The sequence below is a fragment of the Xenorhabdus sp. PB30.3 genome (assembly GCF_963895965.1).
GTDB lineage: Bacteria > Pseudomonadota > Gammaproteobacteria > Enterobacterales > Enterobacteriaceae > Xenorhabdus > Xenorhabdus stockiae.
The window spans coordinates 57672-111646 of the sequence record NZ_CAWQMW010000133.1; the positions used below are offsets into that span (position 1 = coordinate 57672).

The 53975-nt window shown below is 45.4% G+C and carries 43 protein-coding genes, 1 tRNA gene and 1 riboswitch (1 of these 45 only partly in view); of the genes, 17 read left to right on the forward strand and 27 right to left on the reverse strand.

All coding sequences use genetic code 11. The features are described from left to right. The 6 genes from AACX38_RS11940 to AACX38_RS11965 all read right to left on the reverse strand — a co-directional run. Positions 1 to 278 carry the 5' portion of a type I secretion system permease/ATPase gene (locus AACX38_RS11940; protein WP_228862986.1) on the reverse strand. Its footprint begins 1537 nt before the window's first position, so the window shows 278 of its 1815 coding nt (coding positions 1-278); its start codon is at positions 276 to 278; its stop codon lies beyond the left edge, outside the window. A gap of 125 nt (positions 279 to 403) precedes the next feature. Further along, positions 404 to 721: an AprI/Inh family metalloprotease inhibitor gene (locus AACX38_RS11945; protein ID WP_228862987.1), complete on the reverse strand. Its 318-nt coding sequence runs from the start codon at positions 719 to 721 to the stop codon at positions 404 to 406. Positions 722 to 877: 156 nt separating this feature from the next. Then, positions 878 to 2317, reverse strand: coding sequence for a serralysin family metalloprotease (locus AACX38_RS11950; protein ID WP_228862988.1), 1440 nt, complete (start codon positions 2315 to 2317; stop codon positions 878 to 880). A 441-nt stretch (positions 2318 to 2758) separates the two neighbouring features. Further along, positions 2759 to 3856: a 23S rRNA (cytidine(2498)-2'-O)-methyltransferase RlmM gene (gene rlmM / locus AACX38_RS11955; RefSeq protein WP_228862989.1), complete on the reverse strand. Its 1098-nt coding sequence runs from the start codon at positions 3854 to 3856 to the stop codon at positions 2759 to 2761. After that, the gene (locus tag AACX38_RS11960) at positions 3849 to 4244 is read right to left on the reverse strand and encodes a DUF423 domain-containing protein (RefSeq protein ID WP_099120203.1); all 396 of its coding nucleotides are present in this window, start codon (positions 4242 to 4244) and stop codon (positions 3849 to 3851) included. Before AACX38_RS11960 ends, rlmM begins: the two co-directional genes overlap by 8 nt. A gap of 29 nt (positions 4245 to 4273) precedes the next feature. Then, the gene (locus AACX38_RS11965) at positions 4274 to 5194 is read right to left on the reverse strand and encodes a transcriptional regulator GcvA (protein ID WP_099108934.1); all 921 of its coding nucleotides are present in this window, start codon (positions 5192 to 5194) and stop codon (positions 4274 to 4276) included. Between the two features lie 428 nt (positions 5195 to 5622). Between AACX38_RS11965 and csdA the strand changes: the two genes are divergently transcribed. Both csdA and csdE read left to right on the forward strand, forming a co-directional pair. Next, on the forward strand, positions 5623 to 6858 hold the full coding sequence (csdA, locus tag AACX38_RS11970) for a cysteine desulfurase CsdA (protein WP_228862990.1): 1236 nt from the start codon (positions 5623 to 5625) through the stop codon (positions 6856 to 6858). Between the two features lie 7 nt (positions 6859 to 6865). After that, positions 6866 to 7345 carry a cysteine desulfurase sulfur acceptor subunit CsdE gene (gene csdE, locus AACX38_RS11975; RefSeq protein ID WP_228862991.1) on the forward strand — a complete coding sequence of 160 codons (480 nt, stop codon included), beginning with the start codon at positions 6866 to 6868 and terminating at the stop codon, positions 7343 to 7345. A gap of 8 nt (positions 7346 to 7353) precedes the next feature. Here the strand turns inward: csdE and tcdA are convergent, their stop codons facing one another. Both tcdA and mltA read right to left on the reverse strand, forming a co-directional pair. Beyond that, a complete protein-coding gene (gene tcdA / locus AACX38_RS11980; RefSeq protein WP_099120204.1) occupies positions 7354 to 8166 on the reverse strand; it encodes a tRNA cyclic N6-threonylcarbamoyladenosine(37) synthase TcdA in 813 nt (270 codons plus the stop codon). 118 nt (positions 8167 to 8284) lie between these two features. Further along, the gene (gene mltA / locus AACX38_RS11985) at positions 8285 to 9400 is read right to left on the reverse strand and encodes a murein transglycosylase A (RefSeq protein ID WP_228863020.1); all 1116 of its coding nucleotides are present in this window, start codon (positions 9398 to 9400) and stop codon (positions 8285 to 8287) included. Between the two features lie 225 nt (positions 9401 to 9625). On the opposite strand from mltA, the gene AACX38_RS11990 reads away from it, so the two are divergent. Next, positions 9626 to 9702 (forward strand) — tRNA-Met (locus AACX38_RS11990). A gap of 49 nt (positions 9703 to 9751) precedes the next feature. Here AACX38_RS11990 and AACX38_RS11995 read toward each other — a convergent pair. Together AACX38_RS11995 and amiC are read right to left on the reverse strand one after the other, a co-directional pair. Then, positions 9752 to 10102: a DUF2834 domain-containing protein gene (locus tag AACX38_RS11995; protein WP_228862992.1), complete on the reverse strand. Its 351-nt coding sequence runs from the start codon at positions 10100 to 10102 to the stop codon at positions 9752 to 9754. 116 nt (positions 10103 to 10218) lie between these two features. Next, positions 10219 to 11463: an N-acetylmuramoyl-L-alanine amidase AmiC gene (amiC, locus tag AACX38_RS12000; RefSeq protein ID WP_228862993.1), complete on the reverse strand. Its 1245-nt coding sequence runs from the start codon at positions 11461 to 11463 to the stop codon at positions 10219 to 10221. Positions 11464 to 11704: 241 nt separating this feature from the next. On the opposite strand from amiC, the gene argA reads away from it, so the two are divergent. Continuing rightward, the gene (gene argA / locus AACX38_RS12005) at positions 11705 to 13039 is read left to right on the forward strand and encodes an amino-acid N-acetyltransferase (protein ID WP_099120132.1); all 1335 of its coding nucleotides are present in this window, start codon (positions 11705 to 11707) and stop codon (positions 13037 to 13039) included. Between the two features lie 8 nt (positions 13040 to 13047). Here the strand turns inward: argA and recD are convergent, their stop codons facing one another. Genes recD through AACX38_RS12045 form a run of 8 tightly spaced genes read right to left on the reverse strand, consistent with a single transcriptional unit; the run spans position 13048 to position 26868 of the window. Next, positions 13048 to 14979 carry an exodeoxyribonuclease V subunit alpha gene (gene recD / locus AACX38_RS12010; RefSeq protein ID WP_228863021.1) on the reverse strand — a complete coding sequence of 644 codons (1932 nt, stop codon included), beginning with the start codon at positions 14977 to 14979 and terminating at the stop codon, positions 13048 to 13050. A gap of 19 nt (positions 14980 to 14998) precedes the next feature. After that, the gene (gene recB / locus AACX38_RS12015) at positions 14999 to 18613 is read right to left on the reverse strand and encodes an exodeoxyribonuclease V subunit beta (RefSeq protein WP_228862994.1); all 3615 of its coding nucleotides are present in this window, start codon (positions 18611 to 18613) and stop codon (positions 14999 to 15001) included. Next, positions 18610 to 21495, reverse strand: a complete 2886-nt coding sequence (gene ptrA / locus AACX38_RS12020; protein WP_228862995.1) for a pitrilysin — start codon at positions 21493 to 21495, stop codon at positions 18610 to 18612. Before ptrA ends, recB begins: the two co-directional genes overlap by 4 nt. 25 nt (positions 21496 to 21520) lie before the next feature. Further along, positions 21521 to 24901 carry an exodeoxyribonuclease V subunit gamma gene (gene recC, locus AACX38_RS12025; RefSeq protein ID WP_228862996.1) on the reverse strand — a complete coding sequence of 1127 codons (3381 nt, stop codon included), beginning with the start codon at positions 24899 to 24901 and terminating at the stop codon, positions 21521 to 21523. Further along, positions 24870 to 25274 carry a prepilin-type N-terminal cleavage/methylation domain-containing protein gene (locus AACX38_RS12030; protein ID WP_228862997.1) on the reverse strand — a complete coding sequence of 135 codons (405 nt, stop codon included), beginning with the start codon at positions 25272 to 25274 and terminating at the stop codon, positions 24870 to 24872. Before AACX38_RS12030 ends, recC begins: the two co-directional genes overlap by 32 nt. Before the next feature lie 22 nt (positions 25275 to 25296). After that, positions 25297 to 25761 carry a YgdB family protein gene (locus tag AACX38_RS12035; protein WP_228862998.1) on the reverse strand — a complete coding sequence of 155 codons (465 nt, stop codon included), beginning with the start codon at positions 25759 to 25761 and terminating at the stop codon, positions 25297 to 25299. Positions 25762 to 25765: 4 nt separating this feature from the next. Beyond that, a complete protein-coding gene (locus AACX38_RS12040) occupies positions 25766 to 26377 on the reverse strand; it encodes a prepilin peptidase-dependent protein (RefSeq protein ID WP_228862999.1) in 612 nt (203 codons plus the stop codon). Beyond that, complete coding sequence (locus AACX38_RS12045) at positions 26374 to 26868, reverse strand: prepilin peptidase-dependent protein (RefSeq protein ID WP_228863000.1); 495 nt, start codon at positions 26866 to 26868, stop codon at positions 26374 to 26376. The genes AACX38_RS12040 and AACX38_RS12045 overlap by 4 nt, the downstream gene beginning before the upstream one ends. 349 nt (positions 26869 to 27217) lie before the next feature. Between AACX38_RS12045 and AACX38_RS12050 the strand changes: the two genes are divergently transcribed. Beyond that, positions 27218 to 27883 carry a helix-turn-helix domain-containing protein gene (locus AACX38_RS12050; RefSeq protein ID WP_228863001.1) on the forward strand — a complete coding sequence of 222 codons (666 nt, stop codon included), beginning with the start codon at positions 27218 to 27220 and terminating at the stop codon, positions 27881 to 27883. Positions 27884 to 27939: 56 nt separating this feature from the next. On the opposite strand, the gene AACX38_RS12055 is transcribed toward AACX38_RS12050, so the two are convergent. The 5 genes from AACX38_RS12055 to rppH form a co-directional block, all read right to left on the reverse strand. Then, positions 27940 to 28560: an RES family NAD+ phosphorylase gene (locus tag AACX38_RS12055; RefSeq protein ID WP_228863002.1), complete on the reverse strand. Its 621-nt coding sequence runs from the start codon at positions 28558 to 28560 to the stop codon at positions 27940 to 27942. Between the two features lie 253 nt (positions 28561 to 28813). Then, the gene (gene thyA, locus AACX38_RS12060) at positions 28814 to 29608 is read right to left on the reverse strand and encodes a thymidylate synthase (protein ID WP_099120142.1); all 795 of its coding nucleotides are present in this window, start codon (positions 29606 to 29608) and stop codon (positions 28814 to 28816) included. Further along, entirely contained in the window at positions 29605 to 30522 is a 918-nt protein-coding gene (lgt, locus tag AACX38_RS12065) for a prolipoprotein diacylglyceryl transferase (protein ID WP_228863003.1), read from the reverse strand. Before lgt ends, thyA begins: the two co-directional genes overlap by 4 nt. 116 nt (positions 30523 to 30638) lie before the next feature. After that, entirely contained in the window at positions 30639 to 32885 is a 2247-nt protein-coding gene (gene ptsP / locus AACX38_RS12070; RefSeq protein ID WP_228863004.1) for a phosphoenolpyruvate--protein phosphotransferase, read from the reverse strand. A gap of 9 nt (positions 32886 to 32894) precedes the next feature. After that, positions 32895 to 33422 (reverse strand): RNA pyrophosphohydrolase, encoded by a 528-nt coding sequence (gene rppH, locus AACX38_RS12075; protein WP_099108954.1) that lies wholly within the window; start codon positions 33420 to 33422, stop codon positions 32895 to 32897. Between the two features lie 259 nt (positions 33423 to 33681). Continuing rightward, positions 33682 to 33786: riboswitch (TPP riboswitch) on the forward strand. Positions 33787 to 33941: 155 nt separating this feature from the next. Here rppH and thiB point away from each other — a divergent pair. The 3 genes from thiB to thiQ are packed head-to-tail and all read left to right on the forward strand — an operon-like array spanning position 33942 to position 37223. Next, positions 33942 to 34955: a thiamine ABC transporter substrate binding subunit gene (thiB, locus tag AACX38_RS12080; RefSeq protein WP_228863005.1), complete on the forward strand. Its 1014-nt coding sequence runs from the start codon at positions 33942 to 33944 to the stop codon at positions 34953 to 34955. After that, entirely contained in the window at positions 34931 to 36535 is a 1605-nt protein-coding gene (thiP, locus tag AACX38_RS12085; protein WP_228863006.1) for a thiamine/thiamine pyrophosphate ABC transporter permease ThiP, read from the forward strand. The genes thiB and thiP overlap by 25 nt, the downstream gene beginning before the upstream one ends. Next, a complete protein-coding gene (thiQ, locus tag AACX38_RS12090; protein WP_228863007.1) occupies positions 36528 to 37223 on the forward strand; it encodes a thiamine ABC transporter ATP-binding protein ThiQ in 696 nt (231 codons plus the stop codon). Before thiP ends, thiQ begins: the two co-directional genes overlap by 8 nt. 97 nt (positions 37224 to 37320) lie before the next feature. Here the strand turns inward: thiQ and AACX38_RS12095 are convergent, their stop codons facing one another. Next, positions 37321 to 38727: a DUF6880 family protein gene (locus tag AACX38_RS12095; RefSeq protein WP_339385680.1), complete on the reverse strand. Its 1407-nt coding sequence runs from the start codon at positions 38725 to 38727 to the stop codon at positions 37321 to 37323. A 111-nt stretch (positions 38728 to 38838) separates the two neighbouring features. On the opposite strand from AACX38_RS12095, the gene AACX38_RS12100 reads away from it, so the two are divergent. From AACX38_RS12100 to rluA, 3 genes are all read left to right on the forward strand, one after another. After that, complete coding sequence (locus tag AACX38_RS12100) at positions 38839 to 41187, forward strand: DNA polymerase II (RefSeq protein ID WP_228863009.1); 2349 nt, start codon at positions 38839 to 38841, stop codon at positions 41185 to 41187. A gap of 212 nt (positions 41188 to 41399) precedes the next feature. Continuing rightward, positions 41400 to 44309: an RNA polymerase-associated protein RapA gene (gene rapA / locus AACX38_RS12105; RefSeq protein WP_228863010.1), complete on the forward strand. Its 2910-nt coding sequence runs from the start codon at positions 41400 to 41402 to the stop codon at positions 44307 to 44309. 127 nt (positions 44310 to 44436) lie between these two features. Continuing rightward, a complete protein-coding gene (gene rluA / locus AACX38_RS12110) occupies positions 44437 to 45090 on the forward strand; it encodes a bifunctional tRNA pseudouridine(32) synthase/23S rRNA pseudouridine(746) synthase RluA (RefSeq protein ID WP_099120151.1) in 654 nt (217 codons plus the stop codon). 27 nt (positions 45091 to 45117) lie between these two features. On the opposite strand, the gene djlA is transcribed toward rluA, so the two are convergent. Beyond that, positions 45118 to 45927: a co-chaperone DjlA gene (gene djlA, locus AACX38_RS12115; protein ID WP_228857725.1), complete on the reverse strand. Its 810-nt coding sequence runs from the start codon at positions 45925 to 45927 to the stop codon at positions 45118 to 45120. Positions 45928 to 46127: 200 nt separating this feature from the next. On the opposite strand from djlA, the gene lptD reads away from it, so the two are divergent. The 6 genes from lptD to apaH all read left to right on the forward strand — a co-directional run bounded on the left by lptD (position 46128) and on the right by apaH (position 52897). Then, positions 46128 to 48479 carry an LPS assembly protein LptD gene (lptD, locus tag AACX38_RS12120; RefSeq protein WP_099120152.1) on the forward strand — a complete coding sequence of 784 codons (2352 nt, stop codon included), beginning with the start codon at positions 46128 to 46130 and terminating at the stop codon, positions 48477 to 48479. A 66-nt stretch (positions 48480 to 48545) separates the two neighbouring features. Then, positions 48546 to 49844 (forward strand): peptidylprolyl isomerase SurA, encoded by a 1299-nt coding sequence (surA, locus tag AACX38_RS12125; RefSeq protein ID WP_228863011.1) that lies wholly within the window; start codon positions 48546 to 48548, stop codon positions 49842 to 49844. After that, on the forward strand, positions 49825 to 50823 hold the full coding sequence (gene pdxA, locus AACX38_RS12130) for a 4-hydroxythreonine-4-phosphate dehydrogenase PdxA (RefSeq protein ID WP_099120154.1): 999 nt from the start codon (positions 49825 to 49827) through the stop codon (positions 50821 to 50823). Before surA ends, pdxA begins: the two co-directional genes overlap by 20 nt. After that, complete coding sequence (gene rsmA / locus AACX38_RS12135) at positions 50816 to 51646, forward strand: 16S rRNA (adenine(1518)-N(6)/adenine(1519)-N(6))-dimethyltransferase RsmA (protein WP_228863012.1); 831 nt, start codon at positions 50816 to 50818, stop codon at positions 51644 to 51646. The genes pdxA and rsmA overlap by 8 nt, the downstream gene beginning before the upstream one ends. Positions 51647 to 51680: 34 nt before the next feature. Then, on the forward strand, positions 51681 to 52058 hold the full coding sequence (gene apaG / locus AACX38_RS12140) for a Co2+/Mg2+ efflux protein ApaG (RefSeq protein WP_099120156.1): 378 nt from the start codon (positions 51681 to 51683) through the stop codon (positions 52056 to 52058). A 2-nt stretch (positions 52059 to 52060) separates the two neighbouring features. Then, positions 52061 to 52897: a bis(5'-nucleosyl)-tetraphosphatase (symmetrical) ApaH gene (apaH, locus tag AACX38_RS12145; RefSeq protein WP_228863013.1), complete on the forward strand. Its 837-nt coding sequence runs from the start codon at positions 52061 to 52063 to the stop codon at positions 52895 to 52897. A gap of 56 nt (positions 52898 to 52953) precedes the next feature. Here apaH and folA read toward each other — a convergent pair whose 3' ends face one another. Together folA and AACX38_RS12155 are read right to left on the reverse strand one after the other, a co-directional pair. Then, positions 52954 to 53439, reverse strand: coding sequence for a type 3 dihydrofolate reductase (gene folA, locus AACX38_RS12150; RefSeq protein WP_228863014.1), 486 nt, complete (start codon positions 53437 to 53439; stop codon positions 52954 to 52956). A 114-nt stretch (positions 53440 to 53553) separates the two neighbouring features. Beyond that, positions 53554 to 53975, reverse strand: a 422-nt coding sequence (locus tag AACX38_RS12155) for an IS982 family transposase (RefSeq protein WP_228863015.1), incomplete at its 5' end; no start/stop codon positions are given.

A 53975-nucleotide genomic window follows, 5' to 3' on the forward strand; every position in this document is an offset into this window, starting at 1 on the left:
ACAACCTGGCTCCGAATATATTCCAGTCCACCGATGATGGCGTACATACCCAGCGTAATCAGCGTTAACATCAGCAAAGTCATTGTGTTACTGGACGGCAGGACTCGATCATATATCTGAAGCATATAAATGGAGGGAACCAGCATCAGTAAGTTAATAAATGCTGTAAATAAACCGATTGTCCAGAATACTTTGCTGCGTGCACGGATAATATCCGTCATTTCACCTTTTGAATGGCGTAATTTCACAGAAATCCCTTCATTATCAGAAGACTTCATTATCAAAAGAAAGTCGCTTATTTATGTTCTTATCTTTATCTTGTTTTCACTATCCCCAGCAGGTTTCAGTTTCCTGAAAAACACTTTACTAAAAAGCACTGGGGATATTGTTTTCTTAATTTTGTCTATTCTTTACTTTTTAATGTCATAACCAGCTCCCGGCCATCGACAAGATAAGCGACCCATTCTTCAGAACCCTGACTAAAAAAAGCCAGACCATAACCCGTTGCATCCGTCAGAGTGATACCATCAGGTGTTGCTCGCCAGCCTGTGACCGGGTTGCCTATCATTTTTGTCAGACAGTCGTCGCTTTTCAGCGCCCAGATGGAACCTTCCGGCAAACGCACATCTGTCAGTTCGATACTGCATACGTGATGTTTATCCGTAACCTGCCAGATGCCTGTCAGTTCAGTTGGTTCGGGGAGATTCAAACTACTTGCCATACATCCTCCAATGAAAAATAAAGATACCGTTATCGATAGAGTGAAAAACTTCAATAAATTAAACAGCCTATTGATATTGAAGGAAACCAGATGTTGTTGTATCACAGCTCACCCTATAAATGGCTACTGCCTCAAAAGAGACAGCAGCCTATCCGATTAAACGATGAAATCCATTTCAGGCGATGGCTGACCAATAATTTTCACCAGAAAATCATTTCCAGCTAATTCTCCTCCGAGACTGATAGACATATCTGTTACATCTGTTAACTCGTTATAATTCAGTAAAACTTCACCTGCTTTACCTGAGAATGAGTTAACAAACTTGAGATCGCCTTTGCTTCCGAAGTTAAATTGCGATAAGTCTATTTTGTCTTCACCTGAGACAAAATCGTGGATCCAGTCCGGATTACTTTTCAGTGATTCCTTGCCATCCAGATAGACAAAAGTATCCTTGCCTGAACCGCCCCAAAGATGATCGCCGCCCAGACCGCCATAAATGACATCATTGCCTGCACCACCTTTAAGGATATTATCTGCGCTGTTGCCGACGATGATGTCGTCACCACTGCCACCAATCGCATTCTCAATAACCACGCCACGTGCAATCGAAACATTACCTTTCAGGCCGCCCACATCAGAGAACGCGCCTTCATTCAGATTAATACGCTGATTCTGGGTAAAACCGGAGAAATCAAATGTATCTTCCCCGCCCGCATCCCAGACGCTGAATAGCAGTTCACTGTCAGCATCTGTTGCTGTCATAAAATCGCGGTCGGTATTGGAGTTGAAGCCATATACGGTATCACCTTTACGGGTTTCCATATTGGCACCGTACAGAGCCTGAATAGCAGTAATATCATTCAATAATGGCGCTGATGAGTAATTCCCCTGAAAATCCTGGCCTGTGAATTTCTCACTGAAATAACTCATTACGGTATAAGCACGGCTATCTTCGAAATATTGGCCAACATTGGGATAAGTTGGCCTTACGGCGTCAGAGGCATCATAATCAGCAGGATGTTCCAGACCTAAAGTATGCCCGATTTCATGAACAAACGTCTGTCGTCCGTAGCCATTTACACCGATATCATTCGTTTTGAAAGTATGGTTTTGCGCGTTGTACCAAGAATACGTTGTATTTTGTCCTCTGGGTAAAGTGGCAAAAGCATAATCGCCACTCGCACTATAATCAAAGAAACCAAAAGTGATATTAGCGTCAGAAAGTTTGCTGACTTCCGTAAATTTTATATTGGCGACATCAGACCAGGATTGTAATGAAAGTCTGGCTGCTTCTTTTTGTTCCGAATTAAAAGCCCGGAAGTCTGAAATATCAAACCTAGGCATAATAGAAGGTGCTGTTTTTAAAAAATGATAGGTTAATTCTAATGTGCCGGAAGACCCGACTTTATTATTCCCCCAGTGGAAGTTGGTCCGCAAAAGCTCATCTGGGGCCTTATCCCCTAAAGGCTTATGAATAACGCGGATATTTAGATCAGAGTTTGGAACGTAGGCTGATAATAGTGATGTAATATCCTGTACAGAGTGAGAGTTAGAGTCGGATAACCCCGTATAGGTATATTTTTTCTTTGAGGTCATATAAATCTCCTGTAAAAAAAGACTCATAGTTTATGCCCCGCAATTTCAATAATAGCGGGTATATAAGTTTATTATTCTTCCTAAGCAAGTTATTAGAAGCAAAACTCTTGGATAAAATAACGTCAGTTTCTGGCTGTGTAAAAATGATTGTTACATCATTTTAAGTTATACATTAAACATATTTAATTTCCATGTCTAATTATTAATTAGAAAATAAACGATTGCGTTAACAAAAAAGAATCTTTCTTTATTTATTAAAAAATACATATTTGTATATATGAAATTAATTCAAATAAAGAGTTAACTTAGGTGAAAATTTCTTGTGATTTTAAATTTAGAACACAGAAAAACAAAAAATGCCCCGGTTATGTAAAAAATCAAATAACCGGGGCATTTTCAGATTGTTTAAGAGATAACTACCGGAAAATAGGAGGGGTTCAATCAAAAATCACGGTGCATTGCATAAGCAGACCAAATACGGCGAACGTGTACTGTGATTTCTTCACGATCATGATATAAGTGTTTTGCCTGAATCTGGGCATTAACACCACTTTCTTTCAACTGACTCTCAATTTTTTCCAGAATATGAGCCACTTCTTCATAACGTTTTTTCATCGGCAATTTGAGGTTGAAAATTGCTTCACGGCACCAGCTTTTAGCCAGCCAGTCAGTCATAAGCTGGGCAACTTTCGCCGGTTTCTCCACCATATCGCAGACTAACCAATAAATATTTTTTACCGATGGTTCAAACTTGAAGCCATCCACACGATGGTGTTTAACCTGACCGGTATCCATCAGGCTTTCAGCCATTGGCCCGTTATCTACGGCATGAACGATCATACTGCGTTTCACTAACTGGTAAGTCCAGCCTCCCGGACAGGCTCCCAGATCCACGGCATACAAACCACTATCAAGACGCTCTTCCCACTCGTCATAAGGGATAAACATATGGAAAGCTTCTTCCAGTTTCAGCGTCGAGCGGCTTGGTGCATCTGACGGGAATTTCAGACGCGGGATGCCCATGTAAAAACGCGAGTTATTATTACTGTAAGAATACCCCACATAACAGCATCCGGAGGCAATGAAAAAGACATGAATGACCGGACGACCGGGATTTTCTTTTGCCAGCAGGAGCTTTTCCTGTCGCATCGCATTACGCAAAGGAACCGTAAATTTACGGCAGAATTTCATCAATTCCTTACTTTCATTGGTATCCGGTACTTCTACGCGCAATTCGCCTGCACGTTCAATAACACCGCTCAGCATGCCAATGATAGGCGTGATACGATCTTCCTGAGGCAAATCTTTCAGCAACTCTCCCACAACCAGCATCTGGCGGGCAAAAATGAACTCACGGAATGGAATTTCACGGATCAGGCGATCGGCATCATCGTGCTGATAACACTCGAACAGCACATAACCGCTGTTTTCTTTCACTCGGGCAAAACCGTAGATTTCTTTCTGCCCGGCTTTATGCGTAATTTCTGCCGCACACTCTTTTTCAAACCCGGGGCGGCAATATAAAGCAACTTTATTCATGGCTAAGCGCCGATTTCCTTAGACGCAGAGCGCCAATTAATACACATAACCAACCGATGAGAAAACTGAACCCACCAATTGGTGTCAGATAAACCAAAAATTTTAGCGGTAAAAAGGCCAGACAATAAAGACTGCCACTAAACAGGATGATCCCGGCTACAAAAAATATTCCTGCCCGGCTAAATAACGTCACAGGTTGCCTTATCAGTACAGCCGCCAGCGCCATCAGCGCCAATGTATGTAATCCCTGATATTGCAGGCCGGTATGAATCCACTCCAGTTGCTTCGGTGTCAGCACCGATGCCAGAAGATGAGCACCCATTGCTCCAAAGGCCACGTAGAAGAAGCCACTTATTCCGGAAAAAACAAGCATTGCACGGCTATTCATTGCGCTGCTCCCGCTCTCATTCGTTAATGTCATTCGCTCGTAATAAAGCCTAATCTTTCCTGTTCGCTCGCAGCTTGTGTAAGTACCCATTTACGAAAAGCTGCAATCTTGCCCAATTCTGCCTGATTATCCTGACAAACCAAATAAAATGCATTCTTGCTGACCAGAACATCATTAAACGGACACACCAGACGCCCTGCATCAATTTCATTTTGCGCCATCACATTATTGGCAAGCGCTACGCCCTGCCCGTGTACCGCAGCCTGAATCACCATAGCACTATGGCTGAATATCGGCCCCTGCTGGACATTAATCAACTGCTGCATATCAAGCTGGCGAACGTAGGCCTGCCAGTCCCGTCGGGACGAATCATGCAACAAAGTATGATTGACAAGATCTGCCGGTGTTTTCAGCGGGCGCTCACCCATTAATAACGAAGGCGAACAAACAGGCAGTAAATATTCAGGATAGAGCTTGTCGGTCCGCAACCCCGGCCAGTTTCCCCGCCCATAGAAAATAGCGACATCAACATCATCTGCCAGTTTATCTTCTTCCCGATCCACGGCCTGAATCCGCACATCAATCCCCGGAAAGCTCTGATTAAAACCAGAAAGCCGTGGCACCAGCCACTGAATAGCAAAACTGGGAGAAAGACTGACTGTGAGAGCACCTTTGGCACTACGGGCCTGAAGTTTCCGGGTCGCTTCATTAATGGCGGTGAATATTTCTTTAATATCCAGATAGTAACTTTGCCCCTCTTCCGTCAGCAACAAAGAGCGGTTGCGACGACGAAAAAGTTTCAGCCCCAGAAAATCCTCCAGGCTTTTCATCTGATGACTGACAGCAGCCTGAGTAACAAATAATTCTTCTGCCGCTTTAGTAAAACTTAAATGACGTGCAGCAGCATCAAAAACTCGTAACGCATTGAGTGGTGGTAAACGTTTGGACATGTTGGTTTCTTATATAGTGGTTACGATACCGGTAACTCTTTTCTCTCAGGTATTAGTTTTTGTAATCCGAAGCATTATAATTTGTCCATTGATGATATACCAGCAAATCCCTATAGTGTGCGCACTTCCTAAGCCGGAACGAAAAGTAGCTCTGTCGCGGGCAAATTTGGAGTGATACAAATTTGCAGCAATACATAGGTACTTTTGGCTTTGTGGTTGTGATGTTGTGTTTGCAAGTTGTCTGGGAAACCAGACTTTGTAGCGTATGCTACAGTTTATTTTTCACTTCCTGTACATTTACCCTGTCTGTCCATAGTGATTTTTTTATGCACCGCAATTGCGGTGCTTTTTTTCGCTGCTTTACTGTAAAATCCCTCCAACCTGATTAAAGAAAATTAATTCTTTTACAATTCAAATTAACATCATTTATGAAATCCTTTGATTCAGAAAAATTTCGCTGCCAGTTTCCTGCCCTACAGCCATCCTCTGAGTTTCCAGAACCGGCCGTGTTTCTGGACAGTGCAGCAACTTCCCTCAAGCCCGTGTGTATGATTGAGGCAACTCAGTGCTACTACCAGAATCACAGTGCGACAGTTCATCGCAGCCAGCACGCAACGGCACAGGCAATGACAGAGCGCTACGAACAGGCGCGTTCTTTAGTAGCTGAATTGATCAGCGCCCCACAACCGGAAGATATTATCTGGACAAAAGGCGCCAGCGAAGCCATTAATCTGGTTGCACAAGGGTATTTTCGTTCCCGCTTATCGACTGGTGATGAAATTATCGTCAGTGAGCAGGAACATCATTCCAACCTGCTGCCGTGGCTGATGCTGGCAGAACAGACCGGCGCTAAAGTTGTAAAATGGCCGATTGGTACAAATAAACAAAAACGATACCAACCAGAAATTGATACGCTGGCAACACTGCTCAATGAAAAAAGCCGACTGGTTGCGATTAGCCAGATGTCAAATGTCACCGGGGCGGCGGTCGATTTGGAACAGGTCACCTCCCTCGCTCATCAGTATAACTGTCTGGTACTGGTTGATGGCGCTCAGGGGATTGTTCATTCTCCCGTTGATGTACAGCGGTCAGATATCGATTTTTATGCTTTTTCCGCTCATAAACTCTATGGCCCGAATGGATTGGGTGTACTGTATGGCAAAGGAACATTACTGAATGCAATGTCCCCGTGGCAGGGTGGCGGAAAAATGCTGACTCAGGTTTCTTTCGACGGTTTCACTCCGGAAGCTGTTCCTTATCGTTTTGAAGCTGGCACACCGAACGTGGCTGGTGTTATTGGTTTCGCGGCTACTCTCGAGTGGTTAAAAACTGTCGATATTCCACTTGCCGAATCCTATGCCGTTGCCCTGACTGATTATGCAGAGCAACAACTTAGTGCGATTCCGGGCTTTACCAGCTATCGCTCAACGGGTTCCAGTCTGCTGGCCTTCAGTATTGCCGATATACATCATAGCGATTTGGCCATGCTTATTGCTGAACAGAATATCTCCCTGCGCTCAGGGCAACACTGTGCTCAGCCTCTGCTTGATTCATTAGGGATAGACGGATGCCTGCGGGCTTCATTTATGCCTTATAACAATAAGCCAGATGCAGATAAATTAGTCAGTGCGGTAAAATTCGCCCTATCGCTGCTTGAGGATTAAATAACCAATGACATCACTTTCAACCCGAATACCGTCAACATCAATCGTTGCTCCGCATCCATTCGGAACCGAAATTACAGAGCAGCAGCTGATGGAAACATTTGAGCAATGTCGATTGTGGGAAGATCGCTATCGGCAGCTTATCGGGCTTGCCAAAAAACTACCGGCTCTGCCCGATGAGCTGAAACAACAACAGATTGAAATCACTGGCTGTGAAAACAGGGTTTGGTTAGGGCATCAACTACTTGCTGAGAGCCGCCTGCATTTTTACGGTGATAGTGAAGGCCGTATTGTAAAAGGCTTACTGGCTTTTATCCTGACCATAGTGGAAGGAAAAACACCGGAACAGCTTTTGCAGACACCATTAATCGAACGATTTCAGCAAGCAGGCCTTGAACAACAACTAAGTGGCTCACGAGTTAATGGTGTCAAATCCCTGATTAACGCTATACAGGAAATCGCCCGTACTTATCAAAATCGTTCATAACAGACTGGCTAAAGACGATTCTCCCGCTCTGCCTTGGCAACCATTTTCTTCAATGCGTGAGAAACTGAAACAAACCCAAAAGTTGCCGTAACCATAGTTGCGGCACCAAAACCAGAAGCGCAATCCATCCGTTTTGAGCCATCAGCCGTACTTTTAGCCGCACACACCGTACCGTCAGATTGTGGGTACACCAACTGTTCTGTTGAGAAAACACAGTCGATACCCAGTTTTCCTTTACCGTTTTTCACAACACGATAATCAGATTTCAGACGTTCTTTTAATTTGGCAGCCAAAGGGTCTTGCACTGTTTTAGCTAGATCCACTACCTGTATCTGAGTGGGATCGAGTTGCCCGCCAGCGCCTCCGGTTGTCACCACAGGGATCTTATAACGGCGGCAATAAGCGAGCAAAGCCGCTTTCGGGCGAACACTGTCAATAGCATCAATAACATAATCAAAATCCGCCGATATCAGTTCCGCCACATTATCCGGTGTAACGAAGTCATCAATACAGGTGACGCGACATTCAGGATTGATTGCCCGTATCCGCTCCGCAATCACGTCCGTTTTTGCTAACCCGACATTCTGTACCAGTGTGTGCAACTGGCGGTTAGTATTCGTGATACAGACATCATCCATATCAATCAGCGTGATCGCTCCGATGCCCGTGCGAGCCAACGCTTCCGCCGCCCATGATCCCACACCACCAATACCGACAACGCAGACATGTGAACGGGCAAATAATGAAAGCGCTTTCTGGCCATATAATCGTGCAGTACCAGCAAAACGTTGAAGATAAGCATCAGAGAGAGAAACTTGCATCATTAATAAATCCTGAATAAAACCTATGTCAGCTGATACCGTTATTTCCTGACAGGTAATCGGTCATGAGAATAGATAAAAGATGATAGGTGATCGATAATTTGAACTGAGCAGGATCTTACTGGTTTGCTGCCAAAAAGCCAGTTGATGCTTTCTTTAATATCCAGACACGCCCGTAGTGATTATAGAAACCGGCCATTTCTCCGGCTCTATCACCAACACCATGATAAATATCGAAATGGTGGCCTTTTATCGCTCCACCGACATCCAGTGATACCAACAGACGCATCCGATATTGCCCGGTGAACTGTCCCAAATTATCCAGTACAGGCACTTCTGCCAGTAACACTGTTCCCGGCGGAACCAATATTTTATCTGATGCCACTGAGGCTTTGGCAATTAAAGGCACGGCGCTGGCTCCCCGAACCGGGGTATATGGTTCCGGTTTAAAAAACACAAAAGACGGGTTTTGCTCCAGAATTTGTCTCACATCAGATTCATTATTCTGCTCGGCCCACTGACGAATCGCTTTCATTGACATTTTTTCACGGGGAATATCTCCCTTATCGATCAATGCCTTGCCTATACTGCGATAAGCCTGACCATTTTTCCCGCCATAGCCGAAAAACGTTAGCGGGCTGTTATCACCAAAATCCACATAACCACTTCCTTGCACTTCCATGAAAAAATTATCAATCAGGGAATTGCTGTAGCCGATGATCCATTTTTTATCGAGGGCACCATTATAGATAGCTGAGCGATCCGGTAAGCGGGAAACCGATTTATCCGGCATCCGGTACAGAGGATATTTAAATTCCCCTTGCCTGCTATGGCGAGCCTGTAAAATAGGCGTATAGTAACCCGTAAATTTGACATTACCGTAGTTGTCTTCGCCTTCCATCTGGTAAGCAAGCAGACCAAACTGATTTAAATTACGGACATCACCACCATACTGCGTCCAGTTTTCAATCGCATCAAAAGTTGCGCGATGGCTGGCATATAGTTTGGGAGAGGTTTCACTGATTAATCTCACCTGAGTGGCAAAATCACTGATATTGACGGGAGAGCCTTGCGTATTTGGTGTATCAACCAGCCGGAGATCCTGAACAAAATGGCCATCCTTATACTGCTGTCCTTGCCCAGTTTGCTGCCCTTGTTCAGTCGGGCGCTGATGACAGGCAGATAATAAAGATATAGCGATGCCACATAAAAAATATTTACTCCAAAGTTTCATATTATGTTTCATATCCTGCCATCCCTAATCTGATAGCGAACAATATCAAACCTGTATAAATAATAAAATGTAGTTAGAAAAAAATAGATTATGCTACTTAAATCACAAGTGAACAAAAATAAAACAGGCCGCTTCGTTTTTAACCCATAAGCAAACAAAATTGGTAAATATCAACAAAAAAGCTTGCAACGGAAAGGATCCAGAGTATAGTGTGCCCACATCGGACGCGGGGTGGAGCAGCCTGGTAGCTCGTCGGGCTCATAACCCGAAGGTCGTCGGTTCAAATCCGGCCCCCGCAACCAATTCTCAGATTCACATCTCTATTTCTTCCTTTTTAGATTTCCAACTAGCTCACTCATTCCTGTAATTTTCCTCTTTTTCAGCAAAATTTACCGCCTTTTCCATATACCTTGCTCTCATATAGAGAAATAATGGTAATGCGAATGATACACCAATACACAAACCTAACAGGGAATAAATGCCATTTGGCATTTTCAGGCGCCTGCTTTCATAAACAACAAAGAAAATTAACACGATAGCTGAAATAACAACATCAGCCACAAAGAAACGAGAGGCTTCATTTCCCAATAAAAGCTGTATAAACAAAGACACGTTTAAACCATTTTCTGCTAAAAACAGGAAAACAAAATACCACGGGATTACTGCACCTAAGATAGCCAAAACTAAGTAAAATCGCGTCATGATTTGAACCCTTAATTGCTTTATTTCAGTTAAATAGCTCCATTAACACAATATACTGAGATTAACCGGGATCTAATATGCTAGATAAAAAACTCTAATTTTTTGGGGGAAATATTTCACCTTCGTGCTAATTCTGCCCCATTTTTAAAGTAGGCTTTAATCCCCGAAAAAATAGACTCCGCTATTTGCTGCTGAAATTTTGCAGTACGTAGCTTTTTTTCTTCTTCCGGATTACTGATAAAGGCCGTTTCAACCAGAATGGACGGTATTTCCGGTGCTTTTAATACGGCAAATCCAGCCTGATCGACACTGTTCTTATGCAGCTTATTCACTTTCCCCATTCGTGTCAGGACTTCATCCCCGAATTTCAGACTGTCATTGATCGTCGCGGTCTGAACCAGATCCAGCATGGTATGATCCAGATACTTGTCACCACTTTTACTGACTCCACCAATTAGGTCAGCCTCATTCTGAGTCTGAGCCAGAAAACGGGCCATATTACTGGTGGCTCCTTTGGTCGAGAGCGCAAATACAGAAGAGCCCCGAATCGTACGATTAGTGAAAGCATCCGCATGAATGGAGACAAACAAATCTGCCTGCATCTTACGTGCTTTTGCAACCCTGACAGTCAATGGAATAAAAACGTCTTCATTGCGGGTCATATATACTTTCATCCCCGGCTGACGTTTAATGAGAGCCTGCAAGCGACGGGCAATTTGTAAAACAACATCTTTCTCACGGGTTTTATGTTTCCCGATAGCGCCCGGATCTTCACCGCCGTGCCCCGGATCAAGCATTATCACAACCGGCCTGTCTTTTCCTGCCTTGCCAGCTTTTTTCCTCTTTGCCGGCATATGCTTTTCCAGATTCCCGCTGTTGTACTCTTCCAACAGAGCCAGTAACGGATCGTCATCAACTTTTGCTGCTTTTGGATAGAGATCCAACACCAGACGATGTTTAAATTCCGCAACCGGCGGCAAAGTAAAAATATGCGGCGAAACAGGTTGTTTAATTTCAAATACCAGACGCACCGTTTTAGGAGCAAATTGCCCGGCTCGGATCAGTTTCAGATAAGGGTCATGTTTCTGAATCTTCGCGCCCATACTGCTAAGCACACTATTAAGCTGAACCCCTTGTAAATCAATAACAATGCGGTTTGGATTCACAAGTGAAAACTGACGGTATTTAAGAGGAATATTAGACTCCAGCGTCACGCGGGTATAACTTGATGCCGGCCAGATACGGACAGCAATCACTTTTGATGCAGCAGCGTGCCCTACGGGGCTGATACTCAATAGCCACAGAGCTGCAGCACCTTTCAGTAAACGACGACGCGAAGAATTATGGTCTGAATGACTCATTATTTATTCCATTTAAAACAATCAAACAGTAACTTTTGTTAAAAAGCAAAAGACAGTCAGGTGGGAAACTCTAATTAATTACAACCAAACTGTCATCAAAAAAAGCATTTCCTGTTCCGTCAATAGCTTAATACTCATAGAAATAATAGTATTCTTTTAATCCGTACTCACTCTTGCCATTTTTCTCCCGATGAATAAAAATATAAAAAACACGAATAAAAATGCAATAAAGGGGAGCTTCATGAAAGAAAGTAGTACCGAATTGGTCGAAATCTTCCGGCATTCGGTTCCGTATATCAATGCACATCGCAACAAAACTTTTGTCGTTATGCTGGGTGGTGAAGCTATCGCCCATGAAAACTTCCCGAATATCGTCAATGACATCGGTTTGCTGCACAGTCTCGGCATTCGTCTGGTTGTCGTGTATGGTGCCCGCCCGCAAATCGATCAAAATCTCACAGAACATCACTGCCAGCCGGTTTATCACAAGTACACCCGGGTAACCGATGCCCGAACACTGGATTTGGTTAAACAGGCCGCAGGCTTACTACAACTTGATATTACCGCCCGCCTTTCTATGAGCCTCAGTAATACACCACTACAAGGCGCGCATATTAATGTCGTAAGCGGAAATTTTATTATTGCTCAGCCTTTAGGTATTGATGACGGTATCGATTATTACCACAGCGGAAGAATTCGTCGGATTGATGATGAAGCTATAAATCAGCAGTTAGATAATAACTCCATTGTACTGATTGGGCCTGTTGCTGTTTCCGTTACCGGTGAAAGTTTTAATCTGACAACGGAAGAAATTGCTGCACAACTGGCAATTAAACTGAAAGCCGAAAAATTGATAGGGTTCTGTTCATCACAAGGGGTCACTGACACTGAAGGGCATACCTTATCAGAAATGTTCCCCAATGAAGGAGAAACACGGCTGAATAATCTGGAAAACGCCGGTGATTACGCCTCCGGGACAGTACGTTTCCTGCGTGGAGCCATTAAAGCCTGCCGCCGTGGCGTTCGGCGCAGTCATCTGCTCAGTTATCAGGAGAATGGCTCACTCATTCAGGAATTGTTCTCCCGCGAAGGCATCGGCACCCAGATTGTCATGGAGCGATCCGAACAGATCCGTCGGGCTAATATCAATGATATTGGTGGCATCCTTGAGCTGATCCGCCCACTGGAGCAAAAGGGAATTCTGGTTCGCCGTTCACGTGAACAGCTGGAAATGGAAATCGATAAATTCACCCTGATAGAACTCGATAATATCACTATCGCCTGTGCAGCACTCTATTCCTATCCTGAAGAGAAAATCGGCGAAATGGCCTGTGTTGCTGTACATCCGGATTATCAGAACTCTGCACGCGGTGAAGTTTTATTGGGTGCAATCATTAATCAGGCCCGACAGAGCGGGTTGGAAAAATTATTTGTTCTGACCACACAAAGCATTCACTGGTTTCAGGAGAAAGGCTTTGAACCTGCAGAGATTACGATGTTACCGGTGGAAAAACAGGCGCTGTACAATTACCAGCGCCGCTCTAAGATCCTGATGTTAGACCTGAAAATCCATTAAAAAAGAATTTAGGCTTTAAACCATTCAGCCAGCCCACTCCGCCTTTGAGTGGGTGTCGCTACCGCTTTAACCAGAACTGCTTTATGCGCATAAATAGTCAGTTTTTCACGGGCGCGGGTTAGCGCTGTATAGACCAGCTCCCGGCTGACAACAGGAGAAAACTGAGTCGGCAGTACTAATGCCGTGTGCTCAAACTCAGAGCCCTGTGATTTATGTACTGTCATTACATATGCTGTCTCATGCAGAGGCAATCGACTTGGCTGAAAAGGTTTTATCTGCCCGTCAGATAACTGAAAATAGGCTTTCAGCTCATCATTCTGATCCTTCAGCATAATGCCGATATCCCCGTTAAACAGCCCTAATGTGCTGTCATTACGTAGGATCATAATCGGCCGACCGACATAGCCCCGGTTTTCTTTTTCTGCGTATTCTTTTTTGATGTAGCTGTGCCGATTACCTGTATATCTCGGTAAAACAACCATCCCTTTACTATGCAATAACTGCTCTACTCTCTGATTCAACCCACTGACACCAAATGGCCCGTCCCTTAATGCACTGAGTAATCTGAAACGGTTAAACTCGGCCAGAATTTCCTTTTCAGACGCCCTTTCTTTCACCAGAGTCAAATATCGTTGATAACCTTCAGCAGTTTCAGTCAGTAATCGCTGATAATCTTCATCATCAGCCAGAGTGTTAAAGTACACATCAGACAAAGGTTGTTTCAGTACCGAGGAAACACGCCTGCTATTTCCCTGATTGACCGCTGCGGCCAGTTGCCCGATGCCGGATGCGGAATTAAAACGATAACTTTTACGCAGCAAACATAAGCTATCACGTACTGCCAGCGCAGTATCTTCCGGTTCAGACTCTGAATATGACGATAACTGACAGCCGGTTAACCGGGACAACTGTGCTGCACGTGCCACACTGTAACCCTGTTCAGCAAAGCGACAGATATCCCCTAAGACCGCTCCCGCTTCCACGGACGCCAACTGATCCTTATCACCCAGAAAAATAACTTTCGCTTTTGCTGGCAAGGCTTCAATCAGACGGGCCATCATCGGTAAATCCACCATAGAAGCTTCATCTATTATCAGAATATCCAGAGAAAGCGGATTACCCCGGTGGTAACGAAGTTTCTGGCTTTCCGGCTGTGCTCCCAATAGACGATGAATGGTTTGCGCCTGATCAGGAATACTCCGTCGCTGTTCATCCGTCCAAGCAAGCTTACTGACAGCTTCGCTGAGCGATTCTGTCAGTCTGGCCGCCGCTTTCCCCGTCGGAGCAGCTAGCTGAATACTTAATTGTTGCCCCTCATTCAATTTAATCAGCGCAGCCAGTAGTTTTGCTACCGTCGTTGTTTTCCCGGTTCCGGGGCCGCCAGAGATAACGGAGATACGGCTGGTCACCGCAACCGCAGCGGCCACTTTCTGCCAGTCAGTAGCCTCTTCACCAGACAGATCTTTATCAATAACGCCAAATAACTCATCTAAGATGCTGCGTAACTGTTTTTCATCAATATCGTCCGCCAATGCCACATCAGCAAAAAATGCCGCTACCTGACACTCACTCTGCCACATGCGCTGTAGGTAAAGGCGATAATCAGAAAGCCCACGGCGGGAAAGTATGATTGGAGTAGGAGATTGCCCGTCTCCAATGGCAGGGCAGGCCTGCAATGCAGAAATAATCTGTTGCCGGGAAGGTTCGCCTGCCAAAGACCAGAGTGATGCCACCAGTTCAGGGTTGCGCCCTTCAAATAAATGTTCAGGAGTAACGCGCTCTAAGGGTAGACAAACATGACCGGCCCCCGCTTCCGCACTCAAATAGGCGGTAATTAATAATAGCAATGGGTTTTCATCTTCAACCATCGCATAGGCAAACTGCACATCCAATGGGCGCAGTAGTTTCTGGGCCACGGCCTGCTGCAATAATGACATCATTACATTCATATAACTGCACTCATACCTTCTCTTCTTCACCAGCCGCACTGAAAAGCGCATCCAGTTCATCAACAAACTCAACCGGCGGCAAATAGCGATAAATACCATGCCCCGGATTATTATTATCGATGCCACGCAGAAAAAGGTATATCACTCCACCAAAATGTTGCCGATAATCATAGTTCACCAGCCGGTGACGCAGATAACGATGTAAGGCCAGTGTATAGAGCTGATACTGTAAATCATACCGATGCTCTATCATAGCGGTGGCCATTGCTTCCTGAGTATATGAACCGCTGCTTTCTCCCAACCAGTTTGATTTATAATCCACCACGTAAAACTTACCCTGCCAGCAAAACACCAAATCAATAAACCCTTTCAACATGCCTTTCACCTGATGAAAAGATAATGGTGTGCACTGTGCTGACAATGGATCATAACGATGGGTCACCACATCCAGCGCATTAGAATGCAGCAACTGATCAACAGGCAGATAAAACTGCATCTCGTTTTGTTGATGATGACGCGGAATATCAGCAAGACGCATACCCTGCTCATTCAATTCTGCCGTCTGAATATCCGTCATCCATTGTTGCAAAACTGGTGCCCAGCTTTCATCAAACCCTGCTGTTGACAGTTTTTCTTCCAGCCAGCGCTGACCCGGCTGGGAACTGAAATCCAGATCTTCCAGAATAGAATGCAAAAAAGTACCCGCTGTTGCTCCGCGGGGAAAAGTATGCGGTGTCATCAGCAATGAAGGTTCAGCCTGTTTTTCACCGCTGACATCAATATCCAGTTTCGGTGCAATAGATTGCACAATCACTTCCACCGATTCACCGAATGCGCTGGTATGGAGCTGGGAAGATGAATGTGCAGACGAGTTTTGTAAGCCGGAGTAACTGGTCACTCTCCAGTCATCCCGAATGAAACGACGAAATTTTCTGGCAACCAGAGACAGCGTATTTTCCCGTTGCGGATCCCACTGTTCATCGCCGAAATTTTCTGGCTGTGTCACCTGAATATTGTCATCCCGGAGTTCATCTAGGCTACGCAGCAGTAATTCGGCATCGCCTTTTTCCCCTTTCTGCACCAAATAACCAAGCGCAGAAAAGTGCAAATCCGTATCTCCGTTTTTTTTCCTATTGCCGACAATCAGCGGAGCAACACCGACACTACAGTGATATACCGAGCGCGTCAGGGCCACATAAAGCAGACGTAAATCTTCAGCCAGACGTTCTTCATCAGCTAATTCCAGCTTCTCACTATCCTGAAACATACTGAAATGGGTATCAAAATTCTGACGGTCATGATAAATGGCCTGTTCCTGCTTCCTGAAACTGCAAATAAAAGGCAGCCATACCAACGGGTATTCCAGCCCCTTTGATTTATGAATAGTGCAGATCTGTACCAGATGCTTATCACTTTCCAGCCGCATTTGCTGGCTTTCTGACTGTGGATCAGGGCGGGAAATCTGTTGTGCCAGCCAGCGAACGACTGCGTGTTCACTATCCAGTTGTAACGATTCTTCCTGCAACAATTCACCGATGTGCATGATATCAGTCAGACGACGCTCACCTTCATAGCCTGCCAGCAGGTTTTCTGCAATCTGGTATTTCCCCATGACAGCCCGCAGCATCGGCAAAACACCACGTGAACGCCACAGGCGCGCGTAACCATCGAACTCATCCACCAGCTTATCCCATGTATTTTCATCATGGTTCAGCGCATCGATTTGGCGGGCACTCAGACCGAATAAACTACTGGCTAATGCACTTCTCAGTACACGTTCTTTTTCCGGTGCTAACACCGCCTGTAAAAGCCAGAGCAAATCTTTCGCTTCCGGCGTATCAAACACGCTTTCACGATTGGAAAGAAAGACCGACTGGATTTGTAATTCATTCAATTCATCACGGATCAGGGCTGCTTCACGGCGATTACGCACCAGTACCGTAATATCCGCCGCAGTAACCGGACGGCTCTTTTCATTTTGTTGCAAAAAGGCATCACCGTTTTGCCCTGCCTGCAACCAGTCTCTGATTTGGGCGGCACACAGTTTCGCCATTCCCTTTTCATATTCACCCTTTGAAACGCCTTCTACAGACTGAAGCCAAAACTGTAAGGCCGTCTGTTCCTGACCATTAAGCAGGAATTTCAGGTTATGGTTTTTTTCTGCCGAATTGACATGAATAAACGGGATCTGGTCAAACAGGAACGGCTTCTCGGTATGAGAAAACAGCGTATTAACGGCCTGTACCATCGGTGCGGAAGAACGCCAGTTAGTTTCCAGCGTGTAATGGGCTTTGACCTGAGAACGCGCCCGGATATAAGTGAAAATATCCGCGCCACGAAACGCATAAATAGCTTGTTTAGGGTCACCAATGAACAACAGGCCATTTTCCGACTGATTACGATAGATAGCCTGAAAGATCCGGTATTGTTGCGGGTCGGTATCCTGAAACTCATCAATCATGGCAACGGGATAACGCTGCCTGATCGTCTCCGCCAGCTGCTCTCCTCCTTCCCGTTTCAGGGCAATGTCTAATCGCGTCAGCAGGTCATCAAACCCCATATACCCACGCATCAGCTTTTCCTGATTAACAGACTGGCGTATTTCAACAATCGCTTTAGAGAGGATAATGTCGCGCAGAGTCAGCGGTTGCTGATATAAATCATCAATAGCAGCAAATACAGGATGGTGGGGAATTTCGCCCTTTTTGGTCTTTTCTTCCAGCCTTGACTGGCAGAATTTATCCAGTTCCTTAGGAAGCTGATAATCTCTGGTTGGTGATTTTGCCCATTCAGAAACGCTATTTAGCCAGTTAGGCAAATGCTTCTTACTATAACTGCGTTTATCCACTCCTGAATTATCAATCAGCGCCTGTAAATCCGGTATTGCTTCATTCCACTGCTGTTTTACTCCGTCGATCAGGGAAATTATCTTTTCATGTCGGCTGACTAATGTTTCATTCTCATCCGGCGCATTAACGATATAAGGCATGTCCCCCTGCAAATGGGCTAAAACATCCATCAGCAGAGCCTCTGGTCCGCTCCATTCCTGACTAATCACCGTCGCCATTGAAAGTGATAAGGGGTAACAGTGACGACGCCAGAAATCTGCACACCCCTGCTTACGCAGAGGATGTTCATCCTGAATCAGTGTCTGCTCAAACAATACACCGGATTCAAACGCGTTGTGCACCAACATTCGCTGGCAAAAACCGTGGATCGTGTAGATTGCCGCTTCGTCCATCTGACGTTCAGCAGTCAGTAACCAAGCGGCAGCACTTTGCCTGTCAGGGATCTCAGCCAGCAATTGCTGATAAACCGGATCACTCACGTCGTTATCCTGCCGAATACATGCCAGCCGTAGCTGGTGAATATTTTCACGGATACGACCACGTAATTCATCTGTTGCAGCTTCGGTAAAAGTTACAACCAGGATCTCTTCAACATTAAGAGGACGGAAAAAGGCAGCATCGCCGCCCAGTCCGAGTAACAGACGCAGGTAGAGTAAACCTATCGTATAGGTCTTTCCTGTTCCGGCTGAAGCCTCAATTAGCCGCTGACCATGCAGCGGCAATGTTAATGGGTTAAGTTTATGAGACGTTATGTTACTGAGTATTTCTGTGCTCACTGAGCATTCACCTTAACCGGTAGTTTTTTCTGGAAGGTGGATACATTCGGATAAGTTTTCCAACCTTTCAACTGCGCATATTGATGAAGTGAGCCTTTCTTCCCGGTAATCTGTGAAATAAGTGCCAGTCCCTGACGTTTCATGACCGCTTTATCGTAAAACTCCATCAATTGTGCTTTAGTCACTTTTTCAAGAGAAGTCAGTAATTTTTCTCTGGTATCAAAACTGAAGTTATTACGACCAAAGTCATGACTGTAACGGGAGGCTTCTCCAGAAAATGTTTGTGGTGGCTGACGCATTTCCGTGAGTAATGACGTTTTATATTGTTCAAATTCAGCATCGGGCATCGCCTGTAATTTCTTTTCAGCCTGCTGATAGAAGCTCAGGTATCGCTGGTGCAGGTAATCCGGCTGCTTGCTGTTACTCTGCAACAGGAATCCCAGCCCCCACTGCTCTCCAACCCTTGTATTAAAAGCGAAAACTGCATAACCCAGCTGTTCTGTTGTTCTTAATTGATCATAGAACCACGGAGATAAAATGCTACTCAGCAGATTGGAATAGACAGCACCAGTATTGCGATCATATCCCGTTGGAATATAAATCTCAGCCAACGCATTATCGGTGCTGCTGGCAGTACCTTCGAAATTCACCGCATAATTGCGATCCAATTCGATATGCTCACCACTCCACCACTCTGTTCCCTGATTCCCGAGCTGTTTATGTGCAGAGTTAATAATATCAATGCCTTGCTTTTCAGTTAAATTACCAAAGATCATCGCTTGTAAAGCCGCACATTGGATCATCTTCTGACGGTATTTAATAACATCATCAATGCTGACGCCATCCAGTGATTTCAGAAGTTCAGCCTGTTCGATATAAGGCACACCGGATAAGCGGGAAACAGGCTGCATTGCCATTTCATAAGCTTTGCCTTCATTCGCGATTTCCAGTTGGTTACGATACCAGGACTTAGCTTGTTGCAGCTCAGTCTGAGTTGGCGTAAATGCCATGTATTGGCTAATGGTAGAAGTTAATAATTCAGGTAAATGCTGAGTGTAACCATATACTCCTATTTGCAGACCATCCGCATACCCGACTGAAGTTCCCATACCAGCAACTGATGCCTGATAGCCAAGTTGATTAAGTGCAAGATCAGACAGATAAGATAACAGTGAGTAGGTTACCTGTTCTTTAGCACTCTTCATACCATCAGCATTGCGTAGTTCCAGCACGATGTTTGCTTTCGGTTCATCCGCAAAATATTGGCTCGGCATATAAAGCAAACGCACATTAGGCTGTTCCAGAATCATTCGGGGATGTTTCTGGCTACCCGATGCTTTAATCAGAGTTAAGTTATCAGGAATATAAGGGTTCAGTTCCGGTAAAGAAAATGACATTCCTTTTTCAAGTTTTTGCCATTCCGCGAGCTGTTTTGGACTGATTTTATTAACCTGATACGGTGCCTGAACAAAATAAGCTTCTTTGTTGTGTGGCTCTTCCGGGCTGGTAAACCAGATGCGGGCATTTTCAGGTGTCAGTTGATCCAATCGTCTGAGAATGGCCTCAGGATTATATTTATCAGCAAGATAGGGGGCATCCAGCACATGGGAAACCGGCACTATCAGCATCATATCGGCTAACGACTCAATATAGTTCATATCCCGTACGATTGATGCGTACTTGAATGACAAATTGAATACCTTAACCATTTCATCAAAATAACTCTGTTGAATGCCTTTCTGCTTCAACAGATTAATGTAAGAAAAGATGGCAGCAATAACCTGATCACGCTGTTGAAGGCCTTTGTCGGTCAATTCGACATAAATACTGAATGAACCCGAATTACCATCAACATTTGGGTTAACACTGGCGCTGATCCCTTCGGCTAATCCTTGTTTCAGTAACCAATCAGATAAAGTATTTTCACTGCGGTTTTCAATCAGATAGCTAATGTAACCCTCGGTTTTACTACGAAAATTCGCAATTTCATTAGGAATACTGAACTCCAGTTGCAATGATTTGTACGGTTTGGATGGCACATAATGGATAATGATGCCTTCTTCCTTCTCCGTTATCGCCGGGGCTGTAATAGCAGGCACAGAAGCATTCCGATTAGGAATACGGCCAAAAGTCTCTGCGGCAATTTGAGCCAGTTTGTCTATAGGCTGTTTTCCATACAGCACCCCTTTCATTAGATTGGCTGAATAGTAGCGCTGATAAAAATCCACAAGTGCCGTCTGTAGCTTACTGTCTGGTTTATCTTTCAGTGTTTCCAGATTACCACCAGCAAAACGGGCGTTAGGGTGAGCCGGATTAAGCGTTTCTGAACGGATCTGCCAGATTCGATGCCCTTCACCTGCACGGGCAATGGTCATCTCGTTATCAACGGCACTACGCTCACGATCTGCATTGACCGGATCCAGCAAAGGCTCGGCCAGTGCATCAGCCATACGATCTGTCGCCTCTGCTAAAGCCCCATTATCAACTTCCAGATAAAAAGCGGTTCTGTTAGACGAAGTGCTGGCATTACGGCTTCCTCCGTTTTTCTGCAAAAACTCGGCAAAACCGCCCGGCTGAGGGTAGCGTTTAGATCCCATCAGCACCATATGTTCCAGATAATGGGCCAGCCCAAGCTGATTATCCGGGTTCTCCATATGGCCGACAGGAAGTGCTACAGCCGCCAGGGACTTAACCGCTTTTTCATCTGAAACCAGCAGGACTGTCATCCCATTTTGCAGTTGGATAGCGCGATATTCACGTGAATCACGTTCACTTTTATGAATCGTTTCCGGTAACGTCAGCCAAGACGGTTTGGCATATACGGTGACTTCCCAGAAAAATAAAAAAAGCATCGTCATGATGCGAATAACATGTTTAGGCATTACCTAATATTCTCCCGATTGCCTGTTATGTCTTTTTTAGATGGTGCGCCATAGGTAACAAATAACTCTGTACCTCGTGTTTCATACGAACCCAAAACGATTGATCTACCTGCCTGAATGCCCTTTGAGTATATGCATCGTTAATTTCACCATTTTTTCCTTGTGTTCCCAGCCATTGCAGCATTAATTTACTCTCTGCTTTTTGCTGAGCTTCTTCACTAAAATCGATCTGCTGGTTTTCTCTGTCATAACAGGCCTCAAGCCATGCCCAACCACTCCGGCAAAATAGGGGAAGAGGTTCTGTCATTCCCTGAAAATAACCCGCAACCAGATGATTCAGATAATCTCTGGCTTCGTTAACCGATAATGACGAAAAACGCCATGCACTGTTTTCTCTTCCATATATGCGGCTTTCGCCGTCTCCTCCAGAAAGACAATAGGCAAGGTGTTCAATCCATAGTTGGATACCATCATTGGCAGTTAAGTTCGCCGGGCGCCAACATAAAATTCCATCCGGTTGAACTTTATTCACTTTTCCGGTCAACGTGACAGTATCCAACTCATAGCATAGCTCAATAACAGAACTCTCCACTCTCTCTTCACGGATCTTATCTGCCAGTAACTGCATCGCTTCCAACTGATTAAGCCAGTAAACCTCTCCAAATGCGCCATGTGGCAGCCCGCCAGAGGCACGCAGGTGATAAAATAACGATTCAGGCTGTTCCTGCTCAATCAGGATATTGAGCAATAGTTGGTTGAATTGATAACGTTGCAGGTGATCCAATACAAAGGGTTCTTCTTCAGGCAGCTCTGTTTCTTCAATAACAAAATGGACTTTAAGTGTTTGCTGGAAGAATGCCCTGACCGGATGGCGATAAAACCGCACCAGCTCATCCAGTGATACCTCTTTTATTTCGCTGGTGTCACAATCTAATGGCTGACCAAAATAAACCGGGGAAACGCCCTGCAAACTGGCCGCTGGCAGCCATTCAGCCGCATAACTTTGTTGTTCATGTTCTGGCTGAAAATTTTCTATCGCAAAAGGGACACGGGTATGCTGGAGCAATAAATGGTTTCTGAGCCTTTTTGCGCTGTCATCCACATTCAGCATCTCATCTTCCGGCAAGCGGCAACTCTGGCAAATATAATCCAGCAGTTCATTTACCAGTACGGAGGGATTGCACTCTTTATCATCGCGGATTGATTTACCAATATAGCTGACATAAAGGCATTCTTCTGCTGAGATCAAGGCTTCCAGAAACAGATAGCGGTCATCATCACGCCGTTTCCGATCACCTCTCTGGCTTTTTTCTGCCATAAGATCGAAACCCAGTGGCGGAATAGTTCGCGGATAAACCCCATCATTCATTCCCAGCAGACAAACAACTTTAAAAGGAACAGAACGCATGGGCATCAGGGTACAGAAATTCAGTGATCCCGCCAGAAAACGCTGGCTTATCTTTTCATCATCAAAGCGAAGTGCCAGTTCATCACGTAACAATACCAGCGGTATTTTTTGGTCATAATGCGCATACAGGCCATTTTCTACCACTTTCTGCCATTGCTGGGTAATCAATGCCAATACCAGTTCTGTTTCATTATCCGCAATAAAAAAGGTTTCCAGTAATTGTGGGCAAATACCGAGCCAGTCCTCCAGAGGCTGTTCTTCACTCAGGATCTTGCGCCAGCGGTTAAGCTCCATCAGAAATTCAGCCAGTTGCCCTGCCAGTTCTGCGGCCAATCCGCTGGATTCATCATAAGGTAAAACATCATTCCACGGCCCAGCATGGCTATCCATCGCATAACCCAATAGCATACGTGTCAGGCCAAAATGCCAAGTATTCTGCCCTGTAGCAGGCAGGGACAGCGCTTCAATATTGTCATCGTCCAGCCCCCAGCAGATCCCGGATTCTTTTACCCAACGACGTAATAAACGCAGCCCTTCTTCCTGAATTGAAAATTTACCCGCCAGTGCCGGGACTTCCAGTAGTGCCAATACCTGCTCTGCGGTAAAACGGCTTTGGGGTAAATCCAGTAGAGTAATGAAAGCCTGTAATACCGGATGTGCCTGACGAGCTTTACGGTCAGAGATAGCAAAAGGAATATAACGTTCACTCGGGGCATTACCGAATACAGCCTGAATATAAGGCGTATAACTGTCGATATCCGCCATCATCACAATAATATCCCGTGGCGTCAGAGAGGGATTTTCATCTAACAGGCGCAGGATATAATCCTGCAAAACCTCGACTTCTCTTTGTGGGCTATGGCATGAGTGAAAAGACACGGAGCGATCTTTTCGATCGATAGGACGTTTTTTCAGGCTATTGTTGAATGTATTGTCTGTGGAGCCAATCTGGGCATGATCTTCAAGGTCCAGAATATCACGCTGAATCTGATGTAAAAGACAGCCCGGCGCCTGTTCAACAAAGCCATGAATATCGGCATCCGGCTCCAGCTGTGACAGCAGATAAAGATTATCTCGGCCCAGTTTTCCCCATGATGCCAGTAACGGATTACTCAGTTCCTGTTCACCTTCTTCGTTGAAAAGAGAAGGGGCATTATCCGGATCCCGGAACCGCTCCAAATATTGCTGAGTACGATAATGTTTAGGTTTACGGCTGTTCAGTCTGGCGAGAAATGTATAACTCTGAATATCCCCCCAATAATATTGGCACGGATTGGTAAACATCAGGTGGATATCAATCTGTTGCCCCAGCGCCTTAATTACCTGCATATAAGTGGGTGGCAGGGAGGATATGCCACAGATAAAAACCCGTGAAGGCAGTTTTTCCCGTGGAAAACTACCCTCTTCCAGCGTTGAAATAAACCGGCTATATAAGTTGGCTCGATGCCACATAGGCTGCTGCAATTGAAGGGTATATTCGTTCAGTGCAACCCATAGCCGTTTTTGCCACTCCTGACTGGCACTCAGTCCTTCAACAAGTTGCCCTTTTTCCCAGCTTTCCAGCCATTGCGGACGATAAACCAGATACTGGTCAAACAGGTCAGCTACCCTGCCAGCCAATTGGTGAATTTTGCGTTTATCGTTATCCTGATCAAGATAATGCCTGAGCGCTATAAATTCCGGTTCTGTTAACAAATCAGGCAGAAGTGTCATCAGTTTCCATTTCATAGCATCTTTGCTGAATGCACTTTCTTTAGGAACGTCAGGTAATACCACGGTGAACATCTGCCAGATAAACGTTGCCGGCAGTGGAAACTCGATATTTGCCGCAATCCCCAGTTTTTCAGCCAGCTGAATTTGCAGCCACTGTGACATACCGGGGCTTTGAACCAGAATCACTTCTTTGTCAAATGGGTTGGCGAGAGGTTTTTCCCTAATAAATCTCGTCATCAACTCCTTCAGAAGATCAAGTTGATTTGAATGATAAACTGTAAACATCAATACTCCCACCTGCACAAAACCAGCGTTCTAATTTACCTGAAGGATTATAGCCTTTTGTCACCTTCACCGTTATCCGGTAGCACCCCGATAATTCAAATTCCTGCTGAAACTCAGTTTCCCACCCTTGTTGTGGGGCTGTTTTATCCCGCTGAGGTTTGCCTTCTGATGGTTCATATCGTTCCAATTGTTCATGTGCCAGCTTTACTGCCTGGAGTTGCAGCCAGTACTGCTGAAAATTTGATGACAGCGCCTGATGGTAACGCATCAAACCTAACAGGGAGATAGCAAACACCACAGATGCCACCATAACCTCCGGCAAACTTATGCCACTCTGTCGGTTATTTTTCTGGTTTATCGGGACTATTTTCATAAACTATTTTCATAAACAACGTTCATAAACAAAAAGCAGCCTGAGTCACAGGGCAAAAATCCAGCCAGCCACTTTCAATAGGAATAAGTGTATCCCGATTTAAGTGTTTCATCCGTTTCATCCACTGATAAAACTCTAGCTGTTCTCCTGCGGAAAACTGCGCTGTTCCCTTTAATAGAAAAAGATTGCCCTCAAAGTGTCGGAGACAGCTTTTCAGATAAGAGCCGGTTTTTTGTAAACAGTACCAGTTTTCCAGTTTCTGCGACTCAAGCGGCCATAACTGGACTTTTCCCCACGCCAGAGATGATTCTGCCTGTTGAAAAGCATTCAGATACCGTTGTTCATCGAACATCATTAACATGGCGTTTTCCTGTTGATAATGAAGTGCTTTCAGCGTCATCAAACTTAATGTCAGCATCATAAGAATAGAGATCAATAAGGCATTTCCGCTTTGCTGTTCGCATCTTGAATACCTGTGTTGATTCACCGAATTATTTCCTGATATTACGCAACCGGATTGTGGTGCGGTGATGATGAATAATAGAAGGAGATTTCACCCAACTGGCCTTGATAGATAACGTGATAAATATTACTCCATGCAGTGACCGCGTTTGTTCAAGGTGAAACCTATCAATATTCACCTCTTTGGGATCAAAAAGCCGTTCCCAGCCGTTGTCCTGACAGTTTATTGCCCCTCTTTTCCATTCGAGAATGCGATTATTTAGCCGATAACCGAAGAATTCAGAGGCTGCATGTTCAGGTTCTTCCCAGCGATTATTTAAATTAAGATCAAAAGCGGTAATAAAGCAGGAGTTTGTAGATTCAGCCTGTTTATTTTGGATCACCAGCGGTTCCCCTTTACATTGCTTTCTGTCCAGACAATAACCCGCTCGCCGGAGATCTTTTTCCATCATATGTACCACTCGGTTGACCAGATAATGAAGACGATACTGACGATAAAGATCGAGTATCTGACTCGATAAAACCGGATAGGTTTTTGCCATCGCAATAAAAATGACACTACCAACCAACATGGCCACTAACACTTCCAGCAGGGAAAAACCTGACTGTTTTTGCCTGCAATAGCCAATAGCCCAGCTCATAGGTTTTTTATTCCCTCACAATCAGGCAGCTGATTTAGATTATTACTGCATGTCCTGATCCTGCCCCGCCCTGAGATCACAACACTGATTTCTCCGGCAGCATTTGCCAGCGCAAAGCTGGCTGGCACTGCGGTATTCCGGATACCATAAAAATCAATTCGATGACTGGTTGCTGATGACAGAAATACATCATCATAGGGGGAACTAACCCGTTCGCCCTCACCTTCATAGCAATCACCGTTTTTAGTGACTGATGAAACCAGACACCAGGGCGGACCGGCCACCAGCCATAATGTCCGTTCCTGATTCTGATAATTAGCCAGAGCCTGCTGCCTTTCCATAAACGACAGTACATTCTGCGTTGCCGATTGTAAGTGCAGGCTGTTCTGATAATTTCCCCAGCTATACAGCCCCCAAAGCAGACTCATAGAAACTAAAACCATTGCTACCAATAGTTCTAATAGCGTGAATCCATTTTGTTTATTACCCATCAGTATTCAGCCTATGCAGCGATTGATTCCGACAGGCAAAATATCTTCAATCCGAAAGAGAGTAAAAGCGTCAGTTTCTATTTATGCGAGAGGATTTGAGGAAAGAAATCAGTATATTGCGGGGTTACATTTTATGTGCGAGCCTGCTCGATAATATTACCAAGAGATTTTGGAATCATCGTACATCTGGGATGTGAGTAAACCCATTTCCGAACAGTTTCATCAATGGCAGAACTGATTAAAATTTGCCCATATTAATGATTTAATATACTATGCTAAATATAAAATCGTTAATAAAATAGCTTACCGTCTGCATATTTCAAGATGCAACTTACATAAGGAGTATCAAATGAGCACTTATGTCCCAGCTCGTGATTACAACGACACTGATGTAGTGATAGACCGCATTGCAACTGTTTCTGACATCATAAGAAAAGCATTTACCTCAGGTCAGGCCCATATCGATAAACGTATATTGGGAAAGAGTGATGTTGAATTCATGTTTGAAGTTCTGGCCAGCACAACTAAGGCGATGGCAATAGAAGAAATTACTCCTGAAAAGAAAACGCTATTACGCCGCTTAAAAAGCAAACTCATTTTCATGGAAACTCTGAAAAAAGATGGCGGGGTGCTTTCATCCGCAGAAACTGCCAAGCAATTAGGTGTATCGAAAGTGACCGTTAAAAATTGGAAAGATGCAGGAAAACTGTTAGCACTAAATATTGATGGGGAATTTTATTTTCCAGTATTTCAGTTTACTGATAACAGCAAGATTTCTAATAAAGGTGTATTAAAAGGAATTAGTCAATTACTGCCTTTACTGAAAGAGAGAGGGTTTAGTGATCGTCTGCAATATTCATTCTTTATGGAAAAACGTAATACCGCATTGAATGGCGTATTTCCAGAAGGAAAAGAATTTAGCGTTGCTCAGTTGTTACAAGAGGGTGCATCTGATGCTGTTATGCAGGAATTGTATCATCTTGTTCACTTATACGGCTCTCAGGATGCTGCATAATCAGGAAAAGGGGATAATTTTCCCCTGCCTGTCTGTATATTCTATAAATTTCAATATCAGCCTTCTTCTACCGGAATTCCTAATTGTTCTACCAGAATATCTGCCACAGCTTCCCCCTGATATTCAAATTCACTAAGACGCTGTATAGAATGTGCTTTAGTGACTGCAATCCCGGTTCCATCGGGAACATCATGCCATAGAGCAAAACATTCTTCAGTCGTCACATTCGAAGGAAATTTTATACCATTCAGCCCGGCTACATGGACTTTTTTAGCCAGTAATTGGGTTGTTTTCCGTGATGATGTGGTCATATCGTTGAGTGTCAACGAGGTTTTCTTTATTAATTTTGTTGTATCAAGAAGCTTCAAATCCTTTTCGATGACAACAATACCGATATAGAAATTTTCCAGATCAGATTCCCGAATTCCCAGCTTCCCCTGAAATATTTCTTTCATTGCCGTCAGGGGATCACTCGCCAGATACATTGTGCCATTTATCCCGTCAGTTAAACCAAAACGGGTACCGGTACCATTCGGATTGAAAAAAACACAACTTCCGCCATACTCTCCGTGTTGCAATCGTATTTTCTCACTACTTGACGGTACTTTCATTGAGCAGGCGTGAAATATATCCTCTGAAAAACTTTCCACTTTTTTTTCAATAGATTTACTTTTCATTTCAAAAACTCTCACTCTTTATTGGCTGTGATGCATCTTGAAATCCATTCGGTATATCTTTGTCACTTTCTCGTTAATTTATTTCTTCTGTGAAGGGTATTCAGGTTTTCCAGAAATAATAATTTATTAAATTGTTTTTTTCTTTACTGGTTTACTTATCCAATGATATCTAAATAGAAAAAGAATATTTCCATCCCCAAAACGGGGACGGAAAAAATAGGTAATTATTTTTACTGACTGAATTAAGTCAGAATTAGATTGCAACCGGTGCTTTAATACCCGGATGCGGGTCGTAGCCTTCGATTTCAAAGTCTTCGAATCGATAATCGAACAACGATGCTGGCTTACGCTTGATAACCAGTTTCGGCAATGCGCGCGGTTCTCGGCTCAGTTGGAGTTTCGTCTGTTCCATGTGGTTGTTATAAAGGTGAGTATCACCACCCGTCCAAACAAAATCACCCACTTCCAGATCACACTGCTGAGCCATCATATGCACCAATAATGCGTAGCTGGCGATGTTGAATGGTAGCCCCAGGAAAACATCACAGGAACGCTGGTAAAGCTGGCAGGACAGTTTGCCATCTGCCACATAGAACTGGAAGAAAGCATGACATGGTGCCAGTGCCATTTTATCCAGTTCTCCGACATTCCAGGCAGAAACGATGATCCGACGCGAGTCCGGGTCACTTTTCAGCTGTTCAATAACGTTGGTCAGCTGATCAATCTGGCGGCCATCCGGTGCTCCCCATGACCGCCATTGCTTACCATAAACCGGCCCTAAATCACCGTTTTCATCAGCCCATTCGTCCCAGATACTGACGCCATTTTCATGCAGGTATTTGATATTAGTATCACCATTCAGAAACCATAACAGTTCATGAATGATGGAACGAAGATGGCAGCGCTTGGTTGTCACCAGCGGAAAGCCCTCCTGCAAATTGAAACGCATCTGATGACCAAAGATCGAAAGTGTTCCTGTGCCTGTGCGGTCATCTTTTGCTGTGCCTTCTTCCAGCACTTTTTTCATTAAATCCAGATACTGTTTCATTTTGCCTCTTGTACCTTGTCTTTCTGCGTATTTTTTCGCGTATTGTTGCCGGTGTTATTGTTGCTGGGGCGTTTATAGGCCCATATCATCATCAATATCCCGACTAAAATCATTGGGATCGAAAGGATCTGACCCATGCTGATCCCATCAAATAATCCGAGCTGCGCATCAGGCTGGCGGAAAAACTCAACGATGATGCGGAATGCACCGTAACCGATCAGGAATAATCCTGAGACGCTTCCCATTGGGCGTGACTTACGGATAAATAAATTAAGGATGATAAACAGTACGATGCCTTCCAGTACCATTTCATACAGTTGTGAGGGGTGACGGGGCAGGACACCATATTTTTCCAGAATAGGCCATAAAGAAGGGTCTTTAGTTGCCAGTGCGATGTCTTCACTTTGAGAGCCGGGGAACAACATTGCCCACGGTGTATCAAGCGTAACACGCCCCCACAGTTCGCCATTGATAAAGTTACCAATGCGCCCCATCCCTAAGCCAAAAGGAACCAGTGGAGCAACAAAATCGGCGGTTTGCAGGAAGTGGCGCTTAGTCCTGCGAGAGAACCACCACATTGCACAAATAACACCGATCAGCCCGCCGTGGAAAGACATCCCGCCATCCCAGACCTTAAACAGATACAGAGGGTTTTCCATAAACACCGGGAGGTTATAGAACAGAACATACCCGAGGCGCCCGCCGAGGAATACCCCGACAAACCCCGCATACAGCAGGTTTTCTACTTCGTTCTTCTCCCAGCCACTATTTGGTTTTGCTGCCCGACGATTTGCCAGCCACATGGCAAAAACAAAACCAACCAAATACATAAAACCGTACCAGTGAAGTGATACCGGCCCGATTGAGAATATGACCGGATCAATATTAGGAAATGCCAGATAGCTAGTGCTCATCGTTCCCCACTAAAAATAATGTTGTGTGAATGCCCTAAGGCAGATCATTGTAAATAACAGATCACCGTAAATAACCGATCACCTTAAATAACAATGGTAAATAATAGCATGGGCGGCTAAATGCCTCCACGCACCAGCCCACCAAGGCCGTGGGTTTCCATAAAAGCAGAACAGATTTCTTTCACCTGTTGGGTGGTTTCTGCCTTCAGGATTTCCTGAATAAAATAACTCAGTTCTGCGGAATCTAAATGATGTAATAGGTATTTAATTCGCGGAATACTCCGGCCGCTCATGCTCAGGCAACGATAACCAAGGCCGACTAATATCAGCACTCCCATCGGCAAACCCGCCATTTCACCACAAACACTCACGGGTAAATCAATGCGCTGGCTTTCATCAACAATCTGTTTTAAGGCCTTAATCATTGCCGGATGAAGATTGTCATACAAAGAAGCAACATGGGTATTATTGCGATCCACCGCAAGTAAATACTGGGTTAAGTCGTTGGTGCCAATAGAGATAAAATCAACTCGTTTCTTCAATTGTGGTAACAGCAGGATCAGAGAGGGCACTTCTACCATGACGCCAATTTGTGGCATTGCAATAGTTATGCCAGCGGATTGTTCAACTTCTGTCTTTGCCCTGTTGATCAGTTTTTTGGCTTCATCAATCTCTTCAATACAGCTTACCATCGGCAACAATATTTTCAGATTTCCGGTCGATATATTCGCTTTCAACATCGCCCTAAGCTGGATCAGAAATATTTCTGGCTGATCCAGTGTTATGCGAATTCCCCGCCAGCCAAGGCAAGGATTTTCTTCATTAATAGGCATATACGGAAGATGTTTGTCAGCGCCAATATCCAGTGTTCTCAACACAACTGATTTGTCAGGGAAAAGTGTCAGCATTTCCTGATAGCGATTTCTCTGTTCATCTTCTGATGGAAAACCGCTGTGCAGCATAAAAGGGATCTCAGTACGGTACAACCCGACCCCATCAATACTATCGCCTATTTGTTGCTCATATTTCAGGCTCAGCCCTGCATTAAGTTGAACCCGTACCCTCTCTCCACTTTTAAGCCGGGCTTTTTGTTGCTGCCCGCCTTCGGCCAGTTTACTGAGAACCTGCTCTTCTTCGATGATCTGGCGATATTCCTGAACAACCAGTGGCTCCGGATCAATGAAAAATTCTCCCCGATAACCATCCAGAATTAACATTCGGTTATGCAGCAATTCAGGATGAATATCAGCGCCCATAATCGCCGGTATTCCCATCGCCCTGACTAAGATTGCGGAATGTGAATGAGTTGCCCCATCACGCACAATAACACCCACCAGCTTATCCTGCGGGATTTCAGCCAGTAAGTTAGCGCTGAGTTCATCTGCCACCAGAATAAAACGCTCTGGCCACTGGCTATTGCCGGTAAAATCATCGTCCAGATGAAAGAGCAACCGCTGCCCGAGCGCCCGTAGATCAGAAGCCCTTTCCCGCATATAGGCATCCTGAAGATTGGCAAATTGTTCCGCATATTTCTCCACAACACTTTTTACCGCCCACTCTGCAATAAAACCATTATCAACCGAGTGAAACAGATCCTGTTTAAGTTTCGGATCATTCAGTAAGTGGGAGTAGAGGTCAAAAATAGCAGCACTTTCTTTCTGCGAGCTGGCGGTAAAGCGTTTACTTATCCGGCGGCATTCTGCTGTTGCCTGCTCAAGCGCACGGGTCAGGCGGGAACGTTCTGCCTGATAATCGAGTGTTAACGCTTCAGAGACCTGTTCAAGTGATGGCTGGGAGCAATCCTGCCAGCCCTGAGCCATAGCGATACCCTGAGAGACTGCCAGTGCTTTGATGTGGGTCTGACAATACTGGCTTGATAATCCACGAACCTGGGCCTGAGCAAGGATCGCAGCCAATTGCATGGCGAGAGTCACCATAAAGGACTCTTCACTTTCATCAAACGATCGCCGCTCATTTTGCTGAACGACCAGAATCCCCTGCAATTGGCGGCGGTAGATGATCGGAACACCTAAAAAGGCCCGGAGATTTTCTTCTTTTACCTGAGGAATATATTTGAAGCTGGGGTGATCACGTACATCAGCAAGGTTGATTAACTCTGACAAGCGCCCGACTTCACCCACAACACCTTCGTCAAAGGAGAGGCTGACTGTGCGCTTTCCCGGCTTCTTCAACCCCCGGGTTGCCATCAGGTAATAACGCTGGCGCTGATGATCGGCCAGATAAATAGAACAAACATCCGTGTTCATTGCTAAGCAGGTTTCATTAACTAACAGCTCAAGCGCTTCCGATAAATTCGTTGCCATCGCAACCTTTTCAACAATTTCCCGTAAGCGCATGAGCATAACAATTACCTAACTTCTTCTACGACGATAATAGGCTGAGTAGGGTTGTGGCGCTGATTCCTGTACTGGCATCACGATGGAGGAAAACTCTTTCATCACACGGCGATACACATCCCGTTTAAAGGAAACAACCTGCCTGACAGGGTACCAATAACTCACCCACCGCCAACCATCAAATTCTGGTGTACTACTGCGCTGCACATTAATCTCTTTTTCACTGCAAAGCAGCTGCAATAAAAACCAGCGTTGCTTTTGCCCTATACAAACGGGCTTTGTATCCCAACGCACCAAACGTTTGGGTAATTTGTAACGCAACCAGCTACGGGTGGAGGCTAAAACCCGTACATCTTTGCGACTTAAACCAACTTCTTCGAACAACTCACGATACATCGCTTGCTCTGGCGATTCTCCCGGATTGATACCTCCCTGGGGGAACTGCCATGAATGCTGTCCATAACGGCGGGCCCACAGAACCTGCCCCTGACGATTACAAATTACAATTCCTACATTCGGGCGGTAGCCATCATCATCGATCACCAGACTACCTCTCGATAAAACGAATTTGAAAAGATAGCTAATTGTTTCACACTCCCCTCAAGCGGTAAACCTCTATACCCAATGGATTTAGAATTGCATCCCGGCGGTCAGGAAACACCCCTTTGGAACGCGGATCCCCACCTATTTATAAAACGATAGCAGGAATGTGAGCACAGCCAATAAATCAGAAAAAATAGTCAGAAAGATGACAGATATATTAATGAGGCTTTGCAGTCACTGCTTTAGCCTCTACAATACGGTCATCTCAACGGGGTGCGAGTGTTGTCGGACAACATCGCTGAGAGCAAACCCGTAGAACCTGATCCGGTTGGTACCGGCGTAGGGATTTGAGCCACTATTCATTGATATATAACAGTCATTGATATATAGCAGTCATTTTATCAGACACTTTCTCAAATCCTTTACCAATCTGCTGGTCACTTATTTAATTATGAGTGCTAATAACGATTATTAATAACCACTATTAACAATTACTATTAATAACGACAGGAGAGCAAAGTGTTTAAGCGTTTATTTTCCCGGTTTATCGCAATCAGTGTATTATCGGTTTCAGCATGTGCCTTTGCTCAGGCTGCACAGGCTAAGCCTACGCTGACTGTTTATACTTATGATTCGTTTGCCTCCGAGTGGGGAGCAGGCCCGGCTATTAAAAAAGCTTTTGAATCCGAGTGTGACTGTGAATTAAAACTCGTTGCGCTGGAAGATGGTGTTTCTTTACTGAACCGTATAAGAATGGAAGGTAAAAAAACTCAGGCTGATATCGTGCTGGGTTTAGATAATAACCTGATTCAGTCTGCCCAACAGACAGGGTTATTCACCCCTGTCAGTATTGATACCACAAAATTAAAACTGCCTTTCACATGGAATAACAGTACTTTTATTCCCTACGATTACGGTTATTTTGCTTTTATTTACAATAAAAACACCCTGCCTAACCCCCCAAAAAGCATGGCTGAACTCATTAACAGCCAGCAGAACTGGAAGATTATTTATCAGGACCCGCGCACCAGTACCCCCGGCTTAGGTTTTTTACTCTGGATACAGGAACTCTATGGTGATAAGGCCGCACAAGAGTGGCAGAACATTGCCAAAAAAACGCTGACGGTAACTAAAGGCTGGAGTGAGGCTTACGGGTTATTCCTGAAAGGAGAAGGCGATATGGTGCTCAGTTATACCACCTCACCGGGCTATCACATCATATCTGAGAAAAAGGATAATTACGCCGCAGCCATATTCGATGAGGGGCACTATTTACAGGTTGAAGTTGCTGCACAGCTGGCTTCAAGCAAGCAGCCTGAACTGGCTCAGAAATTCATGCAATTCATGCTCTCCCCAGCATTCCAGCAAGTTCTTCCGACCACGCAGTGGATGTATCCTGTTACTGATATTCCTCTGCCAGAAGTGTTCAAACAACTGCCTGTGCCAGAGAAATCACTGCAATTCAACGCAGATGAAGTAGCAAAACACCGTACACAATGGATCCGTACATGGCAAAGTGCTGTAAGCCGTTAATCGCGGGTTGGTTATTGCCGGGGGTGATTGCCTCCGGCCTGTTGCTCCTCATTGCGCTTTCCGCTTTTGGCGCTCTGTGGTTTTATGCGCCTGAAAGTCACTGGCAGGTCTTTCTGAATGACAGTTATTTATGGCATGTGATTCGTTTTACTTTCTGGCAAGCATTTTTATCCGCCTTATTCTCGGTGATACCCGCCATATTTCTGGCCAGAGCGCTCTATCGTCGCCTCTTTCCGGGCAGAACGCTTTTCCTACGCCTGTGTGCCATGACGCTGGTTCTGCCGGTTTTAGTCGCTCTGTTTGGCATACTGACTGTTTACGGACGTGTTGGCTGGCTGTCCAGTCTTTGCCAGTGGATAGGAATTGAATACCATTTCACGCCTTACGGTCTTCAGGGTATTTTACTGGCACATATTTTCTTCAATATGCCGATGGCTACGCGCTTATTACTCCAGTCACTGGAAAATATTGCAATAGAACAACGGCAGCTTGCAGCTCAGCTTGGTATGAATGAGTGGCAACATTTTCGTTTTGTCGAATGGCCTTACCTGCGCCGCCAGATTTTGCCAACAGGCGCACTGATTTTCATGCTGTGCTTCGCCAGCTTTGCCACCGTACTGACATTAGGCGGCGGCCCTTCTGCAACTACGATTGAGCTCTCTATTTATCAGGCCATCAAGTATGACTACGATCTGGGTCAGGCCGCCCTGCTCGCACTTATCCAGCTCTTTTGCTGTCTTGGTCTGGTGTTACTGAGCCAAAAACTCAAAGGCATACTTTCGGTAGGTTATGGGCATCAGCAACAATGGCGTAACCCGCAGGATTCCTGGCTGAAAAAGTTATGTGACGGATTGCTTATCACTACCGCATTACTGCTTTTGCTCCCGCCATTACTGGCGGTCATCATGGATGGGCTGAACAGCGCAGTGTTAGATGTTCTCAGTAAACCTGAATTATGGCAGGCGTTCACAACTTCCATTGTTATCGCACTGGGAGCGGGGTTATTGTGTATTTTCCTGACGATGATGCTGTTATGGAGTAGCCGCGAATTATACCTGCGTCATTTATCGCGCTGGGGACAGGCTCTGGAAAGCAGTGGTTTACTGATTCTGGCGATGCCGGGTATTGTGCTTGCAACTGGCTTTTTCATTTTACTGAATAATACCATCGGGTTACCCGATTCTCCTTACGGGCTGGTTATCCTGACCAATGCCTTAATAGCAATTCCTTATGCGTTAAAAGTACTGGATAACCCAATGCGCGATCTGGCAGTACGCTACAATCCGCTGTGCCACTCGCTGAATATTAAGGGGTTCAATCGCCTGCGCTGGATTGAACTTAAAGCCCTGAAAATCCCGCTGGCACAGGCACTGGCTTTTGCCAGTGTGCTGTCAATCGGGGATTTTGGCATTGTGGCGTTATTTGGTGACGAAAATTTCCGTACCCTGCCTTTCTATCTCTATCAGCAAATCGGGGCATACCGCAGTCAGGATGGCGCAGTAACTGCTTTCCTGCTTTTGTTCCTCTGTTTTATTTTGTTCAGCGTGCTTGAACGCTTACCGGGCCGACGCCATGATTAAACTTGAAAATGTGACTTATACCTATGAACAAATTTCCATGCATTTCAACGTCAGTATTGAGGCGGGCGAGCGCATTGCTATCCTCGGCCCGAGTGGGGCGGGTAAAAGTACATTATTAAGTTTAATCGCAGGATTTCAGTTCGCAGAACGCGGTGATATCCGGCTGAATGGGGACAATCATACCAATACATCCCCTTCCAATCGCCCAGTATCCATGCTGTTTCAGGAAAATAATCTATTTTCCCATTTAACCATTGAGCAAAATATCGGTCTGGGTTTACACCCCGGCCTTAAATTAAGTGTTCAACAGCAGCAAACACTGCAACAAATTGCATCGCAGGTATCACTGACGGAATATCTGAACCGCCTGTCTGCGCAGCTTTCCGGTGGGCAACGCCAACGTGCAGCACTGGCGCGCTGTTTAGTGCGTCAGCAACCCATTTTATTGCTGGATGAGCCTTTTTCAGCTCTTGATCCTGCCTTACGTAATGAAATGCTGGAATTACTGGATCAGGTATGCAGAGATCGGAAACTGACTTTACTGATGGTGTCCCATAATCTTGATGATGCCGCTAAAATCGCCCCGCGTTCTCTGCTGATTGTGGATGGTAAGGTTTATTATGATGGTGCTACAGAGAAACTGGTAAAGGGTGAAGTGCCTGAGGCAGAGATATTGGGGATTAGATAAGTTGTGAATTAATGCCTCCTGCATATCTTTTATTTCGCCAGTCATATGCAAGAGGCAACTTTCTATCGGATTATTCCCTACGTTCTACCGAGTATTATCAGCCTTCATACTGAATCCCGTCTTTTTTCACAGAAATGCCAGTAATTTTCTCTACGACCTGTGGCCAGAATGAGCTTTTCTTTTTATGTTTTTCATAGAGTGCAGCTAAATAGACTTGGCTAGCAGCAATACCATCTGAATCTTTTATATCCATCCCGAATTCCAGACTCTTTTTCAGATCCGAAACCGCATATTTATAATACTGGCTTTTTGCTCCTTCAAGGACATTTTCAACCAGTGTACGCCGCAGAAACGTTGCTGATCGAGGAAAATGGTACTGATTCAATGAGTTTGATAGTTCTCTGAATTTACTGGCAGTAAGAAGTGTAAGAGTGAGTTTCATTTCGCTCGCCGTTAAACCCAGAACATAATTATCAATAATATCGAATTTTTCAATAGCCATCAGGAAAAGCAAATAGTTATGGGGTTTACTCTGACTGGCGATGTCCAAAAATAATTTGAGTCCATCTGCCTTTTCATTATTTTCGATAATATTTTCATATAACTGGTAGAATTTATGATCACAATAACCCTGAAATGCTTTAATACAGAGTTTCTTGGCTTCTTCTTTTTTTCCTTCTTCAGTATAAGCCTTAATCAATAACTCAACTGCCCGTTCCTTAGCGTTATACATATTTCTTGTATCCGTTTTTATGAATTCCTCTAAAACGGTAATCGCTTCATCAGCCCGGACATCGTCAATCAGGAGTTGAGCATAATTCAGGTAGTGCTCTGATCGTTCAAATACTTTATTTTCAACAAAATATGCCTGAAAGAAATGGACATCTTTAATGAGATAACTTAATTCCAGTGCATTAATATTTTTTCTGTTTTGATAGAATATATCTCTTAACTGGCGGATCGTTTCCAGACCAAGCACAGATTTATATTCATTAAATAATGAAATAGAAAAGAAAGTATCACTCTGGAAAAGTTTGAAAATTTTCCTGGCAATTACCACACTACTCTGCTCTTTTTGCAGGGATAGCGCCTTAATCCACGAATCAATCAGATAATAATAAAAATCCTGCCAACCACCACTGGATGTATCTTTGTTTTCACAAATGCGCTCGAAATCCTGTAGCATTTTTATCAACAGTAATTCAGACTCTTCCGGTTCAGACTGGATAGCTTTACCCAAAAGTTCCTTTAGATAGTTATGCAATTCGTCAAAAAAGCCATCAGTTTCATAATAATCAAAAAATCGCTTGCTCTTGGTACGCTGTTTATAGCCTTTTTCAATTAGTTTCAGAAGATCTTTCGGTTCCATTAAATATCCTCCCACTAATACAGAACAAGCCTGCTCATTGTTTTCAACCAACGTATGGATGATTTCAAGTAACCTGTCTTTATCAAAACTGGCAAGTAATTCAATTTGTTTCTTGTTTAACTTACTCTTCATCATCAATCCCTCATTCGTTCAATGAAAAACAACTGTATAAATAACCATGTAATGCTATACTTAAATCCCATTACCAATCAAAAGAAATAAGCTTTACCTTCAAGCTAAAATAGTATGCAGATAAATCACGCTGAACAAGGCTTCATCCTGTCCCGTCACTGGAAAGATACGCCATCCGGTATTGAGTTGGTGTATTGGTTAGCCACGGATAAAGGTAGCCGACGCATTACTATTCCTCATCAGAAAGCTGTCGCCTTTATACCCCAATGTGATTTGCCTGAAGCTGAGAAACTGCTGGCTCAGGAACGCCATTATGAGCTGAAAAAACTCCCTCTGAAAGATTTTAACCGCCAGCCTGTTTCCGCATTGTATTGTTCACAGTATCGCCATCTACAGCATCTGGAAAAAGTGTTAAAGGAACAGGATATTCCCCTTTACGAAACCGATATCCGCCCGCCGGATCGCTTTATGATGGAACGTTTTATTACTGCTCCCGTCTGGTTTAACCAAAAGGCCGACGGGAGTTATCAAATGAAACCCAATCCTGACTACCGACCCAGCCTGAAATGGGTTTCTTTGGATATCGAAACCAGTCAGCATGGTGAGCTGTATTCTATCGGCTTGGCAGGCTGCGGAGAGAAAACGGTATTTATGCTGGGATCGGAGAATGGTGAACAGCAGGGACTGGATTTCAGGCTGGAATATGTTGCCAGCCGTCCACAAATGCTGGAGAAGCTCAATAAGTGGCTGGAAGTTTACGATCCCGATGCAATTATCGGCTGGAGCCTGATTCAATTTGATTTAAGAGTGCTCCAGAAACATGCTGAACGCTATAACATTCCTCTGCGGTTTGGTCGTGGGAAAGGGGTACTGGAATGGCGCGAACATGGTTTTAAACCCGGGCATTTTTTCGCTTCTGCGGCAGGTCGCCTGATCATTGATGGTATTGATGCGCTGAAAACTGCAACATGGAATTTTCCTTCGTTCAGCCTTGAATATGTTGCTCAGGAGTTATTCGGGGAAGGGAAAGCGATTGATAGCCCTTATGATCGAATGGATGAAATTAATCGCCGCTTTCAGGAAGATAAACCCGCCCTCGCTCATTACAATTTGCAGGACTGTATTCTGGTCAACCGGATTTTTGAGAAAACCAATCTCATGGCATTTTTGCTGGAACGAGCGACAGTCACAGGGTTAGCAGTGGATCGTGCCGGAGGCTCAGTGGCTGCATTCACTCATCTTTATCTGCCTCGTATGCACCGAATCGGATATGTGGCTCCTGTTCAGCCAACGAGTTTCACCGACCACAGCCCCGGTGGTTTTGTGATGGATTCATCCCCCGGTCTGTATGATTCCGTGCTGGTATTGGATTATAAGAGCCTCTACCCTTCTATTATACGTACTTTTCTTATTGATCCGGTCGGAATGGTGGAAGGTCTTGCCCAGCCCGATAAAGAACATTCTGTTCCCGGTTTCCGGGAAGCATTTTTTTCCCGCACCCAGCACTGCCTGCCAGATATTGTCACTCATATCTGGCATGAGCGAGATAAAGCAAAGCAGCAAAACAATGCTCCGCTTGCTCAGGCGCTGAAAATTATCATGAATGCCTTTTATGGCGTACTCGGCGCTTCCGGTTGCCATTTTTTTGATCCGCGCCTAACCTCATCAATTACCATACGCGGCCACAAGATTATGCATCAGACACGAAAATTAATTGAATCAGAAGGTTATAAGGTAATTTATGGTGATACTGATTCCACGTTTGTCTGCCTGAAAAAACCTCACTCCGAAAAAGAAGCCAGCCAGATTGGTCATTCGCTGGCACAGTTCGTCAACCAATGGTGGAAAGACCATCTCAGCACTGAGCTCAACCTTGAGAGCACACTGGAGCTGGAATTTGAAACCCACTATCGCCGTTTTCTGATGCCGACCGTAAGGGGAGCAGAAGAAGGGAGTAAAAAGCGTTATGCCGGGTTGAGCGGCGATAAATTGGTATTTAAGGGGCTGGAAACGGTAAGAAGTGACTGGACTCCGCTGGCGCAGGTATTTCAGCAGGAGCTGTATTCCCTTATTTTTTATAAGAAGTCTTATCAGGATTATATACGTAATTATATCGCCAGTACGCTCGCCGGTGAGTTTGATAAACGTCTGGTTTACCGAAAACGGCTGCGGCGTAATCTCACTGATTATCAGCGTAATGTTCCTCCCCATGTCAGGGCTGCTCGTCTGGCGGATGAGTACAACAAGCAGAAAAACCGCCCGTTACAGTATCAGAGCGGTGGCTGGATTAGTTACATTATCACGCAATCCGGGCCTGAGCCGCTGGAAAATCTCACCTCTCCACCGGACTATGAACACTATATCAGTAAGCAGATTATGCCGATTGCAGATGCCATTCTGCCGTTTCTTCAGGATGATTTTACCACCCTGCTGACAGGGCAAATGAACCTTACTTTCGATTAATTGATGTTTTTGCAGGTGACGACTTGCTCAGCTTCAATTAACATAACGCCCCTTTAAAGGGAAATTACTCCCGAAAAGTGTCACAGAACTAGTCATGAAAACTAGTCATAAAGACGAACCCTATCGATAACCAATGATGATCGATATCCAACAAAAGCAGCCACCCTGCAACCATAAATAACATTATCTAACAGAAAACTGAGCCAAAATTTATGCCATTTACTCTTGGTCAACGCTGGATAAGCGATACAGAAAGCGAACTTGGATTAGGTACAGTCGTGGCGCTTGACACGCGCATGGTGACATTGCTTTTTCCAGCCAGCGGAGAAAACCGCCTCTACTCACGCAATGATTCCCCGATCACCCGAGTTATGTTTAATGCGGGCGATACCGTGACCAGTCACGAAGGCTGGAAACTCAAGGTCGATGAAGTTCAACAAGAGAATGGCCTGCTGAACTACATCGGTACTCGTTTAGATACTGAAGAAGAAAATGTCATCCTGCGGGAAGTATTTCTGGATAGTAAGCTGACATTCAATAAGCCACAGGATCGCTTGTTTGCCGGCCAGATTGATCGCATGGATCGCTTTGCCCTGCGTTTCCGCGCTCGTAAGCATCAAAGTGAACAATTTCGTCTGGCAGAAAGTGGCTTACGTGGCATTCGTGCCAGTTTGATCCCCCACCAGTTACATATCGCTAATGAAGTCGGTAAGCGCCATGCACCGCGCGTATTACTGGCGGATGAAGTTGGTCTGGGTAAGACCATTGAAGCTGGTATGATTATCCATCAACAACTGATGGCGGGTCGTGCCGAACGTGTGCTGGTTATTGTGCCAGACAGTCTCCAGCATCAGTGGCTGGTGGAAATGCTGCGCCGCTTTAACCTGCGCTTTTCTCTGTTTGATGATGGCCGTTATTCCGAAGCCCAGCATGACAGCGATAATCCATTTGAAACGGAACAGTTAGTTATCTGTTCGCTGGATTTTGTTCGCCGTAATAAACAGCGTTTTGAGCATTTGCTGGAAGCGGGCTGGGATTTGATGGTCGTGGATGAAGCACACCATCTGGAATGGAGTGAAAAAGCGCCAAGCCGCGAATATCAGGTTATCGAGCAACTGGCAGAACAAATTCCGTCTGTTCTGCTGCTGACAGCGACACCAGAACAGTTAGGACAGGAAAGCCACTTTGCCCGTCTGCGTCTCCTTGATCCAAATCGTTTCCACGATTATCAGGCTTTCATTGACGAACAGCAGAAATACCGCCCGGTTGCTGATGCAGTAACGTTACTGCTGTCTGGTGAAACGCTGAGCAATGATCAGCAAAACCTGATTGTTGAGCTGATCAGCGAACAGGATATTGAACCTCTGCTGAAAGCGGCGAATAGCAATAAGGAAGAAGAGAGTGAAAACGCCCGCCGTGAATTAGTTGCGATGCTGATGGATCGCCACGGCACCAGCCGGTTGCTGTTCCGTAATACCCGTGGTGGTGTAAAAGGTTTCCCTCACCGCGAACTGCATGAAATTAAGCTGCCACTGCCATCCCAGTATCAGACTGCTATCAAAGTGTCTGAAATTATGGGCGCGAAAAAAACGGTGGAAGCGCGTGCAAAAGATATGCTCTACCCTGAGCGGATTTATCAGGAGTTTGAAGGCGAAAATGCAACATGGTGGAACTTTGACCCCCGTGTTGAATGGCTGCTTGGCTTCCTGCTGGCGAACCGCGATGAAAAAGTACTGGTGATCTGTGCCAAAGCAGAGACTGCCCTGCAACTGGAGCAGGTTCTGCGTGAACGCGAAGGGATCCGCAGCGCGGTATTCCATGAAGGGCTTTCCCTGCTGGAGCGTGACCGTGCAGCGGCTTATTTCGCTTCCGAAGAAGAAGGCGCGCAGGTGCTTCTGTGCTCTGAAATTGGTTCCGAAGGACGTAACTTCCAGTTCGCTAATCAGCTCGTTATGTTCGATCTGCCTTTCAATCCTGATTTGCTGGAACAGCGTATCGGTCGTCTGGATCGTATCGGTCAGAACCGCAATATCACGATCAGCGTGCCTTATCTGGAAAGTACCGCACAATCTGTCCTGCTGCGCTGGTATCACGAAGGTCTGGATGCATTCGAACATACCTGCCCGACAGGTCGCCCGATTTATGATAAGTACTATGAAACGCTGCTGAATTTCCTTGCCAAGCCTAACGAACAAACGGGCTTCTGCGAGTTTATCTCCGAGTGCCGCACGCATCACGAACAGCTCAAACAACAGCTGGAGCAAGGTCGTGACCGTCTGCTGGAGATGAATTCTAACGGTGGTGAGCAAGGGCAGATTCTGGCTGAAACCATTGCCGGGCAGGATAATAATACTGATTTGGTGAATTTTGCCCTGAACCTGTTCGATATCATTGGTATCAATCAGGAAGATCGCAACGATAACATTATTATTCTCAACCCGTCTGAACACATGCTGGTGCCTGACTTCCCCGGTCTGCCACAGGATGGCTGTTCTGTTACATTCGATCGTGAAAAAGCCTTATCCCGCGAGGATACTCAGTTCCTGAGCTGGGAGCATCCGATTATCCGTAATGGTCTGGATCTTGTCCTGTCAGGTGATACCGGAAGCTGTGCAGTTTCTATTCTGAAAAACAAAGCACTGCCGGTTGGCACGCTGTTAGTTGAGTTAGTTTATGTTGTTGAGGCTCAGGCACCGAAACACCTGCAATTAACCCGCTTCCTGCCTCCGACACCGTTGCGCTTATTGATGGATCTGAAAGGTACTAATCTGGCACCTCAGGTGGAGTTTGAAAGTTTTAACCGTCAGTTGAATGCCATCAACCGCCATAATGCCAGCAAGCTGGTTAACGCGGTTCAAAAAGAAGTTCATGCTGTTTTGCAGCAATCTGAACCTCTGGTTGAACAACAGGCGCGCGAATTAATTGAGAAAGCGAAAAAAGAAGCTGATGAAGTCCTGTCCGCTGAGTTGTCACGTCTGGAAGCCCTGAAAGCGGTCAACCCGAATATCCGTGATGATGAACTGGAAGCCATTGAATCCGAGCATAAGCATCTGTTGCTGAATCTGGATCAGGCAAACTGGCGTCTGGATGCAATTCGTCTGGTCGTTGTCTCTCACCAATAAAGAATAGTTATTCTGTCATAAGGGGCATCCATAACGAGGTGCCCCTCTGTTTTATCCCATCGATATGCTGTTAGAATGCGCCCCGTTATTTTTTCCAACCCAATTTTCCAAACCCATTGGAGCGACTATGCTGGAGTTTTATAATCCCCCGACTGACCCCTGGTTACATGTGCTTTATCAGGATGAGCACATTATGGTTGTCAATAAACCCAGCGGATTGCTTTCTGTTCCGGGAAAAGCTGAGGAACATAAAGACAGTATCATGACCCGGGTACAGGCCGAATTTCCCTCTGCCGAATCTGTTCATCGGCTGGATATGGCGACCAGTGGCATCATGGTGGTCGCACTGACCAAAGCGGCCGAACGTGAGCTCAAGCGACAATTTCGTGAGCGTGAACCGAAAAAAGTCTATATCGCACGTGTCTGGGGGAAATTAGAACCGGAAGAAGGGCTGGTTGATTTACCGTTAATCTGCGACTGGCCGAATCGCCCGAAACAAAAAGTCTGCTTTGAGACGGGAAAATCGGCACAGACCGAATATCAGGTACTTGAATATGAAGCACAGGCAACCCGCGTCAGGCTCGCGCCTATCACCGGTCGTTCCCATCAGCTTCGTGTACATATGCTGGCACTTGGCTATCCCATTCTGGGTGATCGGTTCTATGCGCATCAACAGGCAAAAGAGTTAGCTCCTCGCCTGCAATTACACGCACAGGAGCTGTCTATCACTCATCCGGCTTATGGTTCTCCGATGCATTTTGAATGTATCGCCGACTTTTAATTGCCGTTAACTTCTTTATGACAACGGCTATTTAAAGCCTTTCTCTTTCTTGATCAGATCATAAGCGGCCTGAATGGACTGTGCCTTTTGTTTGGCAAGCTCCATCATTTCTGGTGGTAAACCTTTTGCCACCAGCTTATCGGGATGGTGCTCACTCATCAGCTTCCGATAAGCCCGCTTAATGGTTGTGGCATCATCACTCTGGCTGACCCCCAGCACCTTACAGGCATCTTCCAGCGTCGCACGCTGTTGGGCGGCTCCCTGATAATGACCATTCTGCTGATATTGCCCGCCAAAATGACGACCGCCTTCCATCATCGCCAGAAACTGCTCGAACTGCATACGGGAAATTCCCAGTTCTTCAGCAATCACAAACAGCACTTTTCTTTCATTGGGATGAAGTTCACCATCAGCAAATGCAGCCTGAAGCTGAATTTCGAGAAACATTCTGATCAGATCAAAGCGCCCGAAACAGGCCCGACGAAGCTGTTTTAATGTCTCACGTAATGGAAACTCAGGGCGTTTACCCTCGCGAAATGCCTGCTGTGCAGCAAGGCGGGCGTCACCATGCAGGCGCATTCGATCCATAAGCTGGCTGGCCAGTTGGATATCCGTTTCAGTGACCCGTCCTTTTGACTTGGTCAAATGGCCCAATACCTGAAAGGTACTGCGGAAAAACAGTGCCTGCCGCGATGGGTTTTTAGCAGGGGTTCCCTGATTCCGTATCCTGACTTTATCAAGGATATGGCCCAGCAGAACACCCACAACAATGCCCCAGAACCCGGCACCAGATGCAATACCAAATATTAACCCTAATAATTTTCCCCAATACTGCATATACTCTCTAATTCCTCAATGCCCTGAGTGAAATTTTGCATTATCATACTATTCATCATTATCATACTATCCATTAAGCTCTGTGCCTAACAGCATGATTAGTGAAATTTAACTTTACTCTGGCGCATATCTATCAAGTGCGTTAGTCTCTCAGCGTTTGTCGGCATGATGCCACTCATGATGGAACCGCATAAGCATCTATGAATAAATGTTATCCCACTTTGCTGGCCACGATGGTATGGGCAGCACTTTACAGTCAGCAGGCACACGCTGACCTTGCAGCACAATGTATGCTGGGTGTCCCTGTCTACGACAAACCCATTATTACCGGGGATCCCAACACACTGCCGATTAAAATTCAGTCTGATGACACCCATGGTGAATACCCTACTGCTGTAGAGTTTGTCGGTAATGTCGATATCCAACAAGGAAATAAAACACTGACTGCCGACAGAGTCAGATTCGAGCAGACTGAAGCTAAAGACCCGGTGCGGACTATCCATGCAGCCGGGAATGTCAGATATGATGATCCCCAGATAATTCTGAAAGGGCCACGCGCCTGGGCTAACTTAACCACAAAAGATACCGATGTGGAACAAGGGAAGTACCAGATGGTAGGTCGCCAGGGACGCGGTAGCGCAGATAAAATGATGCTGCGCGGTGAGAACCGCTATACCATTTTAGATAATGGCGTGTTTACTTCCTGTCTGCCGGGTAACGATAGCTGGAGCGTTATCGGTTCAGAAGTCATTCTGGATCGTCAGGAAGAAGTGGCTGAGATTTGGAACGCCCGTTTCAGGGTCGCAAATGTTCCCGTGTTTTATACTCCCTACCTGCAACTACCGATTGGCGATAGACGCCGCTCTGGTTTTTTGATCCCTAATGCCAGTTTTTCCAATAAAGATGGTATCCAGTTCATTCTGCCTTATTACTGGAATATTGCTGCCAACTACGATGCGACCATCACACCACATTTGATCAGCAAACGCGGTCTGAAGCTCGATAACGAGTTCCGTTACTTAACGAAAGCTGGCTCAGGCACCGTGGCATTCGATTGGATCAAGAAAGACCGCCTGTATGCAGAAGATAAAGATTTTAATCTCAGGCCTGAACGGGATAGCAACAGCCGCTGGTTATTCTATCTGAACCACGGTGGAGTGATGAATCAGGTCTGGCGCTTCAGTGCTGATTATACCAAAGTCAGTGATCCGCACTATTTTACAGATTACAGCTCTCAGTACGGAACCAGTACTGATGGTTACGCCACTCAAAAATTCAGTATCGGCTATGCGCAACAGAACTGGAATGCAACGTTAACCACCAAACAATTCCAGATCTTTACCGCCAGCGATACCAGAAAAGCATACCGTGCTACCCCTCAGCTAGATCTGAATTACTATAAAAATGATCTGGGGCCATTTGATTTCCGCACCTATGCGCAATTTGCCAAATTTACCAGCGTTGGTAAGGAGCAGCCGAATGCAACTCGCTGGCATGTAGAGCCTTCCATCAACCTGCCACTCTCCAATGGCTGGGCAAGTCTCAACAATGAAGTTAAGTTGATGGCAACCCACTACCAACAAGATATTCCTGCTGCGCAAAAAACCTCTGATTTGGAGAAATCAGTTAATCGCGTTTTGCCACAGTTTAAATCAGATGCACAAATGGTATTTGAACGTGCTATGTACTTTAAGCCCGGTTTTACGCAGACACTGGAACCTCGGGTCCAGTATCTTTATGTTCCTTATAGGAATCAGAATAATATTTACGACTACGATTCCTCCCTGCTGCACGCCAATTATACTGGCTTGTTCCGTGATCGGTTCTACAGTGGTTTGGATCGCATTTCATCAGCCAACCAGTTCACGAGTGGTATCACCACCCGTATCTATGATGAAGATTTAGTTGAACGTTTTAGTTTCTCTATAGGTCAAATTTATTACTTTGAGGCACCACGTGTTAAGGATGTGGGTTCTTCTGGGCAGACACAGAGTCCGATTGATGCCAGTAATAACAGAAGAACGGGTTCTACAACCTGGGCCAGTGATGTTGAATGGAACATCAACTCATCCTGGGGCTTTAAAGGTGGGGTGCAGTATGATACCCGTCTGAGCCAGGTTTCAATGGGGAATTCAGTCGTGGAATACCGCCGTGATGCTGACCGCCTGATACAGCTGAATTATCGCTTTGTTAATCGTGACTATATTCGGGCTACCCTCAGAAACGCTCCTGCATATCAGCAGGGTATTTCTCAGGTAGGTGTGATAGGAAGCTGGCCGTTGACTGATCGCTGGGCGGTCGTCGGCGCATATTACTACGATGCCAAAGAGAAACAACCCGCCAGTAAGATGCTCGGTATGCAGTATAGTACCTGTTGCTGGGCTGTGAATGTCGGTTACGAGCGTAAGATAGTCAGCTGGAAGGACAACCAGAGTGAATATGATAATAAATGGTCACTCAATATTGAACTCCGTGGCTTAAGTAACAATCATAGTTTGGGTAGCCAGAAGATGCTTCAGCAAAGTATTTTGCCTTACCAGCGTGCCTTCTGATACCAATAAACAAAATGTAAACACAATAACCCCGCTGTAAGGCGGGATTGATATGATGGGAAACATATGAAGAACTGGAGAACGCTCATTCTCGGGTTGATGTTTGCAATGAACACTGCCATAGCAGCACCACAGGAAATCAATAAGGTCGCTGCCATTGTTAATAATGATGTTGTACTGGAAAGTGACGTCAACAATCTCTTAGAGTCCGTTAAGAATAACGCAAGACTGTCTGGTCAGCAGATTCCGGATGAAAAGACATTGCGCCACCAAATTCTTGAGCGTCTGATTATGGATGATATCATCTTGCAAATGGCAAAGCAGATGCAGCTTACTATTCCTGATGCGGATGTGGATTCAACCATTGAAAACATTGCGGCACAGAACCATATGAGCCTTGCTCAGATGAAGCAAAGTCTGGCTGCGGAGGGTATGAGTTTCGATACCTATCGTAATCAAATCCGCAAAGAAATGCTGATTGCTGAAGTGCGTAACAACGAAGTCCGTCGTCGCATTTCTATTCTGCCCCAAGAAGTTGATTCTTTAGTTAATCAACTCAGTAGCCATAATGATCAGAATACTGAACTGAACGTTAGTCAGATTTTGATCCCTCTGCCTGAGAATCCAACCCACGCTCAGGTCGAGAAAGCAGAAGTTACGGTAAACAAGATCTTGTCTGATCTTAAAAAAGGCGGGGATTTTGGGAAACTGGCAATTGCTTATTCCAGCGATACACAAGCCTTAAAAGGCGGCAACATGGGCTGGAACCGGTTACAGGAACTGCCATCATTATTTGCTGAACAGCTTCAGTCGGCTCAGAAAGGGCAGGTTATCGGCCCAATCCGTTCCGGTGTCGGCTTCCATATCCTGAAAGTAAATGATATCCGTGGCGGTAATGCGCCTGTTGCAGTCACCGAAGTCAATGCCCGCCATATTCTGCTAAAAGCATCACCAGTGATGACTGATGAGCAGGCCCGCGACAAATTAAGACAGCTCCGGGAAGAAATTTTAAGTGGTAAAACGACATTCGAGCAAGCAGCAAAAGAGTATTCTGAAGATCCGGGTTCTGCCATGCGTGGCGGTGAACTGGGCTGGAATGTGCCAAGTGCTTATGATCCTGCTTTCCGTGATGCTCTGGTTAAACTGAAAAAAGGCGAAATCAGCCAGCCTATTCACTCCGCTTTCGGATGGCATCTGATCCAGTTGCTTGATACCCGCAAAGTCGACAAAACCGATGCAGCACAAAAAGATCGTGCTTACAAGCTGCTGTTTACCCGTAAATTTAATGAAGAAGCGCAAACCTGGATGCAGGAATTACGCGCCTCTGCTTATGTGAAAATTTTAGATGGCAACGATGCAAAATAAACCCATCATTATCACCCCCGGCGAACCGGCCGGGGTTGGCCCGGATTTAGTCATTGCCCTCGCCCAATCTGAGTGGCCCGTCCAATTAGTTGTCTGTGCTGATCCTGAACTCATGCTCTCCCGTGCTCGGCAACTGAACCTGCCCTTGCAATTGCAGCCTTACTCTCCGGAGCATTTATCTGACTCACAGGCCGCCGGAACACTGAGCATTCTCCCCGTTTCTCTCCATACTCCGGCTGTCGCGGGTGAATTAAACCGGGAGAATGGTACTTATGTAACAGAAACTCTGGCTAAAGCCTGCGATGGTTGTTTAAGAGGTGAGTTTTCGGCACTGGTAACAGGCCCTGTACATAAAGGGGTTATCAATGATGCCGGGATCGCCTTCACCGGCCATACTGAGTTTTTTGCTGACCATAGCCAGTGTTCACGCGTCGTGATGATGCTGGCAACAGAAGAATTACGGGTCGCTCTGGCAACAACCCATTTACCGATTCTGGATGTTCCTAAAGCGATAACTTTTGATTCTCTGCGGGAAGTGGTCACTATTCTTAATCATGACCTGAAAACCAAATTTGGCATCCCTCGCCCTCATATCTATGTTTGTGGTCTTAACCCTCATGCAGGTGAGAACGGCCATATGGGGCGTGAAGAGATAGATGTGATTATTCCGGCACTGGAAAGCCTCAGAGCTGAAGGCATCTGGCTGGAAGGACCATTAGCGGCTGATACGCTATTTCAGCCAAAATATCTGGATCATGCCGATGCAGTGCTTTCTATGTATCACGATCAAGGGCTGCCCGTGCTAAAATACCAGGGTTTTGGCAGAGCGGTGAATATCACTCTGGGGCTGCCATTCATCCGAACCTCTGTCGATCATGGCACCGCACTGGAGCTGGCAGGGACAGGTCAAGCTGATGTGGGAAGTTTTATCACCGCATTGAATCTCGCAATTAAAATGATACAAAACAGTAATGAATAATAAAGTCCACCAAGGGCACCATGCCCGTAAACGCTTCGGGCAAAATTTCTTAACCGACCAGTATGTCATTGATAGCATTGTTGATGCTATGAACCCACAGCCTGGGCAGGCTATGGTGGAAATCGGGCCGGGTCTGGCTGCACTGACCGAACCCGTTGCAGCGCGTCTGGATAAAATGACGGTCGTCGAACTTGACCGTGATTTGGCCTCTCGCTTGCAGGTCCACCCGAAACTGAAAGATAAGCTGACTATTATTCAGCAGGATGCCATGACCGTTGATTTTGGTGAGATCGCCAAAGAACTGGGGCAACCTCTGCGTGTATTCGGTAATCTGCCGTATAACATCTCTACACCATTAATGTTTCACCTGTTCAGCTTCACCGATGCTGTCGCGGATATGAACTTTATGTTGCAGAAAGAAGTCGTCAACCGTCTTGTAGCCGGGCCGGGCAGTAAAACCTACGGGCGTTTGAGTGTAATGGCGCAATATTATTGCCATGTTATGCCAGTACTGGAAGTACCGCCGACCGCGTTTACCCCGGCACCGAAAGTCGATTCAGCTATCGTGCGATTAATTCCTCATAAGGCCATGCCTTATAAGTCGATACCTCATCCTGTGCAGGATATCCGCATGCTGGCAAGGATCACGACACAAGCATTTAATCAACGTCGCAAAACTATCCGCAATAGCCTAAGTGACCTATTTTCTCCTGAACAACTCTCTGATTTGGGTGTTGATCCGGGCACACGTGCTGAAAATATTTCAGTCGAGCAATACTGTAAAATGGCAAACTGGTTATCGTCTCAATCTGAAACTGTCTGATAACGGACATACGTTGCAGTAAAAGGAGGCATTTATGCTCAACGAACCAAGAGTTCATATTCAAGTTCAAAGCGCTTACGTAGAAAGCCAGTCAGAACCGGACCGGCTACGTTTTGTGTTTTCTTACACAATATTAATTCGTAATCTTGGGCATTCCCCCGTGCAACTCATCAGCCGTTACTGGCGTATAACCAACAGTAACGGCCATCAGACAGAAGTTCATGGCGAAGGCGTGGTGGGAGAGCAGCCAGTGATCCCGCCCGGAACGGAATATCGCTACAGTAGCGGGGCTGTTCTGGAAACACCTTTGGGAACAATGGAAGGCCATTATGAGATGATTGATCATCTTGGCAATCCATTCCGGGTTGCTATTCCGGTATTCCGACTGGCTATCCCAACACTGATAAATTAACTATGGCTACATACCTTATCGGCGATATTCACGGCTGCTACCGCGAACTGGTTGCACTCTTACAACAGGTTGATTTTGATCCCGACAAAGATACATTGTGGCTGACAGGTGATTTAGTCGCTCGTGGCCCTGATTCTCTGGCGGTTCTGCGCTATGTTAAGCAACTGGGGTCCGCCGTCAGGCTGGTTCTGGGCAATCATGACCTGCATTTACTGGCTGTGTATAACAAAATCAGCCGTAATAAACCTAAAGACCAGTTGGATCAGTTGCTTACTGCTCCTGATGTCGATGAGCTGATTAATTGGCTGAGAAAACAACCGGTATTACAGATCGATGATGAACTGAAACTGGTCATGGCTCATGCAGGATTGACTCCACAATGGGATCTGGAAACAGCCAGAATATGTGCCGACGAAGTGGAAGCAATCCTACGCAGTGACAGTTATCCCCTGTTTCTCAATGCCATGTATGGTGATATGCCCAATAGCTGGTCACCAAAATTAAGCGGGCTGTCACGACTGCGTTATAGCACCAACGTACTGACACGAATGCGTTACTGTTTTCCGAATGGTCAGCTGGATATGATTTGCAAATCCAAGCCCGAAAATGCGCCCGCGCCACTAAAACCGTGGTTTGAACTCCCGCGAAAAATTCCTGAAGATTATTCCATTGCATTTGGTCACTGGGCAGCACTGGAAGGAAGAGGAACGCCTGCTGATATTTATGCTTTGGATACAGGCTGTTGCTGGGGTGGAGAGCTGACGCTTTTACGTTGGGAAGATAAACAATATTTCAGTCAGCCTGCATTTGCTACTCAGTCAGATGATTCAGATTCGTAATTTTTAATGGAGGGTCGTCTGACACTCCATTTCTCGTACCTGACAGAGAAAAATAATTACTGCCGTCTTTCCAGAATTTCAAAACAGTAGCTGTGTGAATTGCGCTCATCGGCATCGTGATATTCAGTAAAAACCGAGTTCCACTCATCGGGTTCATAATCAGGAAAATGGGTATCCCCAATCACTTCGGCGTCAATATGAGTCAGATACATGCGACTGGCCAGAGGAATAAATTGTTCATAAATTTTACCACCGCCTATCACCATGATTTCTTCGACATCACCTGCCGCAGCCAGAGCTTCTTCGAGAGAACTGACCCAGGTTGCACGATCATCGCTGCCTGGCTGACGGCTGATGATAATGTTCAGGCGTCCTGGTAAAGGGCGACCAATCGATTCATAGGTTACTCTTCCCATCACAACCGGCTTTCCGAGTGTATTACGCTTAAACCAGGCTAAATCACCCGGAACAGTCCACGGCATAGCATTGTCCAGACCAATAACGCGATCCATCGCCATTGCAGCAATCAAGCTGATATTCATTAAGTCACCTTACAGGCAAGTAGTATGAAAATTGCGGACACTATACGGAAAGAGGTAGTAACAGTCGATAAGATTAGTGATTTGTTCAGAATAGATAATTAACCCCAATTCCGCTTAAGCTATTACTGAAATATCTTCTTCTGAGTAGAAAATTTTCAGTGATGGCTTTTTCTCTTTAAGGCAGTAAGCAATCAATCCCGTTAAAATGGTTAACAAAAAACCGGTTATACTTCGGTGACGAGAATGTTCTAATTGAGAGCCATTTTTTAATTGTCCATTAATCGTTTCAATGATAAAACGCTTTTTAAGCATAACCTTATCCCACTCAGCCAGTGCAAGCGCTTTCATATTGCGGCGCTTTTTCGTGATAAAGGTGATATCCGTTTTAGCTAAATCATCCGCCAATTCCTGACTCAGATATCCTCTGTCGCCGTAAAGAGAACCCGTGAGATCTTTTGATAATTCGCGTACGGGCTCCCTATCATCCACATTACCCGGGGTCACTTTAAGCGCTAAAATTTCGCCCAGATGGTTAA

Excerpts from the sequence above, each read along its gene's own strand:
- ptsP (WP_228863004.1), bottom strand. The coding sequence starts at position 32,885 with ATGCTCATGCGCTTACGGGAAATTGTTGAAAAGGTTGCGATGGCAACG.
- argA (WP_099120132.1), top strand. The coding sequence starts at position 11,705 with ATGAAAGAAAGTAGTACCGAATTGGTCGAAATCTTCCGGCATTCGGTT.
- rlmM (WP_228862989.1), bottom strand. The coding sequence starts at position 3,856 with ATGAATAAAGTTGCTTTATATTGCCGCCCCGGGTTTGAAAAAGAGTGT.
- djlA (WP_228857725.1), bottom strand. The coding sequence starts at position 45,927 with ATGCAGTATTGGGGAAAATTATTAGGGTTAATATTTGGTATTGCATCT.
- rsmA (WP_228863012.1), top strand. The coding sequence starts at position 50,816 with ATGAATAATAAAGTCCACCAAGGGCACCATGCCCGTAAACGCTTCGGG.
- AACX38_RS11965 (WP_099108934.1), bottom strand. The coding sequence starts at position 5,194 with ATGTCCAAACGTTTACCACCACTCAATGCGTTACGAGTTTTTGATGCT.
- AACX38_RS12045 (WP_228863000.1), bottom strand. The coding sequence starts at position 26,868 with ATGGGTAATAAACAAAATGGATTCACGCTATTAGAACTATTGGTAGCA.
- lptD (WP_099120152.1), top strand. The coding sequence starts at position 46,128 with ATGAATAAATGTTATCCCACTTTGCTGGCCACGATGGTATGGGCAGCA.
- surA (WP_228863011.1), top strand. The coding sequence starts at position 48,546 with ATGAAGAACTGGAGAACGCTCATTCTCGGGTTGATGTTTGCAATGAAC.
- folA (WP_228863014.1), bottom strand. The coding sequence starts at position 53,439 with ATGAATATCAGCTTGATTGCTGCAATGGCGATGGATCGCGTTATTGGT.
- AACX38_RS11960 (WP_099120203.1), bottom strand. The coding sequence starts at position 4,244 with ATGAATAGCCGTGCAATGCTTGTTTTTTCCGGAATAAGTGGCTTCTTC.
- recD (WP_228863021.1), bottom strand. The coding sequence starts at position 14,979 with ATGATGTCATTATTGCAGCAGGCCGTGGCCCAGAAACTACTGCGCCCA.
- thiP (WP_228863006.1), top strand. The coding sequence starts at position 34,931 with ATGGCAAAGTGCTGTAAGCCGTTAATCGCGGGTTGGTTATTGCCGGGG.
- apaG (WP_099120156.1), top strand. The coding sequence starts at position 51,681 with ATGCTCAACGAACCAAGAGTTCATATTCAAGTTCAAAGCGCTTACGTA.
- recC (WP_228862996.1), bottom strand. The coding sequence starts at position 24,901 with ATGTTTACAGTTTATCATTCAAATCAACTTGATCTTCTGAAGGAGTTG.
- ptrA (WP_228862995.1), bottom strand. The coding sequence starts at position 21,495 with ATGCCTAAACATGTTATTCGCATCATGACGATGCTTTTTTTATTTTTC.
- thyA (WP_099120142.1), bottom strand. The coding sequence starts at position 29,608 with ATGAAACAGTATCTGGATTTAATGAAAAAAGTGCTGGAAGAAGGCACA.
- csdA (WP_228862990.1), top strand. The coding sequence starts at position 5,623 with ATGAAATCCTTTGATTCAGAAAAATTTCGCTGCCAGTTTCCTGCCCTA.
- AACX38_RS12100 (WP_228863009.1), top strand. The coding sequence starts at position 38,839 with ATGCAGATAAATCACGCTGAACAAGGCTTCATCCTGTCCCGTCACTGG.
- amiC (WP_228862993.1), bottom strand. The coding sequence starts at position 11,463 with ATGAGTCATTCAGACCATAATTCTTCGCGTCGTCGTTTACTGAAAGGT.
- tcdA (WP_099120204.1), bottom strand. The coding sequence starts at position 8,166 with ATGCAAGTTTCTCTCTCTGATGCTTATCTTCAACGTTTTGCTGGTACT.
- mltA (WP_228863020.1), bottom strand. The coding sequence starts at position 9,400 with ATGAAACTTTGGAGTAAATATTTTTTATGTGGCATCGCTATATCTTTA.
- AACX38_RS11945 (WP_228862987.1), bottom strand. The coding sequence starts at position 721 with ATGGCAAGTAGTTTGAATCTCCCCGAACCAACTGAACTGACAGGCATC.
- AACX38_RS12030 (WP_228862997.1), bottom strand. The coding sequence starts at position 25,274 with ATGAAAATAGTCCCGATAAACCAGAAAAATAACCGACAGAGTGGCATA.
- AACX38_RS11995 (WP_228862992.1), bottom strand. The coding sequence starts at position 10,102 with ATGACGCGATTTTACTTAGTTTTGGCTATCTTAGGTGCAGTAATCCCG.
- lgt (WP_228863003.1), bottom strand. The coding sequence starts at position 30,522 with ATGAGCACTAGCTATCTGGCATTTCCTAATATTGATCCGGTCATATTC.
- AACX38_RS12050 (WP_228863001.1), top strand. The coding sequence starts at position 27,218 with ATGAGCACTTATGTCCCAGCTCGTGATTACAACGACACTGATGTAGTG.
- AACX38_RS12040 (WP_228862999.1), bottom strand. The coding sequence starts at position 26,377 with ATGAGCTGGGCTATTGGCTATTGCAGGCAAAAACAGTCAGGTTTTTCC.
- rluA (WP_099120151.1), top strand. The coding sequence starts at position 44,437 with ATGCTGGAGTTTTATAATCCCCCGACTGACCCCTGGTTACATGTGCTT.
- AACX38_RS12055 (WP_228863002.1), bottom strand. The coding sequence starts at position 28,560 with ATGAAAAGTAAATCTATTGAAAAAAAAGTGGAAAGTTTTTCAGAGGAT.
- pdxA (WP_099120154.1), top strand. The coding sequence starts at position 49,825 with ATGGCAACGATGCAAAATAAACCCATCATTATCACCCCCGGCGAACCG.
- csdE (WP_228862991.1), top strand. The coding sequence starts at position 6,866 with ATGACATCACTTTCAACCCGAATACCGTCAACATCAATCGTTGCTCCG.
- thiQ (WP_228863007.1), top strand. The coding sequence starts at position 36,528 with ATGATTAAACTTGAAAATGTGACTTATACCTATGAACAAATTTCCATG.
- apaH (WP_228863013.1), top strand. The coding sequence starts at position 52,061 with ATGGCTACATACCTTATCGGCGATATTCACGGCTGCTACCGCGAACTG.
- AACX38_RS12095 (WP_339385680.1), bottom strand. The coding sequence starts at position 38,727 with ATGATGAAGAGTAAGTTAAACAAGAAACAAATTGAATTACTTGCCAGT.
- rapA (WP_228863010.1), top strand. The coding sequence starts at position 41,400 with ATGCCATTTACTCTTGGTCAACGCTGGATAAGCGATACAGAAAGCGAA.
- AACX38_RS11950 (WP_228862988.1), bottom strand. The coding sequence starts at position 2,317 with ATGACCTCAAAGAAAAAATATACCTATACGGGGTTATCCGACTCTAAC.